At 32.5% G+C, this 48007-nt stretch carries 36 protein-coding genes and 1 tRNA gene (1 of these 37 only partly in view); 19 read left to right on the forward strand and 18 right to left on the reverse strand.

Translation table 11 applies throughout. The features are described from left to right. Together Q0842_RS01485 and Q0842_RS01490 are read left to right on the forward strand one after the other, a co-directional pair. Positions 1–184, forward strand: partial view of a biopolymer transporter ExbD gene (locus tag Q0842_RS01485; protein WP_298493427.1) — the 3' end only. The gene continues 293 nt to the left of window position 1, outside the view; 184 of the gene's 477 nt are visible here — the last part of the coding sequence; its start codon lies off the left edge, out of view; the stop codon is at positions 182–184. Between the two features lie 100 nt (positions 185–284). Beyond that, positions 285–977, forward strand: coding sequence for a porin family protein (locus Q0842_RS01490; RefSeq protein WP_298493430.1), 693 nt, complete (start codon positions 285–287; stop codon positions 975–977). On the opposite strand, the gene Q0842_RS01495 is transcribed toward Q0842_RS01490, so the two are convergent. From Q0842_RS01495 to Q0842_RS01550, 12 genes are all read right to left on the reverse strand, one after another. Further along, complete coding sequence (locus Q0842_RS01495) at positions 972–1577, reverse strand: hypothetical protein (protein WP_298493433.1); 606 nt, start codon at positions 1575–1577, stop codon at positions 972–974. The genes Q0842_RS01490 and Q0842_RS01495 overlap by 6 nt on opposite strands. Beyond that, a complete protein-coding gene (rpoN, locus tag Q0842_RS01500) occupies positions 1577–3037 on the reverse strand; it encodes an RNA polymerase factor sigma-54 (protein ID WP_298493436.1) in 1461 nt (486 codons plus the stop codon). Before rpoN ends, Q0842_RS01495 begins: the two co-directional genes overlap by 1 nt. Before the next feature lie 88 nt (positions 3038–3125). Next, positions 3126–4559: an asparagine--tRNA ligase gene (gene asnS, locus Q0842_RS01505; protein ID WP_298493438.1), complete on the reverse strand. Its 1434-nt coding sequence runs from the start codon at positions 4557–4559 to the stop codon at positions 3126–3128. A gap of 91 nt (positions 4560–4650) precedes the next feature. After that, entirely contained in the window at positions 4651–7041 is a 2391-nt protein-coding gene (locus tag Q0842_RS01510; protein WP_298493441.1) for an efflux RND transporter permease subunit, read from the reverse strand. 47 nt (positions 7042–7088) lie between these two features. Then, positions 7089–8303: a hypothetical protein gene (locus Q0842_RS01515; protein ID WP_298493444.1), complete on the reverse strand. Its 1215-nt coding sequence runs from the start codon at positions 8301–8303 to the stop codon at positions 7089–7091. 109 nt (positions 8304–8412) lie between these two features. Then, on the reverse strand, positions 8413–8970 hold the full coding sequence (gene frr / locus Q0842_RS01520) for a ribosome recycling factor (protein WP_298493446.1): 558 nt from the start codon (positions 8968–8970) through the stop codon (positions 8413–8415). Positions 8971–9024: 54 nt separating this feature from the next. Then, positions 9025–9732: a UMP kinase gene (gene pyrH, locus Q0842_RS01525; protein WP_298493449.1), complete on the reverse strand. Its 708-nt coding sequence runs from the start codon at positions 9730–9732 to the stop codon at positions 9025–9027. Between the two features lie 157 nt (positions 9733–9889). Beyond that, entirely contained in the window at positions 9890–10864 is a 975-nt protein-coding gene (gene tsf / locus Q0842_RS01530; RefSeq protein ID WP_298493452.1) for a translation elongation factor Ts, read from the reverse strand. An 86-nt stretch (positions 10865–10950) separates the two neighbouring features. Continuing rightward, on the reverse strand, positions 10951–11739 hold the full coding sequence (gene rpsB / locus Q0842_RS01535; protein WP_298493455.1) for a 30S ribosomal protein S2: 789 nt from the start codon (positions 11737–11739) through the stop codon (positions 10951–10953). 187 nt (positions 11740–11926) lie between these two features. Further along, complete coding sequence (gene rpsI / locus Q0842_RS01540) at positions 11927–12313, reverse strand: 30S ribosomal protein S9 (RefSeq protein WP_282122869.1); 387 nt, start codon at positions 12311–12313, stop codon at positions 11927–11929. Position 12314: 1 nt separating this feature from the next. Then, positions 12315–12770: a 50S ribosomal protein L13 gene (rplM, locus tag Q0842_RS01545; protein ID WP_298493465.1), complete on the reverse strand. Its 456-nt coding sequence runs from the start codon at positions 12768–12770 to the stop codon at positions 12315–12317. A 132-nt stretch (positions 12771–12902) separates the two neighbouring features. Further along, positions 12903–13865, reverse strand: a complete 963-nt coding sequence (locus tag Q0842_RS01550) for an L-threonylcarbamoyladenylate synthase (RefSeq protein ID WP_298493468.1) — start codon at positions 13863–13865, stop codon at positions 12903–12905. 136 nt (positions 13866–14001) lie between these two features. On the opposite strand from Q0842_RS01550, the gene Q0842_RS01555 reads away from it, so the two are divergent. Further along, positions 14002–15636 carry an ABC-F family ATP-binding cassette domain-containing protein gene (locus Q0842_RS01555; RefSeq protein ID WP_298493471.1) on the forward strand — a complete coding sequence of 545 codons (1635 nt, stop codon included), beginning with the start codon at positions 14002–14004 and terminating at the stop codon, positions 15634–15636. Positions 15637–15841: 205 nt separating this feature from the next. Further along, positions 15842–17791: a YgiQ family radical SAM protein gene (locus Q0842_RS01560; protein WP_298493474.1), complete on the forward strand. Its 1950-nt coding sequence runs from the start codon at positions 15842–15844 to the stop codon at positions 17789–17791. Between the two features lie 54 nt (positions 17792–17845). Here Q0842_RS01560 and polA read toward each other — a convergent pair whose 3' ends face one another. Then, positions 17846–20695, reverse strand: a complete 2850-nt coding sequence (polA, locus tag Q0842_RS01565; protein WP_298493478.1) for a DNA polymerase I — start codon at positions 20693–20695, stop codon at positions 17846–17848. 170 nt (positions 20696–20865) lie between these two features. Here polA and Q0842_RS01570 point away from each other — a divergent pair, with 170 nt between their 5' ends. Both Q0842_RS01570 and Q0842_RS01575 read left to right on the forward strand, forming a co-directional pair. Then, a complete protein-coding gene (locus Q0842_RS01570) occupies positions 20866–22095 on the forward strand; it encodes a metallophosphoesterase (protein ID WP_298493557.1) in 1230 nt (409 codons plus the stop codon). Between the two features lie 147 nt (positions 22096–22242). Beyond that, entirely contained in the window at positions 22243–22539 is a 297-nt protein-coding gene (locus tag Q0842_RS01575; RefSeq protein WP_298493481.1) for a thioredoxin family protein, read from the forward strand. A 114-nt stretch (positions 22540–22653) separates the two neighbouring features. Here Q0842_RS01575 and Q0842_RS01580 read toward each other — a convergent pair whose 3' ends face one another. Together Q0842_RS01580 and Q0842_RS01585 are read right to left on the reverse strand one after the other, a co-directional pair. Further along, entirely contained in the window at positions 22654–23301 is a 648-nt protein-coding gene (locus tag Q0842_RS01580; protein ID WP_298493483.1) for a polysaccharide deacetylase family protein, read from the reverse strand. A gap of 14 nt (positions 23302–23315) precedes the next feature. After that, entirely contained in the window at positions 23316–26624 is a 3309-nt protein-coding gene (locus Q0842_RS01585) for a DUF2723 domain-containing protein (RefSeq protein ID WP_298493486.1), read from the reverse strand. 192 nt (positions 26625–26816) lie between these two features. Here Q0842_RS01585 and Q0842_RS01590 point away from each other — a divergent pair. Beyond that, a tRNA-Gln gene (locus tag Q0842_RS01590) sits at positions 26817–26889 on the forward strand. Positions 26890–27060: 171 nt separating this feature from the next. On the opposite strand, the gene Q0842_RS01595 is transcribed toward Q0842_RS01590, so the two are convergent. Continuing rightward, complete coding sequence (locus tag Q0842_RS01595; protein ID WP_298493489.1) at positions 27061–28158, reverse strand: endonuclease/exonuclease/phosphatase family protein; 1098 nt, start codon at positions 28156–28158, stop codon at positions 27061–27063. Between the two features lie 126 nt (positions 28159–28284). After that, the gene (locus Q0842_RS01600; protein WP_298493492.1) at positions 28285–29109 is read right to left on the reverse strand and encodes a universal stress protein; all 825 of its coding nucleotides are present in this window, start codon (positions 29107–29109) and stop codon (positions 28285–28287) included. Between the two features lie 133 nt (positions 29110–29242). Between Q0842_RS01600 and rimP the strand changes: the two genes are divergently transcribed. The 3 genes from rimP (at position 29243) to infB (ending at position 33794) form a co-directional block, all read left to right on the forward strand. Further along, positions 29243–29704, forward strand: coding sequence for a ribosome assembly cofactor RimP (gene rimP / locus Q0842_RS01605; protein WP_298493495.1), 462 nt, complete (start codon positions 29243–29245; stop codon positions 29702–29704). A gap of 11 nt (positions 29705–29715) precedes the next feature. Continuing rightward, a complete protein-coding gene (gene nusA, locus Q0842_RS01610) occupies positions 29716–30948 on the forward strand; it encodes a transcription termination factor NusA (protein WP_298493498.1) in 1233 nt (410 codons plus the stop codon). A 77-nt stretch (positions 30949–31025) separates the two neighbouring features. Beyond that, positions 31026–33794, forward strand: coding sequence for a translation initiation factor IF-2 (gene infB, locus Q0842_RS01615; protein ID WP_298493501.1), 2769 nt, complete (start codon positions 31026–31028; stop codon positions 33792–33794). Positions 33795–33848: 54 nt separating this feature from the next. Here the strand turns inward: infB and Q0842_RS01620 are convergent, their stop codons facing one another. Then, complete coding sequence (locus Q0842_RS01620) at positions 33849–34241, reverse strand: SPOR domain-containing protein (RefSeq protein WP_298493504.1); 393 nt, start codon at positions 34239–34241, stop codon at positions 33849–33851. A 213-nt stretch (positions 34242–34454) separates the two neighbouring features. Between Q0842_RS01620 and Q0842_RS01625 the strand changes: the two genes are divergently transcribed. From Q0842_RS01625 to Q0842_RS01665, 9 genes are all read left to right on the forward strand, one after another. Continuing rightward, a complete protein-coding gene (locus Q0842_RS01625) occupies positions 34455–35750 on the forward strand; it encodes a c-type cytochrome (RefSeq protein ID WP_298493507.1) in 1296 nt (431 codons plus the stop codon). Positions 35751–35819: 69 nt separating this feature from the next. Then, complete coding sequence (locus Q0842_RS01630) at positions 35820–38915, forward strand: TAT-variant-translocated molybdopterin oxidoreductase (RefSeq protein ID WP_298493510.1); 3096 nt, start codon at positions 35820–35822, stop codon at positions 38913–38915. Between the two features lie 28 nt (positions 38916–38943). After that, positions 38944–40686, forward strand: a complete 1743-nt coding sequence (gene nrfD / locus Q0842_RS01635) for an NrfD/PsrC family molybdoenzyme membrane anchor subunit (RefSeq protein WP_298493513.1) — start codon at positions 38944–38946, stop codon at positions 40684–40686. A 9-nt stretch (positions 40687–40695) separates the two neighbouring features. After that, on the forward strand, positions 40696–41226 hold the full coding sequence (locus tag Q0842_RS01640; RefSeq protein WP_298493516.1) for a DUF3341 domain-containing protein: 531 nt from the start codon (positions 40696–40698) through the stop codon (positions 41224–41226). Between the two features lie 8 nt (positions 41227–41234). Further along, positions 41235–41786: a cytochrome c gene (locus Q0842_RS01645; RefSeq protein WP_298493519.1), complete on the forward strand. Its 552-nt coding sequence runs from the start codon at positions 41235–41237 to the stop codon at positions 41784–41786. Between the two features lie 22 nt (positions 41787–41808). Then, the gene (locus Q0842_RS01650; protein ID WP_298493522.1) at positions 41809–43173 is read left to right on the forward strand and encodes a quinol:cytochrome C oxidoreductase; all 1365 of its coding nucleotides are present in this window, start codon (positions 41809–41811) and stop codon (positions 43171–43173) included. Between the two features lie 29 nt (positions 43174–43202). Beyond that, positions 43203–44276, forward strand: a complete 1074-nt coding sequence (locus Q0842_RS01655) for a cytochrome c oxidase subunit II (protein ID WP_298493525.1) — start codon at positions 43203–43205, stop codon at positions 44274–44276. A 29-nt stretch (positions 44277–44305) separates the two neighbouring features. Further along, entirely contained in the window at positions 44306–46099 is a 1794-nt protein-coding gene (locus Q0842_RS01660; RefSeq protein ID WP_298493528.1) for a cbb3-type cytochrome c oxidase subunit I, read from the forward strand. A 207-nt stretch (positions 46100–46306) separates the two neighbouring features. After that, positions 46307–48007 (forward strand): hypothetical protein (locus tag Q0842_RS01665; protein ID WP_298493530.1); only part of this gene is annotated, 1701 nt, incomplete at its 3' end.

The following is a 48007-nucleotide window of genomic DNA, read 5'->3' on the forward strand; positions in this document are numbered from 1 at the left end:
TTTTATTGCTGCAGAGCGTGCTTCAAAACGTGAAGAATTAATTCCATTTTTAACTACAGCCTTGAAGGTTGATAGTGATGCTAATATGGGATTAATAGGTGATATTAAGCAAGAACTACGTAAAGTTAACGCACTTAAAATAAACTATACTACTAAAAAAGGTAGTGTGTTTGGAAGAAATTAACTTATACATTCTTAATTTTATAAAAAAGACGTTTTGAATTTTCAAAACGTCTTTTTTATTTTAATACTTTTACATTTAACTATATTAAATCAAAAATTTGATGAAATATATATTTGCTACTTTATATTTTTTAACTCACATTACTATTTGTTTTGCTCAAGAAAGCAAAATCAAAGAAGTTGATTCACTATATAAAGAAGATCAATTTTATGCTAGTGTTACTTATAATCTATTAGGAAATAAACCTAGTGCTCTTAATCAAAGCGGATTTTCATTAGGATTCCATCTAGGAATGATGAAAGATATACCTATTAATAAAAGTAGAGATATAGCAATTGGTATTGGGTTAGGTTATTCTGCTAATTCTTTTAATCAAGATTTTTTAATAAATAAAAGCAGTGATAATAATTTTAATTATAGTATCATAGAAGATAGTGGTACATACACAAAAAACAAATTTTCAATTCATTTAATAGAAATTCCAATAGAGTTTAGATGGCGAACATCTACACCAACAGATTACAATTTTTGGCGTATTTATACAGGTTTTAAGTTTGGTTATGTACTAACTAATTCTTCAAAGTACATAGGAGATTTAGGAGACTTAAAATATACTAATATTAAAGATTTTAATAAATTTCAATATGGATTGACCTTATCTGCAGGTTACAATACTTGGAATATTTTTTTATATTATAGTTTAAACCCAATTTTTTCTCAAGATGTTAAAATAAATGATGAAAATATTGATATGAATGCTATAAAAATTGGACTTATATTCTACATTCTATAACCAATAAGTAACCAATATTAGCTGAGGAATAAAACCTACAAATACCCCTATTATTAATTCGATATAAGTATGCGCTTTTAAGTGAAGTCTTGAAGTAGCAATGGCACCCATTATAATTGATAATAATGCTAAGGTTCCATTTATATTAATACTAAAATGAATACTAAGCGCAATAAAAAACATAAATACTCCAGATATAGCAATCATATGAATACTTGCTTTAAAATTCATTATAGCAAGTAATAAACAAGCCATTGTAGATATCAGTATACCAACAAAGAAAAAATAAAGTTCGACAGATTGAGAAGGTGTCAATATTCGTTGTAAAACAATTAAAGTAACTACACCATTAAGTATTAATGGATAAATTCGTTCTTTACAGCTTTCAAGATTAATAGTATTAACCAATCCTATAGTTTTTAACAATAAATAAAGTAATACAGGTAAAATAATAGTTAAAATAAATAGCGAAATGATTTTTGCTTGAATAATTTCGTTAGGTATAAAACGAGGAGATTTTGAAAAGTAAAAAATAACACCTAGTAAAGGCATTAATAGAGGATGAAAAATATATGAGATACTCTTTAATAGCCTATCCATTATATTTTTTTACGTAATCGTGCAACAGGAATGTCTAGTTGCTCTCTATATTTCGCAACAGTACGCCTTGCTATAGGATATCCTTTTTCTTTTAGAATTGTAGCTAAGTTTTCGTCAGTTAAAGGCTTTTTCTTGTTTTCTTCTTCTATAACAGTTTCTAGTATTTTTTTAATTTCTCTAGTTGAAACGTCTTCTCCTTGATCATTTTTCATAGATTCAGAAAAGAATTCTTTAATCAATTTAGTACCATAAGGAGTATCAACATATTTACTATTTGCAACTCTAGATACAGTTGAAACATCCATTTTTATCTCATCTGCTATATCTTTAAGAATCATTGGTTTTAAATTACGCTCATCACCAGTAAGAAAGTATTCTTTTTGGTAATGCATAATAGCACTCATTGTTATAAATAAAGTTTGCTGACGTTGTTTTATAGCTTCTATAAACCATTTTGCAGCATCAAGCTTTTGTTTTATAAAAATTATAGCATCTTTTTGTGATTTTGATTTATCCTTTGAGTCTTTATAGCCTTTAAGCATGTTATTGTACTCTCTTGAAACATGAAGATCAGGAGCATTTCTGCCATTAAGTGTTAACTCTAATTCACCATCAACAATTTTTATTGCAAAGTCTGGAACAATATGTTCTACTATTCTATTATTTCCAGCATAAGAGCCTCCAGGTTTAGGATTTAAGTGTTCGATTTCAGATATGGCATCTTTTAGCTGAATTTCTGTAATATCAAATTTACTAAGTAACTTTTTGTAATGCTTTTTAGTAAATTGATCAAAGGCATTGTCAATAATATCGATTGCTAATTCCGTATCAACCGTTTTTTCTTTTCTGTGTAATTGAATACTTAAACATTCTTGAAGGTTTCTAGCTCCAACACCTGCTGGGTCTAATTGATGTACTATTTTTAAAACCTTAGCGATTTGCTCTTCTGTGGTATATACACTTTGTGTAAATGCTAGGTCGTCCATAATATCGCTTAAATCACGTCTTATATAGCCGCTTTCATCAACGCTTCCAACTAGAAACTCGGCAATATCTCTTTCTTCATCAGAAAGTCTGTAAGTGTTTAATTGATTTACTAAATGCTGTGTAAAAGAAGTACCGGCTGCATAAGGCATTGTTTTTTCCTCATCATCACTACTATAATTGTTAACTTGGGTTCTATAATCTGGAATTTCGTCGTCACTTAAATATTCATCAACATTAATATCCTCTGCGTTTATAGTTTCGTTATCATCGTAATCATCTGTTGTATTATCAAAATCAGAATCTAAGTCATCTTTACTATCTTCTTTTCCTCCTTCTAGTGCAGGATTTTCTTCTAATTCTTGCTTTAAACGTTGCTCAAAAGCCTGTGTAGGCAACTGTATCAATTTCATTAATTGAATTTGCTGCGGAGACAGTTTTTGAGATAATTTAAATTGTAAATATTGTTTAAGCATATTTTGATTTAAGGTTGTTACTCAAAGATATAAAAAGGGATTTGTTTACCAAAGTTATACCAAGATTCACTTTTTTAAGTGAAATTTTCTAAAATTCTGCATTTTGAGGTGTTCGAGGAAAAGGTATTACATCCCTTATATTACTCATACCTGTGGCAAACATGACTAAACGTTCAAAACCTAAACCAAAACCAGAATGAACAGCTGTACCAAATTTGCGTAAATCAAGATACCACCATAATTCTTCTTCTGGGATATTTATGGCAGCCATTCGTTCTCTTAAAACGTTTAAACGTTCTTCACGTTGTGCTCCTCCAACTATTTCTCCAATACCAGGAAAAAGAATATCCATAGCACGAACCGTTTTCCCATCTTCATTTAAGCGCATATAAAAGGCTTTAATGTTTGCTGGGTAATCAAATAATATTACAGGACATTTAAAATGTTTTTCAACTAGAAAACGTTCATGTTCACTTTGTAAATCTGTTCCCCATTCATTAATTAAATATTTGAATTTTTTCTTCTTATTTGGTTTTGAGTTTCTTAAAATATCAATAGCTTCATTATAACTAACACGTTTAAAGTTGTTGTCTGTAACAAATTTTAACTTTTCAATTAAAGTCATGTCACTACGTTCTGCTTGAGGTTTTGTTTTTTCTTCATCTTGAAGCCTTTTGTCAAGAAATTCTAAATCTTCAATATTGTGATCAAGCACATGTTTTAAAACCGATTTCATAAAGTCTTCAGCTAAATCCATGTTTCCTGCAAGATCCATAAACGCAACTTCTGGCTCAATCATCCAAAATTCTGCTAAATGACGAGAGGTATTGGAGTTTTCAGCTCTAAAAGTAGGTCCAAAAGTATAAACTTTCCCTAAAGACATGGCATAGGTTTCTGCTTCTAATTGTCCTGAAACGGTTAAGTTTGTTTCTTTTCCGAAGAAGTCTTTAGAATAATCAATTTCACCTTCATCATTTAGAGGTGGGTTTTTCGCATCAAGACTAGTTACCTTGAACATTTCACCGGCACCCTCGGCATCACTTCCAGTTATAATAGGTGCATGCATATAATAAAAACCATTATCATTAAAGTATTTATGAATAGCAAATGATAATGCCGAACGTAAACGCATTACAGCACTAAATGTATTTGTTCTGGTTCGTAAATGTGCATTTTCACGTAAAAACTCAAAAGAGTGTTTTTTTGGTTGAATAGGATAAGTTTCAGGATCTGAGTCTCCTAAAATATTTAATTCGGTTACTTTTATTTCTACTTTTTGGCCTTTACCTTGGCTTTCAACTAACTCTCCTTTTACATGTATAGCTGCTCCAGTTGTAACCCTTTTTAAAAGCGTTTCGTCAAAGTTTTCAAAATCAACTACACATTGAATATTATTTAAAGTTGATCCATCATTTAAAGCGATAAATCGATTTGCCCTAAAAGTTCTTACCCAACCTTTAATTTCAACTTCTGTTATAATGATATCTTGCGATAACAATTCTGAAACGGTTCTTGATTGCATATATATAAAATTTATAATGTAAATATAAAATTTTCAAATATTAAACCCAGTAGCAAAAGAGACTAAATTCTAAAATATTTTAATTCTAAAATTAGACTTCAGGTTCGTCCTCTTCAGGAATAATATTAATTGAAGGTTTTCTTAAAACTTGTTTGTTTGCTATATTTCGTTCAAGAGAAAGTAATAATGATGGTAATAGTAGTAAGTTAGATAACATAGCAAATAATAATGTGGCTGATACTAAGGCACCTAAAGCAACTGTGCCACCAAAACTAGATATTGTAAATACAGAAAAACCAAAAAACAAAACGATTGAAGTGTAAAACATACTTACGCCAGTTTCGCGTAATGCACCATAAACCGATACTTTAATTTTCCAGTTATTAGCTTGTAACTCTTGTCTGTATTTTGCTAAGAAATGTATCGTATCATCAACAGAAATACCAAAGGCAATACTAAATACCAAGATAGTTGAAGGCTTAATAGGTACTCCCAAATATCCCATTAACCCTGCTGTAACTAAAAGCGGTAGTAAGTTTGGGATAAGTGATACTATAATCATTCTTCCAGATCGGAACATATACGCCATAAATATTGCAATTAATAGTATGGCCAAGGTTAATGATATCACTAAATTTTTAACTAAATATTTTGTTCCTTTTTGGAATAATAATGCTTTCCCTGTTAAGATAACGTCATATCGTTCTTTAGGAAATACTTTATCTATTTTAGTTTGAAGGTTTTCTTCAATACGCTCCATTTTGTCTGTACCAATATCTTTCATAAAAGTGGTAATACGAGCATATTGACCGGTACTATCTACAAAGTTTTTAAGTAAATCGACATTAGAAGATGAGTTTTTAGCATATGATAAAATAAAACTATTTTCTTGAGAAGTTGGGAGCTGATAATATTTAGTATTACCATTATAATAGGCTTGTTTAGAGTATTTAACTAATCCAACTACAGAAACCGGTTTTGATAGTTCTGGAGTTTCAATAATTAAATCTTCAAGTGCATCCATGCGTTTAAGGGTAGATAGTTTCATCACACCTTTTTTACGCTTTGTATCAATCATTATTTCTAATGGCATAATACCATTAAATTCGTCTTCAAAAAACCGAATATCATTAACAAAATCAGATTCTTGAGGCATATCTTCAATTAAACTACCCGATATTTTTATTTGATAAATACCAATAATACTTACCACTAGTAAAACTACAGAGGTAATGTAAATTGCAATACGTTTTTTCTTTACCATTAACTCCATCCAATTAACAAAACCACCAATCCAGCGTTTGTTAAGATGCTCTAAGTGGCGATCTTTTGGGAATGGCATAAAGCTATATATAATAGGAATTATGAGTAAACAAAGAATAAAAATAGCTAAGATGCTTAATGATGCTACAACACCAAATTCTTTTAAAAGTTTACTTTCTGTTAAGATAAAAGTAGCAAAACCAGAAGCCGTTGTAACATTAGTCATTAATGTGGCATTTCCAATTTTTGTAATGACACGTTGTAAAGATTTTACTTTGTTACCATGTAACTTGACTTCATGTTGGTATTTATTAATTAAGAATATACAGTTTGGAATACCTATTACAATAATTAATGGTGGAATTAATGCTGTTAAAACTGTTATTTCATAATTCAACAATCCAATAATTCCTAAAGTCCACATGACACCAATACAAACCACAATCATTGATATAAAAGTGGCTCTAAATGATCTAAAAAAGAAAAAGAAAATAATTGATGTAACTAACAATGCCGCTAAAATGAAAGTGCTTATTTCATCAACTATATTTTGAGAATTTAGTGTTCTAATATAGGGCATTCCGGATATTCTAACATCTAAATTATTTTCAGCTTCAAATTTGTTTATTTGAGGTAGTAAAACATTAACAACAAAATCTTTTCTTGCCGATGTATTTACTATAGCTTTGTTAATATAAATTGCTGTTCTTATTGTTTTTGTTTCTTTATTGAATAAGAAATTATCGTAAAACGGATACTTTTCAAAAAGTTCGTTCTGTAAGGTTTCAATTTGAGCTATAGACACAATAGAATCTTTAATAAAAGGTTCTAATTTGAATTTTTCGTTTTCGGTATCTTTTATTAGTTTTTGAAGATCTTTAATTGAAATTACCGTTTCAACAGCTTCGCTTTTTTTGAAATTCTCCGAAAGTCTATTCCAAGCATTTAATTTTTCAACACTAAATAGTGTTGTGTCTTTCACACCAAGAACAATAAGGTTTCCTTCTTCTCCAAAGGTGTTTAAGAAATTATTATAAGTAATATTTACCTCATGGTCATCTGGTAATAAATTAGCTTCAGTATAAGTAAATCGCATGTTTTCCCATTTCTGAGCAAAAAGAAATGTAGCAATTACTATACCTATAAGAATTGCGATTTTATTTCGTAAAATCAATCTTGCGGTTACGTCCCAGAAATCTTTTGTAAAAAGTTTAAGCATGCATTATTTAAAAGATGGGCAAAGGTAGAAAAAACAAGTATAATTACTCATAATGAGACGTTAAATGTAAACTTAAATGCAACATTATCACCAAAGTCAGGTAAATGATAAGCTCCATAGCGATAGGTAAAACTAACCCCAAAACCAAATAGTAGTTTATTTAGTTCAAAACCAGATTCTGTATAACCACTTTTTAAGGAGCCAAAATTAATGTTTTGATGCTTTTCAGGATGCCTCATGTCACCAATGGCATACCGTGTTATTAAAACCATTTGAGGCTTGTAACGTTTAGATACATTAAAAGGTTTTAAAAAATACTTCCATTGAAATGTTGCAAACTTATCAGAGAAGAACTCATTAAAATACATGGTTTCAAAACTATTTAATCCAGCCACAGAAAAACGTTGCAATATTGTTTCTTTGTTAATATTATTTGGATATGCATGGTATAAGTGGGTTAATGGTGTGTTACCATTAGCAATACCAGATACTAATGTGATTTCAGAATGTGAACCATTTTCTTCTCCTATTTTATAAAGTGTTCTAAAGTCAAATTTTGAAAACCCAAAATTACTCCCAAAAACATTTTTAAAACTTTTAGTGTATTGAAGTGTAAAAATAGGATAGTCATTTTTAGTATCTTTTTTTGAGGTTTTTAAAGTATTAAACGGGCTCCACTGTAAACCTAATTTAGCTGTACTTAAATGAAAAGAATTAATAGGAGAGTTGTTTAATAAGAAGCTATAATTATAAGTTGGGTTTATATTACTAACTGCAAACTCAGTTTCAGATAATAGATTAGTAGTGATGTTATGCTCTAAATTTATAGCTTTTGTAATGTGCTTATGAAATAAATTAATATTAAGTAAACGAGGTTCAAAGAACTGAAAAAACCTTTTGTCTGTCAGGAATTTTGTACTACCTGTTTCTTGTAAATCATCGGTATAGGATAAATTTAACCAAGTATTAGTTTTTTCTGCCAATCTTATACCACCACCAATACTGTATTTAAATCGATGGTCTCTAAAGCCATATACTATATACGAGTTAAGTCTGTATTTTTTGGAAAAAGCATCATTAGTTAGACCACCAATGCCGGTTCTTACGCCTTCATATTGATTGTATTTTATTAAATATCTTAAATCTGCATTAAAATATTTAAAAGGTAAAAAGCCGTTACCTAGACTTTTTAATAGTGCTTTTTTTTTAATGGAGTCCTGTGAAGGTTCTAAATATTTTCTATTGAAAGATTGGGCTTGCATCAATGTTGTGCAAATAATAAAAATGAAAATAGAATAATGCTTTAACATTTATAAAGTACCCTAAAAACTTGAAATTTATAAAAAAAGCGACTAAAAGTCGCCTTTAAAATTATACGGTCATGATTTCTTTTTCTTTATTATCGAAAAGCTCATCGACTTTTTTAACGTGATTATCTGTTATTTGTTGTATATCTATTTCTGCATTTTTCTTTAAATCCTCAGATACATCGTCATTTTTTTTAACATCATTCATAGCGTCCTTACGTGCTGTTCTGATACTTACTTTCGCATCTTCAGCTTCAGCTTTTGCTTGTTTTGCTAAATCTTTACGACGTTCTTCAGTTAATGGTGGTACATTAATAATTATAGTTTCACCATTATTCATTGGGTTAAAGCCAAGATTTGCGTAGGCAATACCACGTTCAATTTCTTGAAGCATACTTTTTTCCCAAGGTTGAACAGTAATTGTTCTTCCATCAGGCGTATTTACATTGGCTACTTGACTAAGAGGTGTTTGCGTACCGTAATAATCAACCATAACACTTCCTAACATTGCTGGACTTGCTTTACCAGCTCTAATATTTAAAAATTGTTTTTTAAGATGCACAATAGCATTATCCATTGCTTCTTTTGTGCTGTCTAATATAAATTGTATGTCTTCGTTCATTGTCTTAAACTTTTTTTCAAATTATATATGCTTGTTCAAAAACTAGGCCAATTATTATACGTTTACAACGGTACCAATATTATCCCCAGAAACAACTTTTAGTAAGTTTCCTTTTTTGTTCATATCGAAAACAATAATTGGTAATTTATTTTCTTGACTTAGTGTAAATGCAGTTGTATCCATTACTTTTAAGCCTTTCCTTAAAACATCATCAAAAGAGATTGAACTGAATTTTACAGCAGTATCATCTTTTTCAGGATCTGTATTATAGATTCCATCAACGCGTGTGCCTTTTAAAATCACATCTGCTTCAATTTCTATAGCACGTAAAACGGCAGCAGAATCTGTGGTAAAATAAGGATTTCCGGTACCACCACCAAAAATAACAACACGCCCTTTTTCTAAATGACGCATAGCTTTTCTTCTAATAAAAGGTTCTGCTACTTCATTAATTTTAATAGCTGTTTGTAAACGTGTTGGAATATTAGCATCTTCTAAAGCACCTTGTAAAGCTAAACCATTAATAACGGTAGCTAGCATACCCATATAATCTCCTTGAACACGATCCATACCTTTGCTAGCACCTGCAACACCTCTAAAAATGTTTCCGCCTCCAATAACTATAGCAACTTCAATGCCTTTGTCTGTAATAGTTTTAATATCATTTGCATATTCAGCTAATCGATCTGGATCAATACCATATTGGCGTTCTCCCATTAAAGCTTCACCAGATAGTTTTAGAAGTATTCTTTTATATTTCATTGGTAATTTATATTTAGTTTTTGAGGTTTGACAAAGCTACACATTTTTTTTATTTTTTGAATTTATATAAAACGCGATTTTGTTAAATAAAAAAACCACTATTCTAATTTAGAATAGTGGTTTAATTTATTTTGAGTTTTCGATTAAGCGGAATATACTAACCTACAGAAGCACGTTTGAAACCTGAGATTTCAACTTCTCCATATGATGAAACATATTCTGCAACAGTTTTCTTTTCATCTTTGATAAACTTTTGATCTAAAAGACATTGTTCTTGATCTAAAGTAGTATTATCAGAAATAAAACGCTCCATTTTTCCTGGTAAAATTCTATCCCAAATTTGTTCTGGTTTACCTTCTGCTTTTAATTCTGCTTTTGCAGCTTCTTCAGCTTCAGCAATAACTTCAGGAGTTAATTGAGCCATAGAAATATATTTAGGTACGTTTTTAAGAGTTTTACCTAAACGTCCTAATTCAATATTATCTTTTTCAATAACTGCAATTCTAGCTTCAGTTTCTGATGCTACGAATGCAGGATCAAAATCTTTATAAGATAAAGAAGTTGCACCCATTGAAGCAACTTGCATTGCTACATCTTTAACTAAAACATCGGCGTTATCAACTTTTGCAGTTAATCCAACTAAAGCAGCAATTTTGTTAATGTGTACATAAGTACCAACATAAGCAGCTTCTAATTTCTCAAAAGCGTTGATTTCTAATTTTTCACCAACAACACCAGTTTGTTCAACTAATTTATCTGCAACAGTCATACCTCCAAAATCGGCAGCTAAAAATTCTTCTTTAGAAGAAGTTCCTAAAGCGATTTCTGCTAATTGATTTGCTAATGCTAAAAAGTTTTCGTTTTTACCAACAAAATCGGTTTCACATCCTAAAACAATAGCAACACCTTCAGTTTGGTCTGCATTTATTTTAGAAACAGCTGCACCTTCAGAAGAATCTCTATCGGCTCTTTTTTCAGCTACTTTTTGTCCTTTTTTACGAAGCACTTCAATGGCTTTATCAAAATTACCTTCAGCTTCTACTAAAGCTTTTTTGCAATCCATCATACCTGCACCAGTTGCTTGTCTTAATTTATTAACCTCTTGGGCTGTAACTTTTACTGTAGTACTCATAGTAGTTATAATTTAAAAAAGTCGTTCAATATAATTTTCAATAAAGAAAAGAATTAAACGACTTAATTATGTTTTATTAATGTTATTTATTCTTCTTCTTCAGCTACAGCTTTTTTAGCTGGTGCTGCTTTTGCTTTAGGAGCCTCTTTTTTAGGAGCTTCTTTAGCAGAAGCCGAAGCTTCTTTTTCAGCTTTACGTTCTGCTAATCCACCAGATACTGCAGATGCTACATGCGTTAAGATTTTATCAATCGATTTAGAAGCGTCATCATTTGCAGGGATAACATAATCAACTTGACGTGGGTCAGAGTTGGTATCAACCATTGCAAAAATAGGAATGTTTAATTTTTGAGCTTCTTTAATCGCGATATGCTCACGCTTAATATCTACAACAAATAAAGCACCTGGTAAACGTGTCATATCGCTTATAGAACCTAAGTTTTTCTCTAACTTAGCTCTTAAACGATCAACTTGTAAACGCTCTTTTTTAGACAATGTCATGAAAGTACCGTCTTTCTTCATTCTATCAATAGAAGCCATTTTTTTAACCGCTTTTCTAATAGTAACAAAGTTAGTCAACATTCCGCCTGGCCATCTTTCTGTAATGTAAGGCATGTTAATTTCGCCAGCTTTTTCAGCAACAATATCTTTTGCTTGTTTTTTTGTTGCAACGAATAAAATTTTACGTCCAGAAGCTGCAATTTTTGCAAGTGCTGCTCCAGCTTCATCAATTTTAGCCGCTGTTTTGTAAAGGTTTATAATATGAATGCCGTTACGCTCCATATAAACGTAAGGAGCCATATTTGGATCCCACTTACGTGTAAGGTGTCCAAAGTGTACACCTGCTTCAAGTAATTCTTTTACTTCTACTGCCATTTTGTAATAGTTTACGTTCTGTTGAATAGCAATGATTAAGTGGTCATTAAATTCGCCTTAACCATTTAGATGCTAAACTAAATCCTGCCTTTTCAGGCTAGGACAACAATAACTGTTTTAATTTATTTTTATGATTTGAAAATGATAAAGAAATCTGTAATACAGATCCTGAACCAAGTCCAGGATATTAACGTTTTGAGAATTGAAACTTCTTACGAGCTTTCTTCTGACCGAATTTCTTACGTTCAACCATTCTTGGATCTCTTGTTAATAAACCTTCTGGCTTAAGTGTTAATCTGTTTTCAGCATCAACTTCGCACATTGCACGAGAAATTGCTAAACGAACAGCTTCTGCTTGTCCAGTAATACCACCTCCATATACATTTACTGTAATATCAAAGTTGGCGTCATTGTTAGTCAAAACTAAAGGTTGTTTTACTTTGTACTGTAAAGTAGCAGTAGTAAAATAATTAGCTAAGTCTTTTTTATTGATTGTAATGTTACCTTTTCCTGGGGCAACATAAGCGCGCGCAACAGCCGTTTTTCTACGGCCAATTTTGTGAATTACTTCCATGTTATTTAAATTCTTCTAGATTTATTGTTTTTGGCTTTTGAGCTGCATGTGCATGCTCTGTTCCAACAACAACTGTTAAATTACGGAATAAAGCAGCTCCTAATTTATTTTTAGGTAACATGCCTTTAACCGCTTTTTCTACTACTCTTGCAGGATCTTTTCCGTACAATTCTGTAGCAGTTAAACTTTTTTGACCTCCTGGATATCCGGTGTGACGAATGTATGACTTGTCAGTCCATTTGTTACCAGATAACGTGATTTTCTCTGCATTGATAATAATAACATTATCTCCACAATCAACATGAGGTGTGAAATTTGGCTTGTGTTTACCTCTAATAAGTTTTGCAACTTTAGAAGCTAAACGACCAAGCGCTTGACCTTCAGCATCAACCAAAACCCACTCCTTATTTACAGTAGCTTTGTTTGCTGAAATCGTTTTGTAGCTTAATGTGTCCACACTTTGATTTTTTAATTATTAAACATTCCTCTCTCAAAAAGAGTTTGCAAATTTACGATTATATATTTGATTACCAAACCTAGATAAAGGTTTTTTTATGCTTGAAAATCAGGTAGCTGCAACTTTAAAAAATTAACTGCTAAAAGTAGCTCGCTGCAACCTGTCGTTAATTGATTTTCCTAATTCTATATCGGGGAAGCGTTCTGCAATTATTACATCAAGGTTTTCTCGATCTAATTCATGCATTGCATCGTATAATTTTGAAGCAGCTTCAGTCATATTACCTGTTGATGATAATATAATTTGAGTTGTTACATTTGCATCTTTAAACCCATCCTTGAAAATAAGAAGACCAATACGCTTTCCAGAGTGTTTTTTTATTTCTTCAACAACATTACTTGTTAAATAAGTTCGTGTGGTAGGAGCATAATGTCTTTCTAGCATTCCTGGAGCATCCGGACTTTGCTCTTTTTTGTTTTTAATGATTACTTTGCCAACAACAGCCTCAATATCTTCTAGAGCTAAAGCACCTAAGCGATAAATAATAGGTTCGTCATTTTCAAAACCCACAATAGTTGATTCAATACCATTTGTACAGGCGCCGCCATCTAAAACCATTTCTATTTCATTTTTAAAATAGTTTTCTACGTGTTCGGGTTTAGTTGGGCTAATACTTCCAAATGGATTGGCACTTGGTGCAGCCAATGGGAAAGGTAGTTTATCTAACAGTTTTAGTGTTAAAGAGTGGTTAGGCACACGCACAGCAACAGTATCTTTACCTGCGGTTATTAAATCTGGTATTGTAGTTTGCTTTTTTAACACCATGGTTAAAGACCCTGGCCAAAAGGCTTTAGCTAGAAGTTTTGCTTTTTCTGGTACATAACTTGCTATATTTTCTAAATCACTAGCAGATGGAATATGAACAATTAGAGGATTGAAAAAGGGGCGTTTTTTTGTTGTAAAAATACTATTGATGGCTTCTTTACTATATATATTGCCGGCTAAACCATATACTGTTTCTGTTGGTATAGCAACTACTTTATTAGCTTTTAATAGTTCAATGGCTCTTGATATGTCTTTTGATATAATACTCATAGTCAATTAAAACAGTTTGCAAAATTACTTAAAAAATTGGTGTTATAAAGTCTATTATTAATTTAAACAAAATCAAGTAATAGTTTGCTTAACAATGCAAGGCTTTTACTAGTTTTGCAACTTTAAAATTTTGATTATGATTTCAATAGATAATTTAGCGGTAGAGTTTAGTGGACATACCTTATTTAGTGATGTGTCTTTTACTATTAATGAAAATGATAAGATTGCCCTTATGGGAAAGAATGGTGCCGGTAAATCTACCATGATGAAAATTATTGCTGGTGTACAAAACGCTTCTCGTGGCAATGTACGATATCCAAAAGAGGCTGTAATAGCTTATTTGCCCCAGCATCTATTAACAGAAGACGATACAACTGTTTTAGATGAAGCTTCGAAGGCTTTTAGTCATGTGTTTAACATGAAAAAAGAAATGGATGACTTAAACAAGCAACTAGAAACGAGGACCGATTATGAGTCTGATGCTTACATGAAAATTATTGAGCGCGTATCAGAGTTAGGTGAAAAGTATTATGCGCTTGAAGATGTAAATTACGATGCCGAGGTTGAAAAAGCTTTAAAGGGCTTAGGTTTTAAACAAGAGGATTTTACAAGACAAACCAATGAGTTTAGTGGTGGATGGCGAATGCGTATTGAATTGGCTAAAATTTTATTACAAAAACCAGATTTAATTTTATTAGATGAGCCTACCAACCATATAGATATTGAATCTGTAATTTGGTTGGAAGATTTTTTAGTAAATAAAGCTAAAGCTGTGGTTGTTATATCTCATGATAAAGCTTTTATTGATAATATAACCAATAGAACCATTGAGGTTACTATGGGAAAAATTTACGATTACAAAGCAAATTATTCACACTATTTACAATTACGAGAAGAGCGAAGAGCACATCAAATTAAGGCTTTCGAAGAACAGAAAAAATTTATAGCAGATAATCAGGCATTTATTGACAGGTTTAAAGGAACGTTTTCTAAAACTAACCAAGTAAATTCTAGAGAACGTATGCTAGAAAAGTTAGAAATTATTGAAATTGATGATGTTGATACATCGGCCTTAAAGTTGCGTTTTCCAAAAACACAACGTTCTGGTGATTACCCTGTAATTGTAAAAGAAGTGTCCAAATCTTATGACGATCATGTAGTTTTTAATAATGCCAGCATGACTATATCTCGAGGTGAAAAAGTATGTTTTGTTGGAAGAAATGGTGAAGGAAAATCAACCATGATTAAAGCTATTTTAAACGAGATTGATGTAGAGGGCGAGTGTGCTTTAGGTCATAATGTTAAAGTTGGGTATTTTGCTCAAAACCAAGCAGCTTTGTTAGATGAAAGTTTAACCGTTTTTCAAACCGTTGATGAAATTGCACAAGGAGATGTTAGAAAACAATTAAAAAACATTTTAGGACGCTTTATGTTTAAAGGTGATGCTATAGATAAAAAAGTAAGTGTGCTTTCTGGAGGAGAAAAAACCAGATTAGCCATGGTGAAATTACTTTTAGAGCCTGTTAATTTATTAATTCTAGATGAGCCTACAAACCACCTAGATTTAAAATCGAAGGATGTTTTAAAAGAAGCTTTATTAGATTTTGATGGGACTTTGGTTTTGGTATCTCACGATCGTGATTTTTTGCAAGGACTCTCTAATAAAGTATTTGAGTTTAAAGACCAACGTGTTATTGAGCATTTTGAAACTATTGATGCGTTTTTAGAACGTAATAGGATAGAAAGTATTAAAGCTATGGATTTAAATTAATATTATAGCAAGTATAAATTGGTTAGGGATAGTAGTGAAACATTTATGTTCATGAATTCTATTATTTATAATAGAAAATCATGAATAAAAACCCACGGCGAGGCACGAGTGAGGTCTTTTAATAAATAGCCCGACCCTTGGTAAACGCCCAAAATAATTGCCTTTTAACGTATTAGCATCAATTTTTGCTTATTTTTGCAGTGCTATGCAAGAATTAAAACTTTCAGATTGGTTACCTACCACAAACAAAGAGGTAAAAATACGCGGATGGGATGCGCTTGATGTTATCCTGTTTAGTGGCGATGCCTATGTGGATCATCCTTCGTTTGGCCCTGCTGTAATTGGCAGGATTTTAGAAAGTTATGGTTTGCGTGTTGCTATTGTACCACAACCCAATGTAAATGACAATTTACAAGATTTTATAAAGTTAGGTGCGCCAAAATTGTTTTTTGGAGTAACTGGTGGTTGCATGGATCCTATGATTAGCAATTATAATGCAAACAAAAAACGTCGTGATAAAGATGCCTACACCCCAAATGGCGATATTGGATTTAGACCCGATTATGCAACAACAGTATATTCTAATATTTTAAAGGAAAAATGGCCAGATGTACCGGTTTTAATTGGAGGAATTGAAGCATCTTTACGTCGTGTAACACATTACGATTATTGGAGTGATAAATTGATGCCTTCTATTTTAGAAAGCTCGAAAGCAGATATGTTAGTGTATGGCATGGGCGAGCAGCCTTTACGAGAGGTGGTACGTTTGTTGCAAAAAGGAGTACCATTTTCTAGTATTACGACTATTAAGCAAACTGCTGTTTTGTTGGATGCTGATGCTAAAATTCCAAAAAATAGTAATTGGGAGGATGTTGAAATTGTATCTCATGAAACCTGTTTAAAGGATAAAAAGAAGTTTGCTTCTAATTTTAAAACCATAGAGCAGGAGAGTAATAAGTTGGCAGCACGAAGAATTTTTCAGAAGGTAGGCGATAAAACGTTGATGATTAATCCGCCTTATCCTACTATGACTGAAGATGAAATTGATGCATCTTTTGAGTTGCCTTATACTAGAATGCCTCACCCAAAGTATAATAAGCGTGGGCCAATAGCTGCCTATGAAATGATTAAATTTTCTATAAACATTCATCGCGGATGTTTTGGAGGCTGTAGTTTCTGTACAATTTCTGCACATCAAGGAAAATTTATTGCATCTCGAAGTCAAGAATCTGTTTTACGTGAGGTAGATACGGTTGCTAATATGCCCGATTTTAAAGGGTATTTATCTGATATTGGAGGGCCTAGTGCTAATATGTATAAAATGAAAGGTAAGGTGCAGTCTATATGCGATAAGTGTGTGGCGCCTTCTTGTATTTCACCAGTTATTTGTAGTAACTTAGACACGTCTCATAAACCTTTAACCGAATTATATCAAGCGGTTGATAGCCATCCAAAGATTAAAAAATCTTTTATTGGTAGTGGTATTCGACATGATATGTTGGTGCCAGAATTTAACAAAAATGCAGACCCAAAGGAACTTGATGCTTATACTGAAGAAGTCATGACAAAGCATGTCTCTGGGCGCCTTAAAGTAGCACCAGAACATACTAGTGATCCGGTTTTAAAACTGATGCGTAAACCCTCGTTTAGCTATTTTCATAAATTTAAAGAGCGTTTTGATAAGATAAATATTGCTAAGGGCTTAAAGTTACAACTGATACCTTATTTTATTTCAAATCATCCAGCTTGTGAAGTTGAAGATATGGCAAACCTAGCTGCCGAAACTAAGGATATGGGTTTCCAGTTAGAGCAAGTACAAGGCTTTACACCAACACCAATGACGGTGGCTACGGTTATTTATTATAGTGGTTACCATCCTTACACACTTAAAAAAGTTAACACACCTATTACTAGAAAAGAAAAAGATGAGCAACATCGTTTTTTCTTTTGGTATAAAGATGAAAACAAAGCTTGGATTAAAAAGACTTTGAATAAACTTGGGCGTCAAGATTTATTAGATGTTCTTTTACCTGCTAAAACTGAAAAATGGCGAAAAAATAAACCTAGCGGAGATGCAAAACATACTTTTAATGATGCTATCCCTTTTAATAAACGAAAGAATAAGGCTAAGTTTAGACCAAAGAAAAAGAGATGATAAATTAATTAGTGTATTAAGGTTGGGTGTAGCCCCCTTTAGGGGACTTATATATTAATGCGCCTCTAACCAATTATCACCAGTATCCACTTCCACATCCAAAGGCACATCAAGCTTAAAAGCACTTTCCATTTCCGTTTTAACTAAAGTTTTAATGTTATCCAATTCTGGTTTATAAACATCAAAAACCAATTCATCATGCACTTGCAGTAGCATTTTGGTTTTGTAATCGCTTTCTTGTAGCTTGTTGTAAATGTTAATCATAGCAATTTTAATAATATCGGCAGCACTACCTTGAATAGGCGCGTTTACGGCATTACGTTCTGCAGCTCCTCGAACTATAGCATTTCTAGAATTAATATCTTTTAAGTAACGGCGACGTCCTAATACAGTTTGAACATAGCCATGATCACGAGCAAAATCTACTTGCTCACTCATATAAGCTCTAAGTTTTGGATAGGTTTTATAATAGGTATCTATAAGCTCTTTGGCTTCACCTCTAGATAAATCAGTTTGGTTACTTAAACCAAATGCTGATACACCATAAATGATTCCAAAATTTACCGTTTTAGCATTACTTCGTTGCTCACGAGTCACTTCATTTAAAGGCACATTAAATACTTTTGATGCGGTTGAGGCATGAATGTCTTCACCGTTTTTAAAAGCTTCAATCATGGTTTCTTCTTTACTTAATGCCGCAATTATTCGTAGTTCTATTTGACTGTAATCGGCAGCTAATAAAGTGTACTCTTCATTTCGAGGAATAAAGGCTTTACGTACTTGGCGTCCGCGTTCTGTTCTAATAGGAATATTTTGAAGATTAGGGTTGTTACTACTTAAGCGTCCTGTTGCAGCAACAGTTTGCATATAATCAGTATGCACTCGTCCTGTGGCTTCTTCTACCTGAAGAGGTAACGCATCTACATAGGTGCTTTTTAATTTTGCAAGCCCTCTATATTCTAATATATCCTTAATAATGTCGTGGTCTTTGGCTAAATAGCTCAATATTTCTTCTCCTGTAGCGTATTGTCCGGTTTTTGTTTTTTTAGGTTTATCAACTAATTTTAACTTTTCAAATAAAATAATACCTAATTGTTTTGGTGAGGCAATATTAAATTCTTCGCCAGCAGTTTTATAAATGCTTTTTTCAAGATTTAAAATATCGTTATTAAGATCTTCAGATAAAGAATTTAAGAAAGCTATATCCAAATTAATACCTTCTAATTCCATGGCTGCTAAAACTCGAAGCAATGGAATTTCAATTTCATCAAATAGTTTTTGAGTATTAGCTGCATTTAATTCTACTTGAAAATGTTCTTTTAATTGTAATGTAATATCTGCATCTTCAACGGCATATTCGGTTATTTTTTCCAAAGGAACATCTCGCATTGATAATTGATTTTTTCCTTTTTTACCAATCAATTCTGTAATAGAAACAGGCGTGTAATTTAAATATGTTTCAGCCAAAACATCCATATTATGACGCATGTCTGGATTAATCAAATAATGCGCCAGCATGGTATCAAACAATTTGCCTTTAACTATAACATTGTATTTTGCTAAAACTTTAATATCATATTTTAAATTCTGACCAACTTTCTCAATAGTTTCACTTTCAAAAAATGGGCGCAATTGCTCAATGAGTTTTTGTGCTTCGTCTTTATCTTCAGGAAAGGGTAGATAAAAACCTTTTCCAACTTCCCAAGAAAAGGCAATCCCCACAAGTACTGCTGTTAGTGGGTTTAAACCTGTTGTTTCTGTATCGAAACATACCGAAGTTTGACTCATTAAGTTTTTAATAAACAATTTGGTGGCCATTCCAGGCGCTACACTTTGATAAAAGTGTGGTGCCGTTTCAAGTGTTTTTCTAGTATGTTCAGAAATTATTTCTGTTTCAGTAGCGCTAGAAGGGTCTGCTCCAAATAACGAAAATTGTCCAGCACCAGCCGAAGCTTCTTCTTTAGGTGTTGTTTTAGTCTCTGTTACTTTTTGAGTAGTATCAGTAGTGTTTGCTTCTGTTTGAACCGTAAAAGTTTTTGTGAAATTATCAATTAATCTTCTAAACTCTAACTCCTGAAAAATTTCAATTACTTTAGGAATATCCGGTTGGTCTAATTCAAAATCCTTTGCATCAAAAGTTACAGGTACATCAAGCATAATGGTGGCTAATTTTTTTGAAAGTAAACCTAATTCGCCATTAGCCTCAATTTTCTCTTTCATTTTACCTTTAAGCTCATGTGTATTAGCTAAAAGGTTTTCCATACTTCCGTATGCTGCTAAAAACTTTTTAGCTGTTTTTTCGCCAACCCCAGGCAATCCAGGAATATTATCGCTAGAATCGCCCATCATTCCTAAAAAGTCAATGACTTGTAATGGGTCAGTCACTTCAAATTTTTTCTGAACTTCAGGAATTCCCCAAGTTTCATATCCACCACCAAAAACAGGTCGATACATAAAAATATTTTCAGACACCAATTGTGCGAAATCCTTGTCTGGTGTTACCATAAATGTTTGATAACCTTCCTTTTCAGCTTGTTTTGCAAGTGTTCCAATAACATCATCGGCTTCATAACCTGTTTTAACCATAATAGGAATATGCATGGCTTTTAAAATGTCTTGAATTATAGGAACAGCAATTTTTATTGCCTCTGGTGTTTCGTCTCTATTTGCTTTGTATGCTTCAAACATTTCTACACGGTCTGCACTTCCGCCTTTATCAAAACAAACCGCTAAATGGTCTGGGCGTTCTCGTTTTATGACATCTAAAAGGGAATTCATGAACCCCATTATTGCTGAGGTATCAAGACCTTTAGAATTAATTCTAGGGTTTTTTATAAAGGCATAGTAGCCACGAAAAATCAATGCAAATGCATCTACAAGAAAGACACGTTTATTATCAGACATTTTGTTTGTTTTGATGGAAAATCAAAACTACAAAAAGTTAAGCGTAAAAAGTAATATATAGTCTTAACGATTTAAAAGTACACACGTTTAATTCTTAACAATTCGTTAAATACAAATAACTTATAATTTATTAACTTATAATACCAGTATCTTTGAGTAAAAAAGAAAATATGCTTCGTTGGATAATATTTATTATTTTTTATCTAGTTATTAGTTTTTACGGATTTCAAGCTTTAAAAACAGTAACTAAAAATGTTTGGTTTCATTACTTATTTATTGCTGTAGCATTAGTTATTGCAGGTAATTTTATAATTCAATTTACAATATACTCAGAAGGTCGTGTACTTGACCCTTCAAAAAGTTATGCATTTGGTTTTTTATTGGCTTTTATGTCGTTTAACTTGGTTTTAGTGCCAATTCTTTTAGGAGAAGATATTTTAAGATTTATATTAGGTCTTTATGATAAATTGGCAAATAAAAACGATAGCTTTTATTTACAATCTAGGCGAAAGTTTGTTAGCCAGATTGCATTGGGTTTAGCGGCTATCCCTTTTACATCTCTACTTTATGGTATGTATCGTGGAAAATACCGTTTTAGAGTTTTAAATTACACCTTGCATTTTGAAGATTTACCTGATGCTTTTGATGGTTACAAAATAACACAGATTAGTGATATTCATTCAGGAAGTTTTGATAATAGAGAGAAAATAGAATATGGAGTAAATCTTATTAATGAACAACAATCCGATGCTATTTTGTTTACAGGAGATATAGTAAATAATAAAGCATCAGAAATGCATGATTGGAAAGCCTTATTTGGAACTTTAAATGCTAAAGATGGTGTGTATTCTGTATTAGGAAATCACGATTATGGTGATTATGTTACATGGCCTTCGCCAGAAGCAAAGAAACAAAATTTGGAAGAGCTTGTACAATTACAAAAAGAGATGGGCTTTGATTTACTTTTAAATGAAAGCCGCTTTATTGAAAAAGACGGACAACGAATTGCTATTGTTGGTGTAGAAAATTGGGGGAAGGGAGGCTTTAAAAAAGCAGGTGATTTAAAAAAGGCTGCTCAAAATATTGATGCAAAAGATTTTAAAATATTAATGAGCCATGACCCATCTCATTGGGAAGAAGAAGTTATAAAAGATGATTACTTGTATCATTTAACATTAAGCGGCCACACTCATGGTATGCAATTTGGTATCGAAATACCAGGTTGGATTAAATGGAGTCCAGTAAAATGGAGATATAAATATTGGGCAGGAATATATAAAGAAATGGGGCAATATATTAACGTTAACAGAGGGTTTGGATATTTAGGATATCCAGGTCGTGTTGGTATTTGGCCAGAAATTACAGTAATTGAACTTAAAAAAGGTACATTAAATTCATAATTTTTATTAAGACTTGTATTTAGGTAAAAAATGCTTACTTTTATAGTAGGACATTGTTAAATGTCTGATACATTACTACTATAGTATCTAATTATAAAAAAATACGTAGGTTTGTATTAAATGTAATTGACTAATAAACAATAAAATATGTCAAAATTTGGTGAACTCATAGATGTAGAAATTCCTGTTTTGTTAGATTTTTACAAAGAATTGAATAATCAATCAGAGCCAATGCATCTTGTTTTAAGGGATGTTGCTGCCGCTCTTGGTGATAAGGCCAAAGTTATAAAAATTGATGTAGAAAAAAATCAAGAATTAGCTGAAGCCTTACGCGTTAAAACCTTACCAACATTAATTATTTATAAAAGTGGCGAGATGAAATGGCGTCAAAGTGGCGAGCAAGATGCTAACACTCTTATAGGTAAAATACAAGAATATATTTAGGTTTAGTTAGTTGCCAAGAGTTAGATTATTTACACTTCCAATTCCATTTATGGAAAACAATTATATTATAAAACTCTTTATCGTTTTTCCCTTAATAATATATTTATATATAGTTTAAAAAGCCTCATTCAAAGCTTTAAAACAATACCCTTTCTCACTAAAATATGTTAATACTTTAGGTAAAGCATATTGCATGTTTTTTGAAGCTTTTACACTATCATGAAAAACAATAATACTTCCCTCAGTAGTTTTTGTAAGTACATTTTCTAAACAAACTTCTTTTTCAACATCCTTATCCCAATCAAAAGATAAAACATCCCACATGATTATCTTGTAGCCAAATTCTATTAATTTCTTTCCTTGTTTAGGTGTTATTTGTCCGTAAGGAGGCCTAAAAAGGTTAATCGTTTTTGGGCTTTTTAGGCTTATTTGCTCTTGAGCTTCTGCAATATTTTTTAAATAATCTTCAGCACTTGTTTTCCAGCCTTTAATATGATTGTGGGTGTGATTTCCAATAGCATGTCCATGATTTAAAATATTTTGAAATATTTCAGAATGCTTTATAATATTATTGCCTATGCAGAAAAAAGTAGCCTTAGCATTGTATTGTTTTAAAACATTTAAGGTCCAATTTGTAATTTCTGGTGTAGGACCATCGTCAAACGTTAAATAGATAACTTTTTTAGAAGTCGATATATCCCAAACATAATTTGGGAATAGCTTTTTTGCTAATAAAGGTGTTTTTATAGGTGTTAAGGTCATGCCTTAAGCTTATATTAATTTGAGCTATCGCTTTCTATTGGTAATTGGTTGTTATCAGGGATGTCGTTATCTGTTCTAATTTCATCTGTATCATCTTCTCCATAAAAATGCTTGAAAGCCCTAAGGTAATTATTAAATATGTCTCCTTCAGTTTCAGCAAAATTAATATCATATTTTATTAATACATCAACTAATCCTTTATAACGCTGAATGTCAGTATATATTTCTTCAAATAAACGCTCTTGCTTATCCACTTTTAAACTGCTGTAGTACGAAAGGTTTTCTTGATATTTTTGTGCAACTTCTTTAAATAAGCGTTGCGCTTTTTCTTTATTTCCTACTTCATAATAAGCGCCAATATAAGGTTCTAAAAGCGTGTAATATCCAAAGTATTCAACAGGCATATTTTCCATTGCTATATCTGCTACTTCTTCAGCTTTATCAAGTTTGTCTTCGTTAATTAATTGTTCAGCTAAACGCGCTAAATTTCCTCTATAAGTTATTGAGTTTTTACGTGTTTCAACATCATGATAGATGTCTGGACTGCCGCTATTTCCCCAATCCCAATTTTTAACTTTTTCGTACATTAGGTCACTATCAACTCTACCCATATCAAAAGGGTTAGATCTGTTTACTGGTGTTTTGATTGGTACTAATTTATAACACATACCATCTAACTGTAAGTAATCTTTCATCCAGATATAATCATCATCACCAAAACTACCACCCGTAAAGTATATAGGGCGTTTCCAGTCGTTATTAGCAACAATATCTAGCATTAATAAACGGTTTTTGTAAAGAGCACCACCAGAAATTTTTATATCGATATTTTCTACAATTTTATCAGCATCTTCAGGTTTTACAATACCAGATTTTATGGCATTTTCTTTGTTTACCGGTAGGCGTAAATATGGTGTAGGTAAGTATGTAGCATTAGCATCTTGACTTCTTACATTGGTTAAATCCACTCCACGCTGTTGTAAAACATATTTATATTTTGTTTTTGGATTATTACTTCCAACAAAATCTAAAAACTGTTTAACTTCAAGAGTATCATTAATAACTTGTTGAATTATAATATAATCGTTTGTACCATATTTATACAAATCATGAGTTAATTGAGACGGTATAGGATCGCTTTCATAAGCTTTACGTTTCATTTGGTCTATATACCAATCTGTTTGAAATAGACTTGTATTAACAACGCGAACATCGGTTCTGTAACCTTCAATTTCTTGAGCATACCATAAAGCAAAAGTATCATTATCTCCAATTGTAAAAAGTATACCGTTTTCATCACAAGAGTCTAAATACATTTTTGCCATAGCTCTTGCGGTATATTTACCTGATCTGTCATGGTCATCCCAATTGTTTGCTACTAAAATACCTGGTACAAGTATTAAACAAACTACAGTTATAATTGGTGCAGCTAGTTTTTTAGGTATATATTTTCTAAGAGAATCGTAAATAGCAAAAACTCCAAAACCAATCCAAAGTGCAAATACATAAAAAGACCCAACAACCGAGTAGTCACGTTCTCTAGGTTCAAATGGTCTTACATTTGTGTATACTTGAATAGCGATTCCAGTAAATAAGAAAAACACTAACATCACCCAAAACAGTTTTTTATCTTTATTGAACAAAAAGAAAAAACCAATTAGCCCTAAAATTAAAGGTAAAAGATAATAAGTGTTTCTAGCTTTATTGTTTTTAACATCACTAGGTAAATTGTCTTGCGACATACCTAAATGCCATTCATCTATAGGTTTTATTCCAGAAATCCAATTTCCATGATTATCATAACGCCCTTGAATATCATCTTGTCTTCCAGAAAAATTCCACATAAAATAGCGCCAATACATATAGCCCAATTGGTATTCAAATAAGTAAACAATATTACTTGCTAATGATGGTTTTTCAATATCGATATAATCTTTAAATTGTTTTAAGAAGTCATTATAATCTTCATAATCAATATTTCCTTGCGCAACATCGTTTCGGAATTTTGAAACTGCTGTTCGCAATTCATTTTCCATTTGGTAGTCTGGTTTTAGCTTAAAGTTTAAAAATCCAGAAAACATCATATAATTTTCGGCATGTTCACCACTCCACATTCTAGGTAATATTGAAGCGTGTTTAGAGTTGTAATTCTGTTTAGCGTTTTTCCAATTATTAACAACAACATATTCACCCTTTGTTTTATCTTTTTCATATTTGGGTTTGTCGTCTACATAAGGATTGTTTTCGTCTAAATAGGCATATTGATCAGTAAATTGTGGCCCATAAAACAAATGCGTTTCTGGGTATTGTTCTAAATTATAATACGCTAATAATTCTCTTGCGCTTGATGGGTTGTTTTCATTTATAACGACATTTGCATTAGCGCGAATAGGTAACATGAGCCATGTGGAAAATCCAATAATAACAAAGGTTAAGCAAAGAATACCTGTGTTTAAATGTGTGTAATTTTTCTGGCGAGTATATTTTAAAGCATAAAATATAACAGCAACTAAGGTTAATCCAGCAATTATAGAACCTGAATTAAAAGGTAAGCCAACAGTATTTACAAAAAATAGTTCGAAGGCACTAAATATTCTAAGAATGTTTGGGGCTAATAATTTAAACACAAATAAAAGCACTCCAACAGAAACTACATTAGCAATAATAAAATTTTTAATAGTTACTGTTTTGTAGTTTTTAAAATAATATATTAGGCCTATTGCAGGAATAGTTAGTAGTCCCATGAAATGAACTCCAAAAGATAATCCAATTACAAAGGCAATTAAAATAAGCCATTTATTACCTCTTGGTTTATCCATGTCTTGTTCCCAGCGCAATCCTAACCAGAATAAAACAGCCATAATTAAAGTTGCCATAGCGTAAACTTCAGTTTCTGCAGCATTAAACCAGAATGAATCGGTAAAAGCAAATGCTAAACTCCCAACAAAAGCACTACCCAAAATAGCCATAGATTTACCTTGAGACATTTCACTTTCATTACCAACTAATTTTTTAAGTAATAAAGTAATTGTCCAAAACATAAATAATATGGTAAATGCGCTAGCAACCGCACTCATCATATTCAGCATAAACCCAACTTGTGAAGGCTCAAGAGCAAACATTGAGAAAAAAGCACCCATCATTTGAAACAAAGGGGCTCCTGGAGGGTGACCAACTTGTAATTTAGCTGATGTTAAGATATACTCGCCTGCATCCCAAAAACTTACAGTAGGTTCTACGGTTAAACTATATGTTATAAGTGCTATTAAAAAAGAAAACCAACCTAAAATGGTATTCCATTTTTTATAGTTTACATGTGCCATTTATATGTGTGTTAATTTGCTTTGGCGAATTTAACAATAAATATGAAATGAGACCTAACTATTTAGTTTGTCTTAACATATGCGGTTAAGTTCATAATCATTTTCAAAAAAAAGTAAGTATTCATAATTATTTTTTAAAAAAAACTTGTGCAAAGATTTTTTTATATTAAATTTGCACCCTCATTACACGAATGGCCTATGGTGTAACTGGCAACACGTTGGTTTTTGGTACCAAAGAGTCTAGGTTCGAGCCCTAGTAGGCCAACATTATTTAAAACCCTAATTATGAAAATAATTAGGGTTTTTTCTTTTAAGGCTTTAAGTGGTTTCAATATTTATTCTTATAAATAGCTCTGCTCAAGGTATTTTGTTCGTTTTTATGTGTTTTGGTGTTTCAATTAGAACTATTGACTTGAATTAATAATTAAGTAAAAAGTTAAAGGTATCTGCGTAGATAATCATCTGAGTAGTCAATTTCAAGTTCCATCCATATTGGTAAGTGGTCTGACATTTCATAGGTTGTCCAATTCTTGTAGGATTTAGCCCAATTAACATAAGGTTTTTTGCTGTGTTTTAATCTGGTTTTTTCCACTATTTTCTCATAATGATTTAACATCTCAACCGCAGAAGGGCGATATTTACCATCGGCTTTATCTTTTTCTGTTAATTTATTTGCTTTTTCTTTTGGATGAGGTCCAAAAACAGAGTGGCGCCAATCAAAAGTACCATGACGTAATAAGCGAGTTTTACTTCCTGCTTTACCTTTTTCGGTAAATGCCATTTGGTCAAACCATCTATTGCCTCCCAAATTAGTAGGGCCAAAATCTGGTGCTGTTAGTTTCGAGTCTTTAAGAGCTTGCATAACTTCGTCATCCTTTTTTTCAATATTCATATCTCCTAGAAAAATATGTACTTGATCTTCCTTCTTTGCACGTTTTACCAAAATATTAGCTATTGATTTGATTTCTGCTGCTCGCATTTCTAAATCATTTCCATATATGATATGAGCAGAGCAAAGAGAAAATTTAAACCATCCTGCTTGAAATGATGCAAAAAAAGGTGATCGTGCCACTTGTTCGCCTGCAATTAAAGTTTCTTTTGGTAATACTATTTCGCCAATTAAATTACGAAAGAGTACCTTATTGGTATTGTAAACAAATGCCATACGTTCGTTATTGCCGCCTTTGTGTATAGAAACATCTGATACAAAAAAATCCCAACTTGGCCCTAGTAATTTAACCAACCGTCGTAAAGGCTCCAAATCATTCTTTACTTCTTGAATAGCACATATATCAAAATGATCTATAATTTCTGCGATATAGTGGTAGCTTTCATCCATTCTTAAAATACCATTATCAAAAGCACGAATATTCCAAGACCCTATAATAAGCGAATTTGGTTGTCTGTTTTTTTTAATATCGTTATATAAATCATGTCGTAAGGTTAATAGTCTTGACGAAATCCATGATTCTTTATTTGGGTAGTCAGGGTCTGGATATTTTTTGTAATTTTTTAAAGTATGATAAAAGGCCATTGTAATCTCGCATTTTATAAATTAGTATTTTACTAAAATATGTTAAGTGTTATTTTTATGTATAAGACAAACTATAAAATTAATAAGTAAGATAAAAAATCATTGCAAATAGTATGTTTTTAATATCTAAATTTTAAAAGTAACAACAGGGCGTTTAGCATGGTTTACCAAATCTTCACTAATACTACCGTTAAAAAAATGAGATATTCCCTGCCTTCCATGTGTGCTCATTCCTATTAATTCAGCTTGAATAGATTCAGAAAAATTCATAATACCTTTTTCAATAGTCATGTCGTTATAAATATTCATTGTGTAATTTGAGAAATTAGATGAATTAGCAAATTCTATCATGCGTTTTTTTGCATACTCAGAAGTCATAAATTTATTAGGCGTATTCACAGTAAGTAGATGTAATTTTGCATCTAAAATTTTAGCAAACCCAATTGCTCTATGGTAAGCAGTTTTGCTTTCATCTTTAAAATCAGAAGCAAAAACAAAATTTTTCACATTAAATGTTTCGTGTTCTTTTTTAACTACAAGTACGGGTATATTAGAGGTTCTAACAATTTTTTCGGTATTACTTCCAATAAGCATTTCTTTTAAGCCACTTACACCATTAGAACCCATAATAATTAAATCGATACCGTGCTTTATACAGTTATGAAAAACACCTTTAAAAATTTCATTAAAATCTACTGTTTCATGAACTTTTACATCTTTTAAGTAATCTTTATTCAAAAGATTTTCAAATTTTTTATGAGCTAATTTCATGAAAAACATGGCTTCAGGTAAATCGCTATGAGAGCTCATAGCGTCTACCTCGTGCAAAGGTATTTCTATTAAATGTAACAAGTAAATTTCAGCACTATATGTTTTGGCTAATTGTGCTGCAACTTTTAAAGCATTTTCTGCTTGAGTAGAAAAATCGGTAGGGACAAGTATTTTTTTCATAATAAGTAAGTTGTATGTATCTAAATTTATGCATTTTTCCTTTAAAAATCAATAAAATATTATATATTTGCACCGTTGAAAGGCGAAATTAAAGATATGAGGGGACCGAAAGTCCCCTCTTTTTATACTTAAAATGTTTAAAACAGAAGTTACAAAATTACTTGACACGGCACTAATAGAGCGACCAGATTTGTTTTTAATTGATTTTTCAATCAATTCAGAAAATCATATCAAAGTAATAATAGATGGTGATAAAGGCGTGTTAGTAGAAGACTGTATGTTTATTAGCAGAGCTATAGAACATAACTTAGACAGAGAGGAACTCGATTTTTCTTTAGAAGTTATGTCTGCCGGTGCAGCTTCGCCATTAACACATATGCGCCAGTATAAAAAAAATATTAACAGAACGCTTAGCGTAAGAACTAATTCTGAAGAAATAGAAGGAACACTTACTGAGGCAAAAGATGATAATATTACATTAGAGTGGAAGGTTAGGGAGCCAAAACCAATAGGTAAAGGCAAGGTAACTGTAAAAAAGGAAGCAATTATTCCTTATGAAAATATTGTAGAAGCAAAAGTTATGATTAAATTTTAATTTAAAGAGTTATGGAAAATGTCGCGTTAATTGAATCTTTTTCAGAATTCAAAGATGATAAGCTAATTGACAGAGTAACGTTAATGGCAATTTTAGAAGATGTATTTAGAAGTGCCTTAAAAAAGAAGTTTGGAGATGATGATAATTTTGATATTATTGTTAATCCTGATAAAGGTGATTTAGAAATATGGAGAAATAGAATTGTTGTAGCTGATGGTGAGGTTGAAGAACCAAATCAAGAAATTTCTTTAACTGCAGCTCGAAAAATTGAGCCAGATTTTGAAGTTGGTGAAGATGTGTCTGAAGAAGTGAAACTTATCGATTTAGGAAGACGTGCTATTTTAGCATTACGTCAAAATTTAATTTCTAAAATTCATGAACACGATAACACTATAATCTATAAGCAATTTAAAGATTTAATAGGAGAAATATATACAGCAGAAGTTCACCATATTCGTCATAGGGCAGTTATTTTATTGGATGATGAAGGAAACGAAATTGTATTGCCAAAAGATAGACAGATACCTTCAGATTTCTTTAGAAAAGGAGATAATGTAAGAGGTGTAATTGATAGTGTAGAGCTTAAAGGCGCTAAACCAACAATTATAATGTCTAGAAGTTCACCTAAGTTTTTAGAAAAATTATTTGAACAAGAAATACCAGAAGTTTTTGATGGTTTAATTACTATTAAGCATGTAGTAAGAATTCCTGGAGAAAAGGCAAAAGTAGCGGTTGATTCTTATGATGATAGAATAGATCCTGTTGGAGCATGTGTTGGTATGAAGGGTTCAAGAATTCACGGTATAGTTCGTGAATTAGGAAACGAAAATATTGATGTAATTAATTACACAAATAATCTACAATTATTTATCACAAGAGCTTTAAGTCCAGCACGAGTTACATCCATTAAATTAGATGAAGAAAATAAACGTGCCGAAGTTATACTTAAACCAGAAGAGGTAAGTAAAGCTATTGGTAGAGGTGGGCATAATATCCGTTTAGCTGGACAATTAACTGGTTATGAAATAGATGTGTTTAGAGAAGGTGCAGAAGAAGATGTTGAATTACGTGAATTCTCAGATGAAATTGAAAGCTGGATTATAGATGAATTTAGTAAAGCAGGATTAGATACTGCTAAAAGTATATTAGAACAAGATGTTAACGATCTTGTTAAAAGAACAGACTTAGAAGAGGAAACAATTCAAGATGTTATTAGAATTCTGAAAGAAGAATTTGAAGAATAGTAAAAAAAGTGCAGATTTGCATGATATTATGCCATAATTGGGATAATATTTATATTTGAGTATTTTAAAGGCGATTTATGGCTGAAACAATTAGATTAAATAAAGTATTACGTGAGCTTAACATCTCTCTAGATCGTGCTGTAGAATTTTTAGATTCTAAAGGCGTAGAAATAGAGAAGCGTCCCACAACAAAAATTTCTGAAGAAACTTATAATCTTCTATCAGATGAGTTTGAAACAGATGCTAACAAAAAAGTTAAGTCTCAAGAAGTAAGCGAAGCTAAGCTAAAAGAAAAGGAAGATTTACGTGTTAAACGTGAAAAAGAATTAGAGGCAAAGCAAAAAGCACAAGAAGCCAGAGAAAAAGCTAAGCAAGAGGAAGTAGTTAAAGCTTCTGCTGAACTTTTAGGCCCTAAAACTGTTGGTAAAATAGATCTAGATCCTAAAAAGAAAGCAGTAGAAAAACCTGTTGAACCTAAAACACCAGTTGTTGAAAAGGTTAAAGAAGTTGTTAAGCAAGAAACTGCAAAACCTGAAGCTCCCAAAACACCAGAGGCACCTAAAGAACCTAAGGTTGAGGAAAAACCAGCTGCCAAAGAAAAAGAAACTCCAAAACCTAAACCAAAGCAAGTTGAGGTTGATGGAGAGTTAGTTACACCAGAAGAAAAGGTAACAACACAATATAAAAAACTTACTGGGCCTAAAATTGCTGGTGATAAAATTGATTTGTCACAATTTAATAAGCCAAAAAAGAAAAAAGAAGATAAAAAACCAGATGCTAAAGCTGGCGATGCTAATAAAAGAAAGCGTCGTAGAATTAGTAAAGCTGGTGCACCTCAGTCAGGTAATGGAAATAGACCAGGGGGAACAAGATCTGGTGGTAATGACCGTTTTAAGGGCAAGCCAGGACAAGGACGTCGTAATATAGTAAAAGAAGAACCTTCAGAAGAAGATGTGAAAAAACAAGTGCGTGAAACACTTGAAAAACTTCAAGGTAAATCTAATAAAGGACGAGGCGCTAAAAACAGAAGAGATAAAAGAGATAAACATAGAGAACAGACTGAAATTGATCAGCAAATAGAAGCAGCAGAAAGCAAAATCATTAAGGTAACAGAATTTGTTACAGCAAGTGAAATGGCTACTATGATGGATGTAGGTGTTACTGAAATTATTTCAGCATGTATGTCGCTAGGTATGATGGTAACAATGAATCAGCGTTTAGATGCTGAAACGTTATCAATAGTTGCTGAAGAATTTGGTTATCAAGTAGAATTTGTAACTGCAGATATTGAAGAATCAATTGAAGAAGTTGTTGATAAACCAGAAGATTTAAAACCACGTGCACCAATTGTTACCGTAATGGGTCACGTAGATCATGGTAAGACATCGCTTTTAGATTATATCCGAGAAGAAAATGTAATTGCAGGAGAATCTGGAGGTATCACACAGCACATTGGTGCTTATGGTGTACAACTAGAAAACGGACAAAAAATAGCATTTTTAGATACACCAGGTCACGAGGCATTTACAGCTATGCGTGCTCGTGGTGCTCAAGTTACAGATATCGCTATTATTGTAGCAGCAGCAGATGATGATATTATGCCGCAAACTAAAGAAGCAATCTCGCATGCACAGGCTGCAGGAGTGCCAATTGTTTTTGCGATTAACAAAATTGATTTACCAGCAGCTAATCCTGAAAAAATAAAAGAAGGTCTTGCTAATATGAACTTATTAGTTGAAGATTGGGGTGGTAAAGTACAATCTCATGATATTTCAGCAAAGATTGGTACGGGAGTAAAAGAATTACTAGAAAAAGTATTGCTTGAAGCAGAATTACTAGAGCTTAAAGCAAATCCAGATAAACCGGCCATTGGTACTGTAGTAGAAGCGTTTTTAGATAAAGGACGTGGATATGTATCTACCATTCTTGTTCAAGCAGGAACTTTAAGAGTTGGAGATTATGTGTTGGCAGGTCAGCATAGTGGCAAAATTAAAGCCATGCATGACGAAAGAGGTCATGATATTGTTGCCGCAGGACCTTCAACACCAGTTTCTATATTAGGTTTAGATGGAGCACCTCAAGCAGGTGATAAGTTTAATGTGTTTTCAGATGAGCGTGAGGCAAAACAAATTGCTTCTAAACGTGCACAATTACAACGTGAGCAATCAGTTAGAACTCAACGTCATATAACACTTGATGAAATTGGACGTCGTATTGCACTTGGTGATTTCCAAGAGTTAAATATTATCCTTAAGGGTGATGTTGATGGTTCGGTAGAAGCATTAACAGATTCATTCCAGAAATTATCTACTGAAGAAATTCAGGTAAATATTTTACATAAAGGTGTAGGTGCCATTACCGAAAGTGATGTATTGTTAGCCTCGGCTTCAGATGCCATTATAGTAGGATTTAATGTAAGACCAGTAGGGAATGCGAGAATGATTGCTGATAAAGAAGAAATTGATATCAGAACATACTCAATTATTTATGATGCTATCAACGATCTTAAAGATGCTATGGAAGGTATGTTATCTCCAGAGTTGAAAGAAGAAATTACTGGTACTGCCGAAATTAGAGAAATATTTAAAGTATCTAAAATTGGAACTATTGCCGGCTGTATGGTAACTAACGGTAAAATACTTAGAAGCGCTGGAATTAGATTAATTCGCGATGGTGTAGTTGTTTATACTGGAGAATTAGCATCATTAAAACGATTTAAAGATGACGCCAAAGAAGTATCAAAAGGATATGATTGTGGTATGCAAATCAAAAACTATAATGATATTAAAGAAGGTGATATAATTGAAGCTTTCCACGAAGTTGAAGTTAAAAAGAAACTTAAGTAAAATAATATTTATAATAAAAAAAAACGAGCCAATTGGCTCGTTTTTTTTATAATTTTAATTCTTTTTAGGCTTAAAAATAAAAGCATGAGGAAATTTTTGTTTAATTTTCTTTAAAGCTCTATCAGCTTCTAAACGTGTTCTAAAGTTGCCAGCCCAAATTTTAAAATTTGGAGTTTCATATTGCATTGATGGATGCCAGTTTCCAAAAGAACTACTAAATTCTTTTTGTGCATCATGGGCTCCAGATCGATTTCCAGAATAAACTTGTATTTTATATCGTTCAGAACTTGTTTCATTTTTATTCATCTCCTTTTTTAAATCCAATAACACATTAATATGTTTGTCTTGGTTTATTGTAACATGACCTTGTTGTGAATAGCAATGAGATGATATTGCTATAAAACACACAAGACTTAAAAAACTAATTTTCATTTTCAATGGTTTCATTTTCAAATAATTTATACAAATGTATACGATATAAACTTAATTGTAGCTCTTTTTATTATTTAGAATCCCTCTAAATTACCAATTAACACTTCCCTAACATTTCTAAAATCGACTTTTAATATTACTTTTGCGACAGATTTTTTCAACTATACTTTTTCATTTATAAAATGACAAAAGTCATACCAAAGTTTAGAAGTTAATTTGACCAACAATATGAGAAAGGTGATTCACCGTAAATTAAGCCCAAACTTTCTTCGTTTAAGCTTAGTTTTTTTATTAGCATTTACAACGGTTCTTTCTGCTCAAGAAGGAGACCCAGCAAAAGGAAAATCATTATTCAATGCCAATTGTGCTGCTTGTCATAAGTTAGATAAAAAAATGACAGGTCCTGCTCTACGTAATGTAGAGGCGCGTTTGTCTGAAGAAGAAGGATTAGACAGGGCGTGGTTGTATGCATGGATACGTAATAGTTCTGGAGTAATAAAATCTGGAGATGCTTACGCGAATAAGATTTATAATGAGTATGGTGGCGCTGCCATGACTGCATTTCCTCAGTTATCAGATGATGATATAAATAACTTATTAGCTTATACAGCAGAGGAAAAACAAGCTCCTGTTGAGGCTGCTGCTCCTGTTGGAGGAGCAGAGACTAGTGACAACTCTGGAGGTATTTCAAACGAAATTATTTTAGGAGCTTTAGCTATTTTATTTATACTTCTTGCGGCTGGTTTATACTTAGTTAATAAAACACTACGTCGTTTTGCAAATGTGCAAGGTATTGATTTGCCAGAAGGCCCAGGTAAAACACCATTGTGGAAAGCTTTTGTTCAAAATCAATTTTTAATGATTGTTGTTGCAATATTCTTTTTGTTGTCAAGTGCTTATTTTGTTTATGGTTATTTGTCTCAAATAGGAGTAGATCAAGGTTATCAGCCAGTTCAACCAATTCATTATTCTCATAAAATACATGCCGGTGATAATGGTATAGATTGTAAGTACTGTCATTCTTCTGCTAGAGTTAGTAAACATTCAGGGATTCCATCTTTAAATGTATGTATGAACTGTCATAAATCAATTTATGAAGTTTCACCAGAAACAGCTACTGAGGAGTATTCTAAAGAATTTTATGACGGAGAGATTAAAAAATTATACGCAGCAGCCGGATGGGATGATGCAGAGCAAAAATATACAGGAGAAGCCCAGCCAGTTAAATGGGTGCGTATTCACAACTTACCTGATTTTGCATATTTTAATCACTCTCAGCACGTAACTGTTGCCGGTGTAGAATGTCAAACTTGTCATGGGCCAGTAGAGGAAATGGAAGTGATGTATCAACACGCTCCATTAACAATGGGTTGGTGTATTAATTGTCATAGAGAAACAGATGTAAATGTAAAAGACAATGCTTACTATACGAAAATACATGAAGAGTTATCAAAAAAGTATGGTGTAGAAAATTTGACAGCTGCTCAAATGGGTGGTTTAGAATGTGGTAAATGTCACTACTAAAAAAGTAGTTTATGCCGTTAAGACGGGAGTTTTTTAAAAATAAAATAAGAAGTAATTCAATTATATAATATGTCATCAAACAAGAAATACTGGAAAAGTGTTGAAGAGCTAAACGAAAATAGCTCTATTGTTGAGACGCTAAAACAAAACGAGTTTGTAGCTGAGATTCCTACTGATGAATTTTTAGGTGATAAAGACACATTAGAAGCAACATCTACAACACGTCGCGATTTCTTAAAATATGTAGGATTTAGTACAGCTGCGGCTTCTTTAGCTGCTTGTGAGGGTCCTGTAAAAAAATCTATACCTTATATAGTACAACCAACCGAGATTATTCCTGGTGTTGCTAACTATTATGCTACAACAATTGCTGATGGGTTTGATTTTGCTAGTGTTTTAGTAAGAACTCGTGAAGGTCGTCCAATTAAAATTGAAAATAATACGATGGCAACTACCAATGGTAGTGCAAATGCTAGAGTTAATGCTTCGGTTTTAGGATTGTATGACAGCTTAAGAGTTCAAGGACCTAAAAAAGGTTCAGATTCTATCTCTTGGAGTGATTTTGATGCTGAAACCACAAAAAAGTTAACTGAATTATCAGAAACTAACAAAAGTATTGTGTTATTAACACAAACATTTGCGAGCCCTTCTACAAGTAAGTTAATTTCAGAGTTTAAAGAAAAGTATGGCAATGTTAGTCATGTAGTTTATGATGCTGTTTCAGAATCTGCTGCACTTGATGCATATCAAGCTAAATATGGCGAACGCGGATTAGCTAATTATGATTTTGCAAAAGCAATGACTATTGTTTCTGTAGGTGCTGACTTTTTAGGTGATTGGCAAGGTGGAGGATTTGATTCTGGATATTCTAAAAATAGAATACCCGATCATGGTAAAATGTCAAGACACGTTCAGTTTGAGTCTAACATGTCTTTAACTGGAGCCAATGCAGATAAACGTGTACCGTTAACTCCTTCGCAACAAAAACTAGCCTTAGCTAAATTATATAGCTATGTTGTTGGTGGTTCTGTTTCTGGAACATTACCTGGAAATATTGAAGATGCTATTAAAAAAGCAGCTTCTCAACTTAAAAAAGCAGGAAGTAAAGGTTTAGTGGTTACAGGAATACAAGATGTAAATGCACAAACTGTTGCTTTAGAAATAAATGAGGCTTTAGGAAGTAAAGCTTTTAATAAATCAGCACCAATTAAAACAAGACAAGGTAGTGATGTTGCTGTAGCTAGATTAGTTGGCGACATGAAAGCTGGTCGTGTTGGAGCAGTTATTATGAGTGGTGTAAATCCAATTTATACCTTACCAAATGCTTCAGATTTTGCTGAAGGATTGAAAAAAGTAGAATTATCTGTGGCGTTTTCTATGAAAGTAGATGAGACGTCTTCAGAAGCACAATATATTGCAGCAGCACCTCACTATTTAGAATCTTGGGGTGATGTTGAAATCAAAAAAGGACATTATGCATTAACGCAGCCAACAATTCGTCCTTTATTTGATACAAGACAATTTCAAGATGCTTTATTAAAATGGACAGGAAACGATATTTCTTACCATGATTATATTAAAGATGCTTGGGGAACAGGAATTTTAGGAGGAGGTTCATTCAATAAAGCACTACATGATGGTGTATTTGTAGGAACAATTGCTACTGAAACTGAAAGTACATCTAGTGCAGAAGAATCAGCAGAAACACCTTCAGGAAATGCAGCTAGAACTTTAGCGGCTTCTGCAAAACCAAGTGCAGGTCTTGAATTAACTTTATACACTAAAGTGGGTATGGGAGATGGTCAACAGGCCAATAATCCATGGTTACAAGAATTTCCAGATCCTTTAACAAGAACTTCATGGGATAACTATTTAACCATTTCAAAAGCAGATGCAGACGCAATAGGCTTAATAAACAAACATGTTGCTAATGGTGCTTTAAATGGTAGTTACGCTAATGTTACTGTAAATGGTGAAACTTTAAAAGTGCCAGTAATGATCCAACCAGGTCAAGCAAAAGGTTCTGTTGGATTAGCTTTAGGTTATGGTAAAACATTAGGTTTAAAAGATGAAATGCAAACAGGAGTTAATGCTTATGCATTTTATCAAAATTTCAATAACGTACAAAATGTAACAGTTGAGGCTGCTACTGGTGAGCATGAATTTGCTTCTGTGCAGTTACATAATACATTAATGGGGCGTGGAGATATTGTTCACGAAACTACCTTAGAAATTTTCAATACTAAAGATAGAAATGTTTGGAATAAAGTACCAACAGTATCTTTAAATCATGAAGAAACTCCAGTTACATCTCCAGAAGTAGATTTATGGGATGAATTTGATCGTTCAATTGGACATCATTTCAACTTATCAATCGATTTAAATGCTTGTACAGGATGTGGTGCTTGTGTTATTGCTTGTCATGCTGAAAATAATGTACCTGTAGTTGGTAAAACTGAAGTACGTCGTAGCCGTGACATGCATTGGTTACGTATAGATAGATATTACTCATCTGAAGAATCTTTTGAAGGTGATGACGATAAAAAAGATAATATTTCTGGTTTAGGTAGTTCATTAAGTGAATTTGGTGAATTAGAAAATGCATCTGAGAATCCTCAGGTAGTATTCCAGCCAGTAATGTGTCAGCATTGTAATCATGCACCTTGTGAAACAGTTTGTCCTGTGGCAGCAACTTCACACGGTCGTCAAGGTCAAAACCATATGGCTTATAACCGTTGTGTAGGTACTAGATATTGCGCAAACAACTGTCCTTATAAAGTGCGTCGTTTCAACTGGTTTTTGTATAATGGAAATGATGAGTTCGATTATCATATGAATGATGATTTAGGACGTATGGTATTAAATCCAGATGTTGTTGTTCGTTCTCGTGGTGTCATGGAAAAATGTTCAATGTGTATTCAAAAAACACAAAAGACTATTCTTGATGCAAAACGTGATGGACGTGAAATTAAAGATGGAGAATTCCAAACAGCTTGTTCTGCTGCATGTAGTAACGGAGCAATGAGTTTTGGAGATATCAATGATAAAGACAGTAAAGTTGCAAAACTTTTAAAAGATGACCGTATGTATCACTTATTAGAAAGTGTTGGTACTAAGCCTAACGTGCAGTATCATACTAAAGTGAGAAATACAACTGAAGCATAAATTTAATTAAAGAATCAATTATATAATTATGGCGTCTCATTACGAAGCACCTATTAGAAGACCTTTAGTTACAGGAGAAAAATCATACCACGACGTTACTGTGGATGTGGCTAAACCTGTAGAAGGAAAAGCAAATAAGCAATGGTGGATAGTTTTTTCTATAGCATTGGTAGCTTTCCTTTGGGGAATTGGATGTATTTTATACACAATATCTACAGGTATTGGAACTTGGGGTTTAAACAAGACCGTAGGTTGGGCTTGGGATATTACTAACTTCGTTTGGTGGGTTGGTATTGGACATGCAGGAACACTTATTTCTGCTGTACTTTTACTGTTCCGTCAAAAATGGAGAATGGCAATTAACCGTTCTGCAGAAGCGATGACGATTTTCTCTGTTGTTCAAGCTGGTTTGTTTCCAATAATTCACATGGGGCGACCTTGGTTAGGATATTGGGTGTTACCAATTCCGAATCAATTTGGTTCACTATGGGTAAACTTTAATTCGCCTTTACTTTGGGATGTATTTGCAATTTCAACTTATTTATCTGTTTCATTAGTATTCTGGTGGACTGGTTTATTACCTGATTTTGCTATGTTACGAGATAGAGCAATCAAACCTTTTCAAAAAAAGATATACGCTTTATTAAGCTTTGGTTGGTCTGGTAGAGCAAAAGATTGGCAACGTTTTGAAGAAGTATCATTGGTACTTGCTGGTTTAGCAACACCTTTAGTACTATCTGTACATACTATTGTATCTTTTGACTTCGCAACATCTGTTATACCAGGTTGGCATACAACTATTTTCCCACCATACTTTGTTGCTGGTGCAGTATTCTCTGGATTTGCCATGGTAAACACCCTTCTTATTATTATGAGAAAAGTGTGTAACCTTGAAGATTATATTACAGTACAACACATCGAATTAATGAATATTGTAATTATGATTACAGGTTCTATAGTTGGTGTAGCATATATTACAGAGTTATTTATTGCATGGTATTCTGGTGTAGAATATGAACAATATGCATTCTTAAATAGAGCAACTGGTCCTTACTGGTGGGCATATTGGGCGATGATGACATGTAACGTGTTTTCTCCACAATTTATGTGGTTCAAGAAATTAAGAACAAGTATCATGTTTTCTTTCTTTATATCTATAGTAGTAAATATAGGTATGTGGTTTGAGCGTTTTGTGATTATTGTAACATCTCTACATAGAGATTATTTACCATCATCTTGGACTATGTTCTCGCCAACGTTTGTTGATATAGGTATCTTTATTGGTACAATTGGATTCTTCTTTGTATTATTCTTATTATATTCAAGAACGTTCCCAGTAATTGCTCAAGCAGAGGTTAAAACAATTTTGAAATCATCAGGAGAACGTTACAAAAATATTAGAGAAAGAGGTGATAGTTTAGTGGGAACTGGTGCTGATACAAGAACATCAGGTAACGCTGTTGTTAAGTCTGTGGCTGAAGTAAAAGAAACTATACCTTCAACGGATAATAACTCAGAAAAAGTAAGTAGCCTTTTAGGAAGTATTGGTGCTTTTGATCCAGCAACTCAAACGGCTGATGATTTAAAGAAAGTAAGTGGAATTGGACCTAAAATGGAGCAAGTATTAAATAGCATTGGTATTTATACTTTCCTTCAAGTTAGTAAAATGACAAAAAATGAATATGATTTGTTAGACAGCATTACTGGTTCTTTCCCAGGAAGAGCAGAACGTGATGATTGGTCTGGACAAGCTAAAAAATTAATAAACTAAATATAGTCAATGGAAGCTTCAAAAGTTATTCACGCTATTTATACCGATGATGATATATTAATGTCGGCCGTAAAAAAGGTTAAGGCAGAAAGATTTCATATCGAGGAAATATATACACCTTTTCCGGTTCACGGATTAGACAAAGCTATGGGATTAGCACCAACACGTATTGCGATTACAGCATTTATTTACGGATTGATTGGTTTAACTGTGGCTGTTTTAATGATGAATTTTATTATGATTGAAGATTGGCCACAAAATATAGGTGGAAAACCAAGTTTCAGTTATATTGAAAATATGCCAGCATTTGTGCCAATTATGTTTGAGCTTACAGTATTTTTTGCAGCTCACTTAATGGTTATAACGTTTTATTTACGCAGTAGAATGTGGCCTTTTAAAAATGCTGAAAATCCTGACCCAAGAACTACTGATGATCATTTTTTAATGGAAATTGCAGTTAATGGAAATGAAAAAGAACTTGAAAGTTTATTAGCTGATACAGGAGCAGTAGAAATTAATTTAGTTGATAAAGCCCATTAATAATAGATATGAAAAGCTTAATTAAAATATTAGTATTAGCAGTTGTTTTAGTGTCTGTTTCTTGTAATAAGAGCACAGCACCAAACTACCAATTCATGCCAAACATGTATGAGTCTGCAGGATATGAAACGTATGGTGAAGCAGCATTCCCTAATGGAGTTGAAGCACAAATACCTGCAGAAGGTTCTATACCACGTGGCTTTGTTCCATTTGATATAGAAAATTCTACTGCTGGGTATGATTTAGCGAAAGCAACTTTATCGAATCCTTTAGATTCAACTAAAGTCGATTTAAATAGAGGTAAAGAACTTTATGATATTTATTGTGGAATTTGCCACGGAAATAAAGGTAATGGACAAGGTAACTTAGTTAAACGTGAAAAAATTCTTGGTATTCCAAGTTACGATGATGCAGGTAGAGCCATTAATGCTGGTAGTATATACCACACTATATATTACGGAAAAAATGCTATGGGTTCATATGCTAACCAATTGAACGAAGAGGAACGTTGGCAAGTTGTATCGTACGTGTTAAAATTGAAAGCAGATTTAGAAAAGTAAGATTGATAAGATTATTATAGATATGTATACATTTTCAAATAAATTAAAGACATTTTCTTTCATTCTAATGATTTTAGGAGCATTAGGAGTTGGATATGGTTTTATGACATCTCATAAATCTTTTGAAGAGGTTGAGCACTTACTTGCAGAAGAGTCACACCACGGTGGTGAACATAGTGAAAACACAACTCATGTAGCACCAAGTCATGATGCTCATGCTGTAGATTCTCATGATGATAGTCACAGTAATACAGCTCATGCTGAAATTGACCAACATAAAAAGCACATTGAGCATGTTCAACATCAAATAGCCAACAGACCTTGGTCTGCACTTTATGTAGCTGCATTTTTCTTTATGATGATTGCTTTAGGTGTATTAGCTTTTTATGCTATACAAATTGCATCACAAGCAGGATGGTCGCCAGTTTTATTTAGAGTTATGGAAGGTATTACAGCTTATATGTTACCTGGTGCTTTAATTGTATTAGCAATAGCAGTAGCTTCAGGTACAATTGGGCATTACAACATATTTATATGGATGGACCCAGAAGTGGTGGCACATGATAAACTTATTGAAGGAAAAACAGGATGGTTAAATTTAGGTGGATTTGTAATAAGAGGACTTATCTTTATTGGTGGATGGTATGCTTACCGTCACTTTTCTAGAAAATTTTCTATTGCACAAGATACAGCTGAAGATAAAAGTAACTTTAAAAAGTCATTTCGTATTTCTGCGGCATTTTTAGTATTCTTTATATATACTGAATCTATGATGTCTTGGGATTGGATAATGAGTGTAGATCCGCATTGGTTTTCAACTTTGTTTGGATGGTATGTATTTGCAAGTATGTTTGTAAGTGGTATAACTGTAATAGCATTAATTACCATTTATTTAAAATCTAAAAATTATTTAGTATTTGTAAACGAAAACCATTTACATGATGTAGCTAAATTTATGTTCGCTTTCAGTATATTCTGGACGTATTTATGGTTTTCACAATTCATGTTAATCTGGTATTCAAATATTCCAGAAGAGGTAACTTATTTTGTAACACGTTTCCAAGATTATAAATTACCATTCTTAGGTATGGTTGTTATGAATTTTGTATTTCCTATATTAATGTTGATGAATGCTGATTATAAACGTATTCCATGGTTTGTAGTTATGGCAGGTTTAGTGATCTTATTTGGTCACTACATCGATATTTTCAACATGATTATGCCAGCAACTGTAGGTGATAGATGGTTTATTGGCATACCAGAAATAAGTTCAGTATTACTTTTCGCAGGCTTATTCATATTTGTGGTTTTTACAGCTTTAACAAAAGCACCATTACTTGTAAAAGGATATCCTTTTAGAAAAGAAAGCGAAGAATTTCATTATTAATTAGATATAAATAAAGACGAACGATACAAATGACTGCTTTATTAACAATTATAGTTTTAGTATTTATTTTAATTGCCATTTGGCAAATGGTAAAGATTTTCGATTTAGCACAAGCTAAAAATGAAAACACAACTGCCGGAGTCGCTACAGATAAGGATAATACATTAAATGGTTATTTAATGATGGGCTTTTTAGCATTCATCTATATAATAACAATTGTCTCTTTTGTTAAATGGGGTGATTTACCATTAATGTCAAATTCAGCTTCAGAACATGGACCTACTATTGATAACTTAATGGTTATATCAATGGTAATAATTTTTATTGTTCAAACTATTACTCAGTTTTTACTACATTATTTTGCATATAAATATAAAGGTGAAAAAGGTAAAAAAGCCCTGTTTTTTGCTGATAACAATAAACTAGAAGCAATCTGGACTATTATTCCAGTAATTGTTTTAGCTGGTTTAATTATTTATGGTTTAAGTACTTGGATTAACATTATGGGTGTTGATGAAAGTGACGATCCATTAGTAGTTGAATTATATGCACAACAGTTTAACTGGAAAGCTAGATATGCAGGAGCCGATAATACATTAGGAAAGGCTAACGTACGTTTAATTGATATTGATCGTGCTAATATTCTAGGTTTAGATGAGTCTGATCCAAACGCACAAGATGATGTAATTACTACAGAATTACATTTACCAGTTGGAAGACCAGTATTGTTTAAAATGCGATCACAAGATGTTTTACACTCAGCTTATATGCCTCACTTTCGAGCTCAAATGAACTGTGTACCAGGCATGATCACACAATTTGGTTTTACACCTACAGTAACTACAGCTGATATGCGTCAAACCCCTCAAATGGTTGAAAAGGTTTTAAATATAAATAATATTAGAGTAGAAAATAGTAAAAAACTAATAGCTAAAGGTGAAGATGCATTAGAACGTTATGAATTTGATTACTTATTATTATGTAACAAAATTTGTGGAAAATCTCACTACAACATGCAAATGAAAATTGTGGTAGAAACACAAGAAGAATATGACGCTTGGATTGCAGAACAAAAAGAGTTTAAGAATTCTCTAGTTAATTAATTAAAAAAGATAAAACACGATATAAGATTATGTCAGCACACGCAGATAACCACGCTCACGACGACGATCACGGACATCATCATAAAGAAACATTTGTAACTAAATATATATTTAGTCAAGACCATAAAATGATTGCTAAGCAGTATCTAGTTACAGGTACTATAATGGGAGTTATTGGTGTATTAATGTCAATGATGTTCCGTTTACAAATTGCATGGCCAGAAGAGCCAAATGTATTGTTCGAAGCATTATTAGGTAAATGGGCACCAGATGGTGTTATGGATGCAGATATTTATTTAGCACTAGTAACTATCCACGGTACTATAATGGTCTTTTTTGTACTAACTGCTGGTTTAAGTGGTACTTTTAGTAACTTGTTAATTCCATTACAAATTGGTGCTCGTGATATGGCATCTGGATTTTTAAATATGGTTTCATATTGGTTATTTTTTGTATCATGTATAATCATGGTTTCTTCATTATTTGTTGAAGCTGGTCCTGCTGCAGCAGGTTGGACAATTTATCCTCCATTAAGTGCATTACCAATGGCTCAAGGTGGCTCAGGTATGGGTATGACTCTTTGGTTAGTATCTATGGCTATCTTTATTGCATCTTCTTTATTAGGATCATTAAACTATGTAGTAACAGTAATTAATTTACGTACTAAAGGTATGTCTATGACTAGGTTACCTTTAACTATATGGGCTTTCTTTGTAACTGCAATTATTGGTATTATATCATTCCCAGTATTATTATCTGCAGCTTTATTATTAATTATGGATAGAAGTTTTGGAACATCATTCTTCTTATCAGATATATTTATACAAGGAGAAGTATTACATTATCAAGGTGGATCACCAGTATTATTTGAACACTTATTTTGGTTCTTAGGACACCCAGAAGTATATATTGTAATTTTACCTGCAATGGGTCTAGTTTCTGAAATCATGGCTTCAAATTCACGTAAACCAATTTTTGGATACCGTGCCATGATTGCATCAATATTAGCTATTGCTTTCCTTTCAACTATAGTTTGGGGACACCACATGTTTGTTTCAGGAATGAATCCATTTTTAGGATCTGTATTTACATTTACAACTTTATTAATTGCAATACCTTCTGCAGTAAAAGCATTTAACTGGATAACTACTTTATGGAAAGGTAATTTACAGATGAATCCTGCCATGTTGTTTTCAATTGGTTTTGTATCAACTTTTATTACTGGAGGATTAACTGGAATTATTTTAGGTGATAGTGCTTTGGATATTAATGTTCATGACACATATTTTGTTGTAGCACACTTTCACTTAGTAATGGGTATATCTGCATTATATGGTATGTTTGCAGGAATTTATCATTGGTTTCCAAAAATGTTTGGACGTATGCTAAATAAAAATTTAGGATATATTCACTTCTGGATAACTGCTGTTTGTGCTTACGGAGTATTTTTCCCAATGCATTTTATAGGTATGGCAGGTTTACCAAGACGTTATTATACTAATAGTAATTTTCCTTTATTCGATGATTTAGCTAATGTTAATGTTGTCATTACAATCTTTGCTTTAGTAGGTGGTGTAGTTCAAATAGTATATTTATATAATTTCTTTGTAAGTATATTTTTTGGAAAGAAAGCTACACAAAACCCTTGGAAATCTACAACTTTAGAATGGACAACTCCAGTTGAACATATACACGGAAACTGGCCAGGAGAAATTCCTCATGTATTCCGTTGGGCTTACGATTATAGTAAACCAGGACATGATGTTGATTTTGTACCACAAAATATTCCTTTAAAAGAAGGAGAAGAAGAACTCCAACATTAATTAATAATATTCCTCTTACAGATATAAAACTCGCCTCTCAAGGCGAGTTTTCTGTTTAAAAGCATTATTTATCGATAAAAAGAAAAAAATTTAAAAAAAAATCGATGAAATACAAAAAAATCAGTTAAATTGCCAGACATTAATAAATAACTTGTTTTATTTTATTACAATTTCATTGCTATTAATAATTATAAATTAACCTAACCTATGAAAACAAAATCCCTTTTAAAGTTCACAAAAACATTTGTGACTTTTACAATGGTATTACTATGGACAGTATTTTCTGCAAATGCTCAATGTCCAACAGTAACCAATCCTAATCCTCCCCCTATCTGTGATGCTTCAGGATATACCTTTAACGATTTAAATAGTTTCGCTACTGATGGTGGTAATGGTATAGTCTGGTATGATACTTTGACTGGAGGTAGTCCATTCAATCCTAATCAATTATTACAAGAAGGTATTTACTATGCCGATGATAATACAGGAACTTGTGGAAGTAGAGCTTCTATAAATATTGATTTTGTTCTAAATTCTACTGGTCAAAATTTAGACCAAATATATTGTAGTAATGAAAATGCTACTATACAAACTTATATAGATGATGTTTTGTTTGGAAGTATACCCGCAGGAGGTTCTGTTGAGGTTTATTATGATTTAAATTTAACAAGTCAGGCTAATACAACGGATTCAATTCCTTTAGGAGCTACAAATTTTTATATTGTATTTGTTGATAATGGTGGTTGTAAAAGTCAATTAGAATTAGCACAATTAGGAGTTTTTAGTGCACCAACAGATCCAGCACCTACAACACCTCAAGCATTTTGTTCTGATGATAATCCAACAGTTGGAAATTTAGACCCTGGTACTACTGAAACAAATATTAGTTGGTATGCAAATGTAGATGTTTCAGGAGACCCTATTCTACCAGCATTATCATTACTTACACCCTTAGTTGATGGAAATAGTTATTATGTACAAATTAATGATGCTTTTTGTGAAAGTAACGCCATTGAAGTTGTTGTTAATATTGATGATCCAGTAAATGCTGGAACACCTGGTAGCTTAGATTATTGTGATGATAGTTTGCCAGTAGCAGATTTTAATTTATTTGATGAACTAGGTGCTCCAAAAGATTCTACCGGTAGCTGGTCAGGCCCATTAACAACCACAAATGGAAACCTAGGTACGGTTAATATTTCAACATTAACTACTGCGGGAACCTATACTTTTACGTATACAGTTCCTAGTAATGGTGTTTGTCCAGATGGGATTTCAAATGTAACTATTACAGTTTATGAAACTTTTAGTTCTGGAGATCCATCAGCTAATAATCCAGCATCGTTTTGTGAAGCCAGTTTGCCAACTACTTTTGATTTGTTTTCACTATTAGAAAATCATGATCTTGGAGGGCAATGGTCAAGTGGAAGTTCTACCATTGATTTAACAGGATTAACTGCAGGAACATATAATTATACATATACCCAAAACACGTTACCTAACCCATGTCCAGAAGAGTCTACTACAGTACAGGTTATAGTGCTTCAAGATCCACATGCTGGAAATGCTTTAAACGATGTGTTTTGTGAGAATGATTTAGTTTCAAATTCACCATATAATTTATTCGATGCTTTAGATAATACTCAAGATAATAATAGTGGTATATGGACTGATTCTAGTAATGCAACAATTTCAAACACTTTGGATATTACAACACTTACAGTATCTGGAAGCCCATATACATTTAATTATACAATTGATAATGGAACGTGTTCTGATACTGAAGCTATTACAATAACTATAGAAGATGCCCCAGAATCTGGGACACCAGTAACAACTTTCCCAGAGTTTTGTGAAGGTTCTGCACCATCAAGTTATAATTTATTTGATTTATTAGAAGGCGAAGAT

Origin of the sequence: uncultured Algibacter sp., assembly GCF_947495675.1 — a bacterium.
GTDB lineage: Bacteria > Bacteroidota > Bacteroidia > Flavobacteriales > Flavobacteriaceae > Algibacter_B.

Bases quoted from the DNA above. Each gene is read 5' to 3' on its own strand.
- Q0842_RS01490 (WP_298493430.1), top strand. From the start codon at position 285: ATGAAATATATATTTGCTACTTTATATTTTTTAACTCACATTACTATT.
- Q0842_RS01495 (WP_298493433.1), bottom strand. From the start codon at position 1,577: ATGGATAGGCTATTAAAGAGTATCTCATATATTTTTCATCCTCTATTA.
- rpoN (WP_298493436.1), bottom strand. From the start codon at position 3,037: ATGCTTAAACAATATTTACAATTTAAATTATCTCAAAAACTGTCTCCG.
- asnS (WP_298493438.1), bottom strand. From the start codon at position 4,559: ATGCAATCAAGAACCGTTTCAGAATTGTTATCGCAAGATATCATTATA.
- Q0842_RS01510 (WP_298493441.1), bottom strand. From the start codon at position 7,041: ATGCTTAAACTTTTTACAAAAGATTTCTGGGACGTAACCGCAAGATTG.
- Q0842_RS01515 (WP_298493444.1), bottom strand. From the start codon at position 8,303: ATGCAAGCCCAATCTTTCAATAGAAAATATTTAGAACCTTCACAGGAC.
- frr (WP_298493446.1), bottom strand. From the start codon at position 8,970: ATGAACGAAGACATACAATTTATATTAGACAGCACAAAAGAAGCAATG.
- pyrH (WP_298493449.1), bottom strand. From the start codon at position 9,732: ATGAAATATAAAAGAATACTTCTAAAACTATCTGGTGAAGCTTTAATG.
- tsf (WP_298493452.1), bottom strand. From the start codon at position 10,864: ATGAGTACTACAGTAAAAGTTACAGCCCAAGAGGTTAATAAATTAAGA.
- rpsB (WP_298493455.1), bottom strand. From the start codon at position 11,739: ATGGCAGTAGAAGTAAAAGAATTACTTGAAGCAGGTGTACACTTTGGA.
- rpsI (WP_282122869.1), bottom strand. From the start codon at position 12,313: ATGGAAGTAATTCACAAAATTGGCCGTAGAAAAACGGCTGTTGCGCGC.
- Q0842_RS01550 (WP_298493468.1), bottom strand. From the start codon at position 13,865: ATGAGTATTATATCAAAAGACATATCAAGAGCCATTGAACTATTAAAA.
- Q0842_RS01555 (WP_298493471.1), top strand. From the start codon at position 14,002: ATGATTTCAATAGATAATTTAGCGGTAGAGTTTAGTGGACATACCTTA.
- Q0842_RS01560 (WP_298493474.1), top strand. From the start codon at position 15,842: ATGCAAGAATTAAAACTTTCAGATTGGTTACCTACCACAAACAAAGAG.
- polA (WP_298493478.1), bottom strand. From the start codon at position 20,695: ATGTCTGATAATAAACGTGTCTTTCTTGTAGATGCATTTGCATTGATT.
- Q0842_RS01570 (WP_298493557.1), top strand. From the start codon at position 20,866: ATGCTTCGTTGGATAATATTTATTATTTTTTATCTAGTTATTAGTTTT.
- Q0842_RS01575 (WP_298493481.1), top strand. From the start codon at position 22,243: ATGTCAAAATTTGGTGAACTCATAGATGTAGAAATTCCTGTTTTGTTA.
- Q0842_RS01580 (WP_298493483.1), bottom strand. From the start codon at position 23,301: ATGACCTTAACACCTATAAAAACACCTTTATTAGCAAAAAAGCTATTC.
- Q0842_RS01585 (WP_298493486.1), bottom strand. From the start codon at position 26,624: ATGGCACATGTAAACTATAAAAAATGGAATACCATTTTAGGTTGGTTT.
- Q0842_RS01595 (WP_298493489.1), bottom strand. From the start codon at position 28,158: ATGGCCTTTTATCATACTTTAAAAAATTACAAAAAATATCCAGACCCT.
- Q0842_RS01600 (WP_298493492.1), bottom strand. From the start codon at position 29,109: ATGAAAAAAATACTTGTCCCTACCGATTTTTCTACTCAAGCAGAAAAT.
- rimP (WP_298493495.1), top strand. From the start codon at position 29,243: ATGTTTAAAACAGAAGTTACAAAATTACTTGACACGGCACTAATAGAG.
- nusA (WP_298493498.1), top strand. From the start codon at position 29,716: ATGGAAAATGTCGCGTTAATTGAATCTTTTTCAGAATTCAAAGATGAT.
- infB (WP_298493501.1), top strand. From the start codon at position 31,026: ATGGCTGAAACAATTAGATTAAATAAAGTATTACGTGAGCTTAACATC.
- Q0842_RS01620 (WP_298493504.1), bottom strand. From the start codon at position 34,241: ATGAAACCATTGAAAATGAAAATTAGTTTTTTAAGTCTTGTGTGTTTT.
- Q0842_RS01625 (WP_298493507.1), top strand. From the start codon at position 34,455: ATGAGAAAGGTGATTCACCGTAAATTAAGCCCAAACTTTCTTCGTTTA.
- Q0842_RS01630 (WP_298493510.1), top strand. From the start codon at position 35,820: ATGTCATCAAACAAGAAATACTGGAAAAGTGTTGAAGAGCTAAACGAA.
- nrfD (WP_298493513.1), top strand. From the start codon at position 38,944: ATGGCGTCTCATTACGAAGCACCTATTAGAAGACCTTTAGTTACAGGA.
- Q0842_RS01640 (WP_298493516.1), top strand. From the start codon at position 40,696: ATGGAAGCTTCAAAAGTTATTCACGCTATTTATACCGATGATGATATA.
- Q0842_RS01645 (WP_298493519.1), top strand. From the start codon at position 41,235: ATGAAAAGCTTAATTAAAATATTAGTATTAGCAGTTGTTTTAGTGTCT.
- Q0842_RS01650 (WP_298493522.1), top strand. From the start codon at position 41,809: ATGTATACATTTTCAAATAAATTAAAGACATTTTCTTTCATTCTAATG.
- Q0842_RS01655 (WP_298493525.1), top strand. From the start codon at position 43,203: ATGACTGCTTTATTAACAATTATAGTTTTAGTATTTATTTTAATTGCC.
- Q0842_RS01660 (WP_298493528.1), top strand. From the start codon at position 44,306: ATGTCAGCACACGCAGATAACCACGCTCACGACGACGATCACGGACAT.